The following is a 55,914-nucleotide window of genomic DNA, read 5'->3' on the forward strand; positions in this document are numbered from 1 at the left end:
GTGCGCGACGCCGTTGCGCCCTATATTCGTGACGTGCTGCCCGACGGCTGGCTGACCGACAATACGGTCTGGCACGTGAACCCGACCGGGAAATTCGTGATTGGCGGCCCGGATGGCGACGCTGGTTTGACCGGGCGCAAGATCATCGTGGATACCTATGGCGGTGCGGCACCCCATGGCGGTGGCGCTTTCTCGGGCAAAGATCCGACAAAAGTGGACCGCTCGGCGGCATATGCGTCGCGTTACCTGGCCAAGAACATCGTGGCAGCAGGGCTGGCAAAACGCTGCACCCTGCAACTTTCCTACGCCATTGGCGTGGCGCGCCCGCTGTCGATCCTGGTCGACACCCATCGCACGGGTGAGGTGGACGAAAGCGCCATCGAAAAGGCCGTGATGGAGGCCATGGATCTGACCCCACGCGGCATTCGTGAACATCTGGGGCTGAACAAACCGATCTACCAGCGCACCGCTGCCTATGGGCATTTTGGCCGTGCACCCTCTGATGACGGTGGCTTTAGCTGGGAACGAACGGACCTGGTGGATACGCTGAAAAACGCGCTCTGAGCGCGGCAGATGACGTATTTGAAAGCCCGCCTTTCCCGGCGGGCTTTTCTTATGCGGCCTTGACGCAGGCAGGACTTCATGCGACAGGCGCGGCCATGACGGAAAAGACACATCACCAATCGGGCGCCCCGTGGCGCAACTTCTATGGGCGCCTGAAGGGCAAGCACCTTCGGGATAGCCAGCAAGGCTATCTGGATGAGGATCTGGCCGCCCTCAGCCCCGGTGCCGTGGACTGGGATGTGAACCCCGATCGCGCGCCCATCGACCTGAAATCCCTGTTTGGGGACAGGCCTGTCTGGCTTGAAACCGGATTTGGCGGTGGCGAACATATGGTGCATCAGGCAGCGAACAACCCTGATGTCGGCATCATCGGCTGCGAACCCTATATCAATGGCGTGGCCATGCTGCTGGGCAAGATACGTGACGCGAAATGCGACAATGTTGCGGTGCATCCCGGCGATGTGCGCGACCTGTTTGATGTGTTGCCAGAGCAGTCGATCAGCAAAGCCTTCCTGCTCTACCCGGATCCCTGGCCGAAAAAAAGGCACCATCGCCGCCGCTTCGTGACGCCGGAATATCTGGAACCCTTCCATAAAGTGCTCAAACCCGGTGCTGAGTTCCGGGTGGCCACCGACATTCCCGATTACGTGCGCCAGACGCTGGAAGAGGTGCCGAAAGCGGGGTTCGAGTGGCTCGGCGAAGGCCCGTCGGATTGGCGCAATCCGTGGAGCGACTGGATCTCAACCCGTTATGAACAAAAGGCCCTTCGTGAAGGCCGCACGCCGCATTACCTGACCTTCCGCCGGATCTGAGGTCGTCTCCGACCAGACGCGCTCTTTTTCTTGCCGAAAATACCTCGGGGTGAGCCTCGAAGAGGCGAGGGGCAGCGCCCCTGATGGGGCTTTGTGCTTACGGACCAGCGCCCTCGGCCTGTGCCTCGGGCCGCGCAGCGGCGGTGGCTCATCTGCGATGAGCCTGTCAGGAGCTTTGCTCCTCTTGCCCCCTTCGTGGGCAATTCACCTCAGGATATTTCCGACCAGAAAATTGTGAACCCTATCTGAGGGAACTCCCTGCTGGAAACTCCTGAATGGGTGCGCTATCAGATCTTGAACACGACGCGTTTCCGAGAACCTGAAGAAGGTTGGTGTGGGGCGCTGCAACGCTGTGGGTGTTTTCGGCAATCCCTGTGATGGGTTTCGAAACGCTTCAGGAGGAGAATACATATGTCCGGCCATGGCCCTGCTATTCCCATGACGTCACGAAAATGTGGCCCGCTGACAGGCGAAGCCCATGTTCCGGGTGACAAATCCATCAGCCACCGTTCCCTGATTTTGGGGGCGATGGCCGTGGGGGAGACCCACATCACCGGTCTTCTGGAGGGGGAGGACGTGCTGGGGACGGCCAGCGCGATGAAAGCCTTTGGAGCGGATGTAGAGCGGCTTGGTGAAGGGGAGTGGCGCGTCAACGGTGTTGGCGTTGGCGGGTTTGCCGAACCTGAGGACGTGATTGATTGCGGTAATGCGGGCACAGGCGTGCGGCTGATCATGGGGGCGATGGCTTCAACCGGTGTCACCGCAACCTTTACCGGGGACGCATCACTGCGTTCGCGTCCGATGGGGCGGGTGACGGACCCGATTGCGCTGTTTGGGGCGCAATCCTATGGCCGGGAGGGGGGGCGTCTGCCGATGACTGTGATCGGAGCGACCGATCCGGTGCCGGTGCGCTATACAACGCCAATGGCATCCGCGCAGGTGAAATCGGCCGTCTTGCTGGCGGGTCTGAATGCGCCAGGTGAAACCGTGGTGATCGAGAAGGAAGCCACCCGTGATCATACGGAACGGATGCTGGCCGGGTTCGGGGCCGAGATTACTGTGGAAGACACCGAAGAGGGGCATGTGATCACCCTCAAGGGGCAGCCCGAGCTGAAGCCGCAGACCATTGTGGTGCCACGCGACCCGTCTTCGGCGGCATTTCCGGTCTGTGCGGCGCTGATCGTGCCGGGGTCGGATGTGCTTGTGCCAAATATCGGCCTTAACCCGACACGGGCGGGCCTGTTCTATACGTTGCAGGATATGGGCGCGGATCTGGTGTTTGAGAACCCACGTGAAGAGGGCGGAGAACCGGTTGCGGATCTGCGCGCGAAGTTTTCGCCCAACATGAAGGGGATCGTTGTGCCGCCGGAACGTGCGGCCAGCATGATCGACGAATACCCGATCCTGTCTGTCGTTGCGTCTTTCGCGACCGGCAAGACCGAAATGCCGGGCGTGCATGAACTGCGCGTCAAGGAAAGTGACCGGATTGATGCGATGGCCAAAGGGTTGCGCGCCAATGGCGTCACGGTTGAGGAAGGTGAGGACTGGTGGTCGGTCGACGGGCTTGGCCCGGCTGAAAACGGAGGCGGGGTTCCCGGTGGGGCAACGGTTGCAACCGTGCTTGACCACCGGATCGCGATGAGTTTTGCCTGCCTTGGGATGGCGACCCAGAAGCCAGTGCATCTGGATGATGGCGGCCCGATCGCAACCAGCTTCCCGGTATTTGAAGGCCTGATGGCCAAACTGGGGGCACAGCTGACGCGGGACAATAAATGACCCGGACGGCCAAAGGCGGTTGTCTGTGCGAGGCTGTGCAATATGTGGTGAACGGCCCCTTGCGTTCGGTTATCGCCTGCCATTGCCACCAGTGTCGAAAGACCTCGGGCCATCACGTCGCGGCCACAGCCGCTCGGCGCGAAGATCTGGCTGTTGGCGGGACAGTTAAGTGGTTTGCTTCTTCGGAAACGGCGTCGCGCGGGTTTTGCCCCACCTGCGGGTCGAACCTGTTTTGGGATGGCGGTGGGGAGCGGATCTCGATCTTTGCGGGAACGCTGGACGGTGCGCCTGACCTCAGGATGGCGGCGCATATCTATTGCGCCGACAAGGGGGATTACTATGAGATCAGCGACGACCTTCCGAAATCGGACAAGTGGGATCCGGCGCTGACAGAGGTCTGACGGGGTCAGATCACCTCCGCCCCGGCGTTTTTCAAGGTCTCGAACGCTTTTTCGGTTGCTTTCGGCAGCGCGCCGAGAGTTCCGTCTTGCAGCAAGGTGACCTTATAGCCGCGGGCAAGGGCGGCCTGTGCGGTCTTGTTGACGCAAAAAGCTGCATCCAGCCCAGCAATCTGAACATGGCCGATGTCCAGCTGATCAAGCAGCGTGTCCAGAGCGCCGGTTTCAAACCCGTCCTGAACGCGCTTGATCACCTCGTATTCCCCCATACCGACAAAGGGGTTGGCCAGTTCGGCACCGGGTTGTCCGGCAAGCCCCTGACCTTTCATGAAGATACGCGCAAAGGCGCGGGTTGAGGGGGTGCTCCATTCCTGGCGAAGGGTGATCACGGGATGATCTTCAGAATTTGCGCGGGTGACGGCGGCACGAATGGCCTGCGTGGCCTGGGTTTTGTCTGCCTCATCATATTGCCCGCTGTTCCAGAAATCCTCTTGCAGATCCACCAGAAGCAGGGCCGTTCCTGACCGTTCGGGGATCTTGTCGCCCTGGCTGACATGGCTGATGTGACGATAGACCAATGCGGCCCAGATCACACTGGCAGCAAGAAGGGCAAGGCTGGTCCACAAGGCAATCATATCTGTTTCTCCAGTTTTGCATGGCAGTGGCGCAGCACCCTGAGCGCGATGGCCACCTCATCAGGTGACAGCCCGTCAGAGACCAGATCGAGGATCCTTGCCTCCCGCTCCAAAATCATGCGGATGCAGTCCTTTCCCTTCGGGGTCAGTCTGATAAGGGGCGAGCGGGCATGGCGGGGATTGGGGGATTTCTCGGTCAGGCCGGCCTTTATGGTGTCATTGACCATCACCTGCACATATTGGCGCTGGATTTCCAACAGACGCGCGAGGTCGGGCACGGGCAGGGGGCCATGATGGTGCAGGATCTCAAGCACGGCGCGCATCCGCACGGTCAGGCCGGTTCCAGTCAGGCCATGCTCAACCTGCGCTTCGACCCGTTGCATGATCGGGCGTGTCAGCCAGAGGAGAGATCTGAGGGTATCTATCATGACAATATACATGCCAAATTGACATGTATGTTGTCAATAAGGAGGCTTCCCTTCCCCCCCGCGATTTGCGATGGAAGGGCAGCAGAAAGGTTTCGGTTTGCCCGGCGACCGTAGGTGTCGGAACGCTTTAAAGCGTTTCGAGATGAACGTGAGACACAAGTTGATTTCGAAACGCCCGCAACATCAGTAGGTTTCGAGCGTTTCGCCTCATTATTGTGTCTCAATAGTAAGGCGAAACGCTTTAGGAAGGAGATGCCATGTCATTCACAGTTGCCATCGATGGCCCCGCTGCCGCAGGTAAAGGCACGATCTCCAAGGCGGTTGCCACGCATTTCGGTTTTGCCCATCTCGACACCGGGCTGCTTTATCGCGCGGTTGGGGCCAAGGTGCTGGCCGGGGGGGATCCCGTGGTTGCTGCCAAGCAACTGACACCGGCGGATATGATGGGGGATCTGCGCACCCCAGAGGTGGCGCAGGCGGCCAGCCGGGTTGCGGTGCTGGCGGATGTGCGGGCGGCGCTGGTTGCGTTTCAACGCGACTTTGCCCTGCAAGACGGCGGCGCGGTTCTGGATGGGCGCGATATTGGCACGGTGATTTGCCCGGAGGCAGATGTGAAGCTTTTTGTCACCGCAAGCGCCGAGGTGCGGGCCGAGCGGCGGTTTTTGGAATTGAACGCAAAAGGCCTGCCAGATACGCGCGAACAGGTTCTTGCCGATGTGATCGTGCGCGATAAACGCGACAGCGAGCGGGCAGAGGCCCCGTTGAAACCCGCAAAGGACGCGGTGCTGATCGACACGTCCGATCTGTCGATCGACGACGCGGTGGCCCGGGCGGTTGCGCTGATTGAAGCCTGCCGTTAGGTCAGCCCGGCCTCCCCCTTGATCCTCAAAGTCAAATGCCTAGCTGTCCGGTCTTCACCCGTTGATGACAGGACAATCCCCATGCTCGAAAAACTGAACTGGCGCTACGCGACCAAAAAAATGGACCCGACCCGGTCGGTGCCCGAAGAGAAGGTCAATAAGATCCTTGAGGCCATCCGCCTTGCCCCTACCTCCTCCGGCACCCAGCCGTTTGAGGTTTTCGTCATCACCAACCCAGAGATCCGTGCGCAGATCCAGCCTCATGCATGGAATCAGGCACAAATCACCGAAGGGTCACATCTTCTTGTTTTTGCCGCCTGGGATAATTACTCGGCGGATCGCATTGATGCGGTGGTGTCGCAGATGGAAGAAGAGCGCGGAGGCGGCAACCCGTTGCTGACCCAGTATTACGACAATCTGAAGGGGGCTTATCTGCCGCGTGAGGCGGGGGTGAACCACGATCACGCCGCGCGTCAGGCCTATATTGCGTTGGGGTTTGCCCTTGCCGCTGCGGCGGAGCTTGAGGTGGATTGCACGCCGATGGAAGGGTTTACGCCTGAGGAAGTGGATGACATCCTAGGCTTGAAAGAGCGCGGTTTGCGTTCGGTTCTGTTGCTGCCTCTGGGCTACCGGCACGCGGAACAGGACTGGCTTGCGCCACTGAAAAAGGTGCGTAAGCCCCAGGCGCAACTGTTCACCCGGATCGACTGAGGCCGGGATTGAGAGGTGGGGCGTGGCGAAACCGGCTGCGCCCTGCATGCCCGGTGTCGGCTGTCATCTGGCGACGTGTCGATGCGGTTGCGGATCAAGGGTGGGCGGTGAATAGAAGGCTCTTGCCCCTTGCTTTATTGACAGAATCCGCCTAAAGACGCCCTGTCGACAAGGTGAAAACACCGCGATACAGGGAAAGACGAGCAGGGTCGGATGTGCCGGCCCTCTTTGTTTTGCGGCTAACCTGTTGACCAAATTGGAAAATCCAAGACCTGCGGAGCCAACCGCACGGCCCGAAAAGCGACTTGTAAAGGAATAAAACGCATATGTGCGCTAAAACCACGATGGAGGAATTCGAAGCCCTCCTGAACGAAAGCTTCGAAATGGACACCCCCGAAGAGGGTTCGGTTGTCAAAGGCAAGGTCATCGCCATCGAGAACGGCCAGGCCATCATCGACGTAGGCTACAAAATGGAAGGCCGCGTCGACATCAAAGAATTCGCAAATCCTGGTGAAGCCCCGGAAATCGCCGAAGGCGACGAAGTGGAAGTCTACCTGCGCGCGGCTGAAAACGCCCGCGGCGAAGCCGTCATCTCGCGCGAGATGGCCCGCCGTGAAGAAGCCTGGGATCGCCTGGAAAAAGCCTATGCCGACGATGCACGTGTTGAAGGTGCAATCTTCGGTCGCGTCAAAGGTGGCTTCACCGTTGATCTCGGCGGCGCCGTGGCCTTCCTGCCCGGTTCGCAAGTTGACGTGCGCCCCGTGCGTGACGCAGGCCCGCTGATGGGTCTGAAACAGCCGTTCCAGATCCTGAAAATGGACCGTCGCCGTGGCAACATCGTTGTGTCGCGCCGCGCCATCCTGGAAGAAAGCCGTGCCGAACAGCGCGCAGAAGTCATCGGCAACCTGTCCGAAGGTCAGGCCGTGGAAGGTGTTGTCAAGAACATCACCGAATACGGTGCGTTCGTTGACCTGGGCGGCGTTGACGGCCTGCTGCACGTCACCGACATGGCATGGCGCCGTGTGAACCACCCGTCCGAGATCCTGACGATCGGCGAAACCATCAAGGTTCAGGTCATCAAGATCAACAAAGAGACCCACCGCATCTCGCTGGGCATGAAGCAACTGCAGGACGATCCGTGGGATCTGGTGGCTGCCAAATACCCGCTCGAGTCGGTTCACACCGGTCGCGTGACCAACATCACCGATTACGGTGCATTTGTTGAGCTGGAAGCTGGCGTTGAAGGTCTGGTCCACGTGTCGGAAATGTCCTGGACCAAGAAAAACGTCCACCCGGGCAAAATCGTGTCCACCTCGCAAGAGGTTGAAGTCATGGTTCTGGAAATTGACTCAGCTAAACGCCGCGTGTCGCTGGGTCTCAAGCAGACCATGCGCAACCCGTGGGAAGTGTTTGCCGAAACCCATCCGGCCGGCACCGAAGTGGAAGGCGAAGTCAAGAACATCACCGAATTCGGTCTGTTCATCGGCCTCGACGGCGAAATCGACGGCATGGTTCACCTGTCGGACATCTCGTGGGACGAGCGTGGCGAAGACGCGATCCAGAACTTCAAGAAGGGCGACATCGTCAAGGCTGTTGTTTCGGAAGTTGACACCGACAAAGAGCGTATCTCGCTGTCGATCAAAGCCCTGGAAGGTGACCCCTTCGCCGAAGCCATTGGTGGCGTGAAGCGCGGTTCGATCATCACCGTCGAAGTGACCGCCATCGAAGATGGTGGCATCGAAGTGGAATACGAAGGCATGAAATCCTTCATCCGCCGCTCCGACCTGTCGCGTGACCGTGCCGAACAGCGCCCCGAGCGTTTCAATGTCGGCGACAAGATGGACGTTCGCGTGACCAACGTGGACAGCAAATCGCGCCGCCTGGGCCTGTCGATCAAAGCCCGCGAAATCGCAGAAGAGAAAGAGGCCGTGGAACAGTATGGTTCGTCCGACTCCGGCGCTTCGCTCGGCGACATTCTGGGCGCAGCCCTGAAGAAAGACTAATCCTTAGTCTCTCGAAAGATCTTGAAACGGCCTCGCTCATGCGGGGCCGTTTTCTTTTGCACCTATCGTGGTCACCGGGGGGAACTTCTGGTTCCGAATCATGTATTTGACCGGAAAGCCGCTGCAAACCCACCCCGTCAGACAGATGCAAATCCCGTTCATTTCCGCGTTTGAGGTGGGCAAACCGCCCCATGGACCGGTTTTTTGCCGGAAAATTGCCGACGGACCCTCTAAGGGCTTGTTTATCAACAATCCCTTTGCTCCTATAGTTGGAACAACAAAGCGGCGCGAAGCCCAGCCTCGCGCCAAAAGCACTTTTTGGGGGGATATTCATGATCCGGTCGGAACTGATCCAGAAAATCGCGGATGAAAATCCGCATCTTTATCAGCGGGATGTCGAACGCATCGTCAATACGATTTTTGACGAAATCGTCGAGGCTATGGCACGTGGGGACCGGGTTGAACTGCGCGGCTTTGGCGCATTCTCCGTCAAGAAAAGAGATGCTCGTATCGGACGGAATCCACGCACCGGAGAATCTGTTCAGGTTGAAGAGAAACATGTCCCCTTCTTCAAGACAGGCAAGCTCCTGCGTGACCGTCTGAACGGCAAATAAGAGGTCAATATGCGGTATATCCGTTACCTGTTTCTGGCGGCCCTCGCGGTTTGCCTGGTAACAATCGCCATGGCAAACCGTGGCATGGTCACCCTTCACCTGCTGCCAGCCGAGCTGTCCGGCTTCCTCGGGTTCAGCTGGTCGATCACCCTGCCACTGTTTATCGTGATCTTCCTGGGCATTATCGCCGGGGTCATGATTGGGTTTGTCTGGGAATATCTGCGCGAACATAAGTTTCGTGCCGCTGGCAAACGGACCCGTAAGGAACGCGATGCCCTGATCCGTGAAGTGAAAAAGCTCAAGGATCCCAAGGCAAAACCCGGTGACGATATTATCGCGCTTCTGGAAGAGGCCAAGTGAGCAGATTTGTCCTTCCGGGCGGAAAACCTGACGCCGCCGTGAAAATTTGCGGACTGAAAACGCCCGAAACCGTGCAGGCCGCCTGCGCGGCCGGTGCCCGTTATATTGGCTTTAATTTCTTCCGAAAAAGCCCGCGTTCCGTCAGCATCGACCAGGCTGCATCCCTCATGCTCGATATGCCCATCGGCGTGGCCAAGGTGGCGCTTGTGGTGAACATGACCGATGATGACATCGCGCAAATTGTCGATGGCACCACCACCGAGATCCTACAGCTGCATGGGTCTGAGACACCCGAGCGGGTGGCCGAGGTCAAGGCACGGTTCGGGCTGCCGGTGATGAAAGCAATCGGAATTGCCGGACCGGAAGACGTGGGTGAGATCGACCGCTATGCCCCCGTCGCCGACCAGTTGCTGATCGATGCCAAGGCTCCAAAAGGGGCGGACCTGCCGGGTGGGAACGGGATCAGCTTCGACTGGCGCCTGGTGCAACGGAAATACTGGCCCTGCCCATGGATGCTCGCCGGTGGCCTCAACCCTGACAATGTCGCTGAGGCCATGCGCCTGACCGGCGCCAAACAGGTGGATGTGGCCTCGGGGGTGGAAAGCGCGCCTGGTGTGAAGGACCCTGATCTGATGCGCGCCTTTGTCCGAAACGCGACAGGCTCCTTCGCCTGACCCTTTCTTCTTGGCCAAAAACTCCGGGGTGAGGAACCGCTCGAAGAGTGGGGCCGAGGGGCAGAGCCCCTTTTTGGCCTTGCCCGCCATCAAAAACCACTGGAACTGACTCGCCGTGACGCCTATCAAAGTCCGGCAACGTAAACAGGGGGACCTCATGTCCAACGATCTTTTCAACAGCTTCATGAATGGCCCGGATGAGCGCGGCCGTTTTGGTGATTTCGGTGGCCGCTTCGTGTCGGAAACGCTGATGCCGCTGATCCTCGATCTCGAGGCCGAATATGAGAAGGCCAAGACGGAAGCCAGTTTCTGGGCCGAGATGGACCACCTGTGGAAGCATTATGTGGGCCGCCCCTCGCCGCTGTATTTTGCCGAGGGTCTGACCCGCCATCTTGGTGGCGCAAAGGTTTATATGAAGCGCGACGAGCTGAACCACACCGGCGCGCATAAGATCAACAACGTGCTGGGTCAGATTTTGCTTGCGCGACGTATGGGGAAAACCCGGATCATCGCCGAAACGGGGGCTGGTCAGCACGGGGTCGCCACCGCCACGGTTTGCGCCAAGTTCGGTCTGAAATGTGTGGTCTATATGGGCGCGCATGATGTGCGGCGTCAGGCCCCGAACGTGTTCCGGATGCGCCTGCTTGGTGCGGAAGTGATCGCGGTGGAAAGCGGCCGCGGCACGCTCAAGGACGCCATGAATGACGCGCTGCGTGACTGGGTGACCAATGTGCATGACACGTTCTATTGCATCGGCACGGCCGCAGGGCCGCACCCGTATCCGGCCATGGTGCGGGACTTCCAGTCGATCATCGGCAAAGAGGCCAAAGCCCAGATGCAGGAAGCCGAAGGTCGGCTGCCCGACACGGTGATTGCCGCTATTGGGGGTGGGTCCAACGCGATTGGCCTTTTCTATCCGTTCCTTGACGATGAATCCGTGCAGATCATTGGCGTTGAAGCCGGTGGTAAAGGTGTGGATGAAAAGATGGAGCATTGCGCCTCGCTGACCGGTGGACGCCCCGGCGTGTTGCATGGCAACCGGACCTACCTGCTGCAGGACGATGACGGTCAAATTCTGGATGGCTATTCGATCTCGGCGGGTCTGGATTATCCGGGGATTGGTCCTGAACACAGTTGGCTGCATGAAATAGGTCGCGCAGAATATGTCTCGATCACCGACAAAGAGGCGCTTGAGGCGTTTCAGCTCAGCTGTTCGACCGAAGGGATCATTCCGGCGCTGGAACCCTGCCATGCTCTGGCCCATGTGATGAAAATTGCGCCCAAACTGCCCGAGGATCACATCATTTGCATGAATATGTGTGGCCGCGGCGACAAGGACATTTTCACAGTGGCGAAATACCTTGGGTTCGATATGTCTGACACAGAAGGGCGCGAGGTGGACTGATCCACGCGTTCAATGGTCAAAAAGAAAGCCGCGCAAATCCAGCGCGGCTTTTTTGTCATATCCGACAGATTAAAGTCGCGGATCTGGGGGGAACGTGGTTGCCCCTCAGATCTCGGGCCGCAAAACTAGAAAACTAGAAAACTAGAAAACTAGAAAACTAGAAAACTAGAAAACTAGTATTCTGGTTTTACCTGCTTTGGGGCACCCCGCTGTTGCCAGCTTAAAGGCAGGTTATGTTCCTGCTGCGGCAGCGATTTTGCGCATCATGTCGATATTCGCTTCATGCGCGCCCTGTTCCCGAAAACCACGGTCTGCTGCGTTCACCGCGACAACCACATCTCGGTTCGTGTCGATGAAGATGTATTGGCCATAAATACCACGGGCAAAATACTCCCCCTCGGGAGCATCCGGCGCAATCCACCATTGATAGCCATATTGCTGTTCGCCCGGCTCTGTGGGGGCCGAGGGTATGGTGGAGGCTGCAATCCACTGCGCTGGCACCACCTGCTGCCCCTGCCATTCACCCTTTTGCAAAAACATCTGTCCAAACCGGGCATAGTCCCGGGTGCGCAGGTTCAGCCCGCCCAGCACAAAGGCCACGCCCTCCCCATCGCTCAGATAATAGGGGGCCATTTCGAAGCCCATCGGGCCGGTGATATAGGCGTTCATCAGATCCGGGATTGTGCGTCCGGTGGCCCCGCGGATGACCATGCCGATCACATGGGTGTCGATCGAGACATATTGCCAGGTCTCTCCTGGTTGGGCGAAACGTTCGGTCAGCTCTGCGGTGAAATCATCCATGGATTTTCCAAGCGCAAGCACCCGTCCCATCTTGTTGATGTCCGAACCGCTGTCCAGATAATCTTCGTTGAAGGTGACGCCCGAGGCCATGTTCAGCACATTGCGGATTGTTGCCCCATCATATGCGCCCCCAATCAGGCTGGGTGCATATTTGGTCACCGGGTCGTCCAGAGAGGCGACAGAGCCCTGCTCTACCAGCACCCCCATCAGGGCGGACAGAAAGCTTTTGGCCACCGACCAGCTGATGCGCAGGTCATCGGCTTGGGTGTCAAGGTGATAGCTCTCATGGCGCAGCTCCCCGCCTTGTAGCACGACAAGCGCGGTGACAGAGCGATCCGTGATCCACGCCTGGGCCCCGTCGGGCAGTTCCAGATTGTCGCCCTTGGGCAGCGGGCTGACCGGGCCGTCGCCACGCGACAATGGCACCGTCAGAAAAGCGTCCTTCATATGCGAGAAGTTGTGCACGATCTTTTCTTCGGAAAACAGCGTGTTAACCGCCAGCAGTCGCTTCAGTTCCTCGGCTTTCCACAGCCCCAGAAAGGCCACCAGGACAAAAGCCGCCAACAGCAGCTTGATGATGCGCTTAAACAGGTTTTCCATGAGGTCTCCGGGTTTGCATGAAGGGGGCGAACGCTGCGCTAAGGTGCCGTCCAATCGATCCAGCGTCCATGAAAATCCACACGACCTAACGTCAGGCGTTGCCCGTCAGGCCATAAGGTCAGCGTGATGGCGGCGCCGTTGCCAATATGCTCATCGGCCTCCATCGACAGATGGGCAACAGGCCCCCGCCTGCCTGCGGCCTTGATCGCGGACAGGCAGCGCGTTTGTGTTTCGGTTGGGAAATACTGCCACGCAATGGTGTGGTAGATCAGCGTCAGGTGGTCCGGTGCCGTGCGCGTCAACTGGTCCACAAGCCAATCCGCCGCGTCGCCCTGATCGACCTTGGCATCAAACAATCCGATTGCCGCGCGGGTCCGGTCCAGACGTTCCGGCTGATCTGCCCAAAGATAGGATTGCAGGCGCAGCGCATCATCGGCGTTGCGCACATTTGGCGGAGAGATATCCACCCCCCGGCGATCCAGAATAACGGGGGCATGTGCCGCCTGTGTCGGAAGGTCCCCACGCCATTCAGGCCTGAGCACCACTTGTGCGTCTGCCGGTCCCATTTGCCCGTCTGGAAGCATAAGCGCGAACCGGTCCCACATCAGGTTCAACCCGCCAGAGGCGCCAAGCTCCAGCATTCGAAAGGGGAGATCAAAGCGGGAGGCCAGAAAATGCCCCGCCGCGATCATCACCACTGCGCGGCGCACCTCATTGGTTTGTGGGGGATTGTCGAGCCAGTGGTGCAGCAGCTTGCTGTGATCGCGCAGGGCACTCTCAAGGGCTGCCCAAATCCGGTCATCCTCCTCCGGGGCAGGATGGGGTGGGTACACCGCCACAAGCTCCGGGCAGGCTCCGGTCAGAACCAGCGCATGAAACCCTGCCAAAAGGCGCAAGGGGACGGACTGCCCAATGGGCCCCAGTTCGCCGGGCCAATGAAACAGCCTGTCGGTCAACTCGGTGCCGGGGCTCAGCCGCTGTGCTAGAAGCTGTAAAATACGTGCGGTAAAAGGCGATCCCAGACTGGTATTGCTGCGCGCCTGTTGCTCCAGGGCGGCGCGCAGGGTCAAGAGAACTTGTCCATCAGTTTTTGCAATGGCGACCGCGTGTCCTCAGCGGGCGTCGCTTTCTCGGGCTTTTTCTCCGGGGGCGTCTTTGACCCGTTTGACGAGCGGGGCGGGTTCACGCGCAGGCCGATGGCGTTCATGAACTTCCCGCTATCCCCACGCGCAAGGTCAGGCGCGCCATCTGCGCAGCCCCGTAACACATCGTCCAGCCAGCCCTGATCCGCCTTGGCAAAGTCATTCAGCACATAGCGCGAAACCGCATCCTTGTGACCGGGATGGCCAATCCCCATCCGCACCCGGTCATATTCGGCACCGATATGCTGATGGATGGAGCGCAACCCATTATGCCCGGCATGCCCGCCCCCGGTCTTGACCCGGCACTTGCCCGGCGCCAGATCCAGCTCATCATGAAACACAACCACATCCGCGGGGGACAGTTTGTAAAACCGCATCGCCTCTCCGACCGATTGCCCCGAAAGGTTCATGAAGGTTTCGGGTTTGAGCAAGATCACCTTCTCGGAACCCAGCTTGCCCTCGCAGAGCTGCCCCTGAAATTTCGCCCGCCACGGAGAAAACCCATGGTCAGAGGCAATCTGATCCAGGGCCATAAAGCCAATATTATGCCGGTTGCCCGCATATTTCGGTCCAGGGTTCCCAAGGCCAACAAAAAGTCGCATGGCATTCTCCACATGAGCAGAAATTTATCCGCCTGATGTAGCGCAACTGTCACGATGGCTCAACTCATGCGGCATCTGATGTGTCACCATATGCTTGCAAAAGGGTCCCATCGGGCTTTTTCTTGCCGCAAATACCTCGGGGTGAGGACGAAGTCCGAGGGGCAGCGCCCCTGTTTGGGGAGGCTGCCCTGATCTGGCCTCAGGGGGTCAGGCTGCTGGGTAACGGGCGAACAGTTCGGTCGAGCCATCTTTGCGCATCAAGAGCACATCATAGGCGTCCCGCTCGCTTTCCGGCCCCATGCCGGGGGCACCATAGGGCATGCCGGGAACCGTCAGGCCGATGGCCTCCGGACGCTCCGCCAGCAGGCGGTTCAGATCTGGTGCTGGCACATGACCCTCGATCAGATAGCCTTCGACCTCGGCAGTATGGCAGGACATCAGATCATCCTGAATGCCACCGGCACGCTTGAATTCATAAAGCGTATCATAATCCATGTTGTTGATCTCGGCCGTGAACCCGCTACTTTGCATCACCTTGACCCAGGCCCCGCAGCAGCCGCAGCTTGGATCCTTGTGAACAATCAGGTGCGGGGTGGTCGCAAAGGCGGGCAGGGCGGAAAGCGCCGGGGTTGCCAGAAGGCCCGCCAGGACGTGGCGGCGCGTGATAAGGCTCTGTGTCATGGAGTATCCTGTCGTCTGGATAAGTCTGTCCATTGCTACCCTTGCCAGAACTGCGGATGTGTTGACCTGAGTCAATTTCACGAAAATGTGTGAACAGCACCGGTGCTGCGCAGTCGGTTGGGCAAAAGAAAACGGGGCCCGATTGGGCCCCGCTTCCGCCTCGGCTTTCGCCCAGGGCTTATTCTTCGGCTGCAGCCTCTTCGCCTTCGCCTTCACCCTCGTCTTCGTTATCCGACGAACGCAGCGAGCTCGGTGCAGTGATGTTGGCGATCACGAAGTCGCGGTCGATGGTCGGCTTGGCGCCCGACGGCAGGGTCACGTCCGAAATGTGGATCACGTCACCCACGTCACGGCCGGCCAGGTCGACAACGATCTGCTCGGGGATGTCACCGGCAACAACGTTCAGTTCGACTTCCGGACGCACAACGGTCAGAACGCCGCCTTTTTTCAGACCCGGCGCATCATCGTGGTTTTCAAATTCCACGTGGATGAACAGGCTGATCCGCGAGGTGCGGCGCAGGCGCATCAGGTCGATATGGGTCGGCAGGTCTTTCACAACGTCACGCTGAACGCCGCGGCAGATCACGCGCACATCTTCCTCACCTTCAACCTTCAGGTTCCAAAGGGTCGACAGGAAGCGGCCGGCTTTCAGTTTCTTCAGCAGGTCGTTGAACGGAATGTTGATCGACAGGGGATCGGCGTCGCCACCATAAACCACACCCGGAACCAGCCCGTCACGACGTGCCTGGCGAGCGGCGCCCTTGCCCGTCCCCGCGCGTTTCTGAGCAACAAGATCAGGGATCTCTTTTGCCATTTGAATTCTCCAATATAGATAGGGCGGGGCTCCTCCAAGGCTGTAGCCCCGCGATGAAGCCCTGCCCATACAGGGGAATCATTCAAAAGGGAAGGCATTTCTGCGCTTATTCAAAGATGCCGAGAATGTTTTCAACCGGGATCATGCCGGGTCCGGTGGCGGCTTGAGGGACGCGACTGTCTGCGGCGTTATCGCGATGGTCCCCCAGGACAAAAACATGCTCCGCTGGAACAATGAATTCGGGGGTGGTGTCAAACCTGAACGTCCCGATATTCCAGATCTCGTAGCTCTTGCCTGATGGCAGGGTTTCGCGCAGCCGAAAGCGGGTGCAGCTTTTCCCCGGAATGGCAGGGCGCTCAGCGCATCGCGGGAAGGGGGGTGTTGTCGGAACCGTGGATATGTCCTCACTCAGCACCTCCTGTGGCAACGGATGTCCGTTCAGCACGACACCCCCATCCTTGAGCTGGATTCGGTCCCCGGCAATCGCCATCACCCTGAAAACAAACGTGGCGGGCTGCATCGGATGCGTAAAGCCGATGATGTCGCCGCGCTGAACTTGATCTGTTTGCGGGTCAATATGGCGCATGGTGGCGCAGTCCCCGGTCATCATCGTGGGCGCCATCGCCGCGGAGGATGCCCGGAAATTTTCCAGTTTTGGGTTAAAAGCGCAGGAAAAACAGATGCAGGATCCGGCAGCGGCACCGTGGGGTGTCAAGGTGATGGCAAACAAGAGGATGGTTGCGGCATATGAAGATAGGGTGCGGCGCATGGGTGGATACTTGGGTTCATACTCGGCAAGATAAAGGTCCCTTTTAACCTACCGATCAGATTGCCCTGTTCCAACCGGTTTTGCGCGCAGCCGGGCGGGCGAAAAGGCAGCCCCTTTGCAGGAGCTGCCTTCGGTTGTTATTTTTTGGTTCGGCGCGGCAGAGCATTGGCTCCGCGCGGCTGGTTCTTGCGGGCCTTTGGCGGTTTAGAGGGCGATTTGGCCGCCTTCCCGGCAGGTTTGCCGAACTTGCCATCAGACTTACCCGATTTGCCTGCTTTTCCCGCCTTGCCGGGTTTGTCTTTTTTCCAGCGCTGCTTCTTCCCCTCCGCATCGCGTTTCTTGCTGGGGGCTGTGCTCGCCGTGGTGGCTTTTTTCTCGTCACGCGATTTGGGCGGCTGATACTCGCTGCGCGTTTCGGGGTTCACTTCCGGGGCCAGTGCGGGAGCCCATTGCTCCGGCGTGTTGGCCGAGGGGGCCGCGGCGCGATCATCGCGCTGGTTTTGCGGACGCAGCGATTTCTTGGGTTTTGCAGGCCGTTCGGAGCTATCGCCCTTGCGGTGTGGTTGTGGCGCGCGATCTTCCCGGTCTGACCTGTCCTTGCCCTTGTAACCGGGGCCCGTGTAACCAGGCTTGTCGCCATATTTCCCACCCGGTTTTCCACCGGCCTTGCGCGGGGCAGGGGTCAGGTCCGGCTTGCCGTCCAGTTGTGTGGCGCGGATGCCATCTTCGAGCTCACCCCCTTGGGCTGCGGCCAGGAATTTCTCGACCGCGTCATTGGTCAGTTCGACAAAGGTCTCACGCGATTGGACCCGAATGGCGCCAATGTCGTTTTTGTCGAGATTGCCAGACCGGCAGAGCATCGGCAGGAGCCAACGCGGCTCGGCATTCTGCTTGCGCCCGACCGATAGGGAGAACCAGGTCGAGGGGCCAAAGTCCCGCTCCTCCCGGCGTGCCGGTTTGGCGGCGATTTCAGCAAGTTCTTCAGGGGCCGAGAACTGTTCGCGGTGCAGGCGGATACAGGCGGTGGCAATCTGTTCCGGGGTGAAGCGGGCGATCAGGTCACCTGCCAGCTGCCCTTCATCACCGGATTGGCCTTCCTGCCACATCGGGTGGTCCATGAGGCGTTCCACATCGCGCGCCCGGATGTCATCCGCAGAGGGGGGCAAATCCCACTTCGCGGTGATCTTGGCCCAACGCAGCAGGCGTTCGGCGCGTTTGACCATGCGGGGGGGCACGATCAGTGCAGACACGCCTTTGCGCCCGGCGCGTCCGGTGCGGCCCGAGCGGTGCAGCAGACCTTCGGTGTTTGTGGGAAGCTCTGCATGGATCACAAGATCCAGCATCGGCAGGTCAATACCGCGCGCGGCCACGTCGGTGGCCACACAGACCCGGGCCCGCCCGTCGCGCATGGACTGGAGCGCGTTGGAACGTTCGGACTGGGTCAGTTCACCGGAGAGGCACACCACCGACAGGCCTCGGTTCGAAAGACGTGAGGTCAGGCGGTTTACCGTGGCGCGGGTATTGGCAAATACGATCGCATTCTGCGCATCGTGATAGCGCAGAAGGTTGATGATCGCGTGTTCTTCATCCTTATCCGCCACGCGCAACGCCTGATAATCGATGTCCGCGTGTTGTTTTTCCTTCGACACGGTTGAGACCCGCACCGCGTCGCGCTGGTATTGCTTGGCGAGTTTCGAGATCAGCGGTGACACCGTGGCAGAGAAGAGCAGCGAGCGGCGCTCTTCGGGGGCGGCGTCCAGCATGAATTCGAGATCTTCCTTGAACCCCATATCCAGCATCTCATCCGCCTCATCCAGCACCACGGCCTTGAGCGCGTCCAGCACCAGGGCACCCCGGGTGATGTGGTCGCGCAGGCGGCCCGGTGTGCCGACAACGATATGGGCGCCGCGCTCAAGGGCGCGTCGTTCGGTGCGCTGATCCATCCCCCCCACACAGGATGCAATCCGCGCGCCCGCATGGGCGTAGAGCCAGCTCAGCTCAAACTTCACCTGCATGGCCAGTTCGCGGGTCGGGGCAATCACCAGCGCCAGCGGCGTGGCGGCGGGGCCGAAGCGCTCACCCTCCAGAATGGTCGGGGCAATTGCCAGGCCAAACCCAACGGTTTTGCCCGAACCGGTCTGGGCCGAAACCAGCAGATCCTGATCGGCCAGCTCCGGGTTGGTCACCGCCTCCTGCACATCCGTCAGGGTCTCATACCCTTTGTCCGCAAGGGCCTGGGCAAGAGTGGGAACAAGGTTGGGGGCGGGGGTCGGGGTCGTCATGGCGGCGTCTTTCATCGGGGCGCCGGGCAGGGTGCAGGCGCGAAAGACCTGCGCATACAGGGTTTCGAGGCAAAAGGATAGAGGCAGATTGATGTGAGCCTTTCAGAAAAGGCTGCACGTTTGAGTTGAAAGCTTGATTGCTTGGCATAGATAAACTGTGGTGTCTCCGACGCCAGAAGTTCGGGTTTATCTACAACAGGACTACCAATATATGTTTAAGATTGAAGGATTGGACGACGTCCAAAAGCAATTCGCCGAAATCGAGCAAGCGGTTTCTGAGTTGAGCGGTAGCTTAGGGTCCATCGAATTTGAGCCGACGAGCAGAGAAGGTGTTGAAAGAGCCATTCTCGCAGTGGAAAGCATGATTGATGATCGGCTGAGAAAGTTCTCTGGTAATGCAGCGATCTCAGAGATTGCAGAAGGGCTCAAACGAGAGGTCAAGGCTGCTATTATGAAAGATACCAAGCTATAATATGTCGTCGTGAAACCCCCGCCTGATTGCGCAGGCGGGGCCGTGAGGGGAAATCCGTGAGGGGTGGCTACTCCCAGTCGCCCGAAAACCCTTTTGGGATATAAAGGATATCCCGTGTCACGGTATTGATGTCCGTATGACCGCAAAATGCCATCGACACTTCCAGCTCTTTCTTTGTCATTTCAAGGACTTTAGTGACGCCAGCCTCGCCCTGTGCGCCGAGGCCATAGACAAAGGCGCGGCCGATATAGGCACCTTTGGCCCCCATGGCGACGGCCTTGAGCACGTCCTGACCCGAGCGGATACCGCTGTCGATATGCACTTCGATCTTGTCGCCCACCGCGTCCAGAATGGCAGGCAATGCACGGATTGATGACAGTACCCCATCCAACTGCCGCCCACCGTGGTTCGAGACAATAATGGCATCGGCCCCGACATTGCATGCTTCCAGCGCGTCCACCGGCTCCATGATCCCTTTGATGATCAGCTTGCCGTCCCACATTTTGCGGAACTGGCGGATGCGGTCCCAATCCAGGGACGGGTCAAACGCCTCGGCGGTCCAGGTGGCGAGCGATGAGGGATCTTCGACCCCTTTGGCATGCCCCACGATATTGCCGAAAAACCGCCGCTTGGTGCCAAGCATGCCAAGGCCCCATTGCACTTTGGTCATCATGTTGGCCACGGATTTCACCGTCAGCTTGGGGGGGGCCGACAGACCGTTCTTCAGATCTTTGTGGCGCTGGCCCAGCATTTGCAGATCCACCGTAATCACCACCGTGTCACATCCCGCTGCCTTGGCGCGATCAAACAGGCGTTGCATGAAGTCATCATCTTTCAGCGTGTAGACCTGAAACCAGAAGGGCGTGTTGGTGTGTTCCGCCACATCTTCGATTGAGCAGATCGACATGGTGGAGAGGGTGAAGGGCACACCGAATTTCTCCGCAGCGCGCGCCGCTTTGATTTCGCCATCGGCGCATTGCATGCCAGTCAGCCCCACCGGCGCAAGTGCCACAGGCATTTCCACATCCCGCCCGATCATCTGCGTCTTCGTCGACCGCCCATCCATATCCACCGCGACCCGTTGTTTGAAGTAGATCCGGTTGAAGTCGGATGTGTTCTCGCGGAAGGTCTGTTCCGTCCAGGACCCGCTTTCAGCGTAATCATAGAACATCTTCGGGACACGGCGTTTGTAGATCCGTTTCAGGTCTTCGACCTCGGTGATGACTGGGTTGAGAAGGGGCATGATCGGCTCATTTCTTGAATTGGTAAAAATTATTTACCACTTGAGATGTGATTATGCAATCCTCTTCTGTCCTGCTGTTTCCCTTCGGGGTCGCGTGCGGAAATGGGCTCAGGGGGTTCGCGCGCAAAGCCGTGTTACACGACTTGGGCCAGCCACAGCTTGTGTGTCGCCCGGATCGGGGCGGCACAGGGGACTGCGGTCAAAGGAGGTCATCTTTGAAGGGGGGAGAAGGTGGGGGCGAGGGATTGCCCGGTCCATCTGAAAAAACTGCCCCCGCCAGAAGCGCCGGGGGCAGCATGTTTATCTGTTGCCGGGTCAGGCGCGATGGGCGCCGTCGGCCAGGGATTTGACAAACTCCAGCACCTCACCCACCGGTTTCCCGGCGGCGATCTGGCTGACGATGGCGCTCCCGACCACGGTGCCATCGGCGGCCCCTGCAATGGCTTCGGCCTTCTCGGGCGTGTTCACGCCGAAGCCGACAATCACGGGAAGATCGGTTTTGGCCTTGATCCGGGCCACTTCCGGGGCAACGTCGACAGCTTGCGCTTCGGCCGACCCGGTGACGCCGGTGACCGAGACGTAATAGACAAAGCCCGAGGTATTTTGCAGCACGGTGGGCAGGCGCTTGTCATCGGTGGTGGGGGTGGCGAGGCGGATGAAGTTCAGACCCGCAGCCTGCGCCGGGATGCACAGCTCATCATCTTCTTCGGGTGGCAGGTCCACCACGATCAGCCCGTCGATGCCTGCGGCTTTGGCGTCTTTCAGAAACGTGTCGACCCCGCGGTTGTAGATCGGATTGTAGTAACCCATCAGCACAATGGGGGTGGTGTCGTCGCTCTTGCGAAACTCCGCCGCCATATCGAGCGTCTTTTGCAGGGTCATGCCCCCGTCCAGCGCACGCCCCCCCGCCAGCTGGATGGTCGGGCCATCTGCCATCGGGTCTGTGAAGGGCAGGCCCAGCTCGATCACGTCCACGCCAGCGCCCGGCAAGCCTTTCATGACCTCAAGTGACGTGGCCACGTCCGGGTCCCCGGCCATGATATAGGAAACGAATGCCTTTTTGCCCTGAGCTTTCAGCTCGGCGAATTTGGCGTCAATACGGGTTGCTGGGCGTGTCATCGGTGGTTCCCTGTTCTTGTCTCTTCACCGATGTGCCGGAAGCGGGCGGGGAAATCAATCCCGGCTGTCTTTTGTCTTCTTATCAAGGGGCGCCTGTCCATGCAGGGGCAGGCTCGTCCCGGGCCGCACCTCAGCGCCGGGCATCTCATCGTAAAGCTGGAAAAACAACACCTCTCCCCCAAAAATGCGGGTGTAGGTTTCAAAGGCATCGCGGCATGTGCCGCTGAAGGTCACATAGGGGGGCATTTTCATGGAACGTCGCCTTTCCTGTGGGTCCAGCCCACTTGCGCCCTGACGGTCAAAGCCCTAGAACGCGTCCAGCCGAATTATGGCGACAGATACGTATTATACTATGAACGGAGGCCGTGATGGGTTTCAAAATGGGCATCGTGGGCCTGCCGAATGTGGGCAAGTCGACGCTTTTCAATGCGCTGACCAAAACGGCTGCGGCACAGGCGGCCAATTTTCCGTTCTGCACCATCGAACCCAATGTGGGGGAAGTGGCGGTCCCGGACAGCCGTCTGGACAAGCTGGCGGCGATTGCCGGGTCCAAGGAAATCATTCCCACCCGGATGACCTTTGTCGATATTGCGGGGCTCGTGAAAGGGGCCTCAAAGGGCGAAGGTCTTGGCAACCAGTTTCTGGCCAATATCCGCGAAGTGGATGCCATTGCCCATGTGCTGCGCTGTTTTGATGATGGTGATGTGACCCATGTCGAAGGCCGCGTGAACCCGGTCGAAGACGCGGAAGTGATTGAAACCGAGCTGATGCTGGCGGATATGGAATCGATCGAAAAGCGCCTTCAGAACATCGTGCGCAAGGTGCGCGGGGGCGACAAGGAAGCGGTGCAGCAGGAACGGCTGATGAAGGCGGCCATGGCGGCCCTGGAAAACGGTCAGCCCGCCCGCACGGTTGAGGTGGACGACGAGGACCGCAAGGCATGGAACATGCTGCAGCTTCTGACCACCAAGAAGATCCTTTATGTCTGCAATGTGGATGAAGGCGACGCGGCGACCGGCAACAAATACTCGGATGCCGTTGCGAAAATGGCCGAAGAACAAGGTGCCGCCTCTGTGGTGATTTCTGCCAAGATCGAAGAGGAAATCAGCCAGCTCGACGCGGATGACATGGAGATGTTCCTTGAGGAGCTTGGGCTGGAAGAGGCGGGGCTCGACCGGCTGATCCGCGCCGGTTACGAACTTCTCCACCTGGAAACCTATTTCACGGTTGGCCCGAAAGAGGCGCGGGCCTGGACCATTCGCGAAGGCACTTTGGCGCCGCAGGCAGCTGGTGTGATCCATGGGGATTTTGAGCGCGGTTTCATCCGTGCCGAGACCATTGCCTATGATGATTACGTGGCTTTGGGGGGCGAAGGTCCGGCCAAGGAGGCGGGCAAGATGCGCGCTGAGGGCAAGAGTTATATGGTCAAGGACGGCGACGTGCTGCACTTCCTGTTCAACGCCTGATCGGGCCTGATCGGGTGCAAGACCAATGAAAACGGCCGGGGCATTGCTCCGGCCATTTTTGTTTCAGGGTCAGTCAAACCGTCCGAAGCTCATACGTTTCAGCACGTCATCCTTGTGGTAAAGATGGTGATAGAGCGCTGCCCCGATATGGCCAATCAAAACGGCCACCAGCGCCCATGCCGCATAGAAATGCACCGTGGCGAACAGTTCAGACAGCGCCTTGTCACCCGGCACAAACGGGTCATACATCTCAAACAGGTCAAACACTTTGTTCTTGATGCCAAACGTATCCTGCAAGGGAGAGGCCGACGCCATGAGCCAGCCGGAAAGCGGCATGATCAGCATCAGGGCGTAAAGCGCAAGATGACCCAGATGGGCGGCCAGACGTTCATGGGCCGGCATATGGTCGGGCATATCGGGCGCGCGGTTCATCAGCCGCCAGACAATGCGCAATCCCGCCAGAACAAAGGCCACAAACCCCCAGCTTTTATGCGTCTGGATCAGTGGAAACTGGGCCAGCGCATCGGTGACCCATTGTGTCATGTAAATCCCCAGCCCGAGGCAAAACAGGATCACCCCGGCCGTGGCCCAATGCAGGAGGCGCGCAGGCGCCCCCCAACTGGTCTGCGTGTTGCGGATCATTACTCCGGCCATCCGCCTTTGCGCAGTTCAGCCGAAATGCCCAGGCGCACCTCATCCGAGGTCAGCGGTGCAAACATGCCCACCCCGTAATCCGAGCGCAGCATCTCGCCCGTGCCCTGCACGCCGATCCAGTCGCCTTGATAGAATTCGACGAATTCCCCCAGCGGGTGGGCACCATTATGGTTGAGGGTGAAGGCCATCGTGATCGGCTTGGTGTTGTCCTTGATGGTCAGGTCGCCGGTCAGGTTGATGGTGTTGTCACCGGTCTGTTCTACCCCGGTCGAGGTGAAGGTGATTGTGGGATAGGTTTCCACATCAAAGAAATCGGCGCTTTTCAGATGCTCGTCCAGCGCGGTCACGCCGGTGTCGATCGAGGCCGGATCAATGGTGACGGTGACTTTGGTGGCTTCGACATTGGCCGGGTCGAAATCCACCTCTCCGTCGATCACTTTCCACTGGCCGTGCTGATCGGAAAGGCCAGCGTGGTTGTAGTAGAAATGGATTTCGGTATGGCCCGGATCGAATTTGTAGATCTCCGCGCTGGCGGCGGTTGTGAAGGTCAGGGAGGCAAGGGCGGTGCCAAGCAGGATCTGTTTCATGGAATCACTCCAAAGTGTGTTGCACTATTTAGATGCATGTGCATGTATCTAAATGACCACGCCCTTGCAAGCGAAACGAGGGTGACATAACAGGAATGTGAGATGGACACACCAAACCCAAATGACAGTACAACCGCAATCTGGGTGCTGCTGAACCTAGCGCACCGGCAGGTAACCGGCAGGTTCGAGGTTGCGCTCAAGCGCGCAGGCCTGCCCAATGCGCGCTGGTATGATGTCCTGTGGGCGCTTGAAAAAAATGGCGGCGACAAGGGGCTGCGCCAGTTTGAGCTGGAAAGCTTCAGCCTGTTTGATCAGCCCAACCTGTCGCGCACGCTCAAACGAATGGTGGAGTCAGGGCTGGTCACCCAATGTGCCGCGGAAAATGATGGACGGGGCCGGGTGCTGCGCATCACAGAGGCGGGACGTGATCTGCGGGCCAGGATGTGGCAGATCTATGGCTGGTTGATGATCTCTGAAATCGAAGAAAAACTGCCAGCAGATCTGGCCCATGCTTTGGGGCAGGGGCTGCAATACCTCCTTACCGATGAAATAGCAGAGAAGTTTGCGCATAAGTTCCCGCCCCGCGATCCGTCCAGGCCTGACGCCTGACCCGCAAATTCGGGGATTGCGCAAGCTTCATGGTTTTCTCACTTTTCCCTCTTGCCCCCCCCGTCGCATCCCATTAAACGGGTCGACGGAGACGTGGCCGAGTGGTCGAAGGCGCTCCCCTGCTAAGGGAGTAGGCGGGAAACCGTCTCGAGGGTTCGAATCCCTTCGTCTCCGCCACCACTTGACGGCATCCTATTGATTTTAATCATATATACTCCTTGAGCCGTGGGCGCATCCCCCAAGCTATCCCCCAAAAAGGTGCGGACTGACCCGGAACGAGTTGGAAGACATGAGGCGATTTACAGGCTACCATTCGGGCATGTTCAGTTAATTCGCGGCGGCCATGACAAAGGGGAATGCAGCAGACACTTACGAGGGATGGGTTTCAGTCGGGCTCCTTCTCCTGCCTGGAATTCCGCTTTGGTTCTACTGGGATGAGATTTTGAGGTGGTCTGGCGGTTACGGCGAAACTGTCGCAGGTGTCGTAATTTCCCTCCAAGCTGCCTCACTGTTGCTCCTCAGACCGCCGCTGATGCGCCGCATTCAAGACCTGTCGCGTTGGCTGGACGCTCGCCGGAGGAAACGGCGCTCCGATAATCTAGGCGACTCGAACCCGGCCTTCACAGGCCTTCAAGAAACTCTGCGCTCTATGCCAGAAACGCGCGTTCGTGAATTGGCGGCTATGGGCGCTGGTCTCGCGCGACAGGATCGAGAACAGAATGTGCGGGTAGCTTTGACCCAAATGATGGACAAACAATCCGAAGCGAATCAGTCGAAGGTGCGGTTCTTCCTAGTGGACGGCTCCATTCCCGCTTTAGAGTCCGAACCCGGTGTAATGCTCCTTATGCGCACTGACGGCACTTGGGCCTCCATCGTGCCCCGCGAGGTTCTCGGCGATGAAGGCTCGCCGGAGGTGTCGAAAGAAGCGTTCATCACCGCAGTGCTCCGGCTGGGCGGCTCCATACCCCGCGCGTCCTGATCGAACAGCCTGCGCCGTCCTGATGGACTGGCTTAATTCCCATGAAGCTTTTCAGCCCGCCATTTCGCCCAGCGCTGCCGTTGAGCCTCGGCTATTCGTTCGCGACCCTCTGGCGTCTTTGGTCCCGTTGACGCTCCGCCGTGGAACCTGCATCGGGCTTTGCCTGGTAGCGCATTTGCTTTGCAAGGTGCTCCCTTTCGCGTGCTTGCACCACAAAGGTTCTGCGGCGATTTCTGGGATAACCGCCCAAAGCCTCCTAAGACCCCACCTCGCGCGCGCGCGAAGTCGGGTGAAAAAGTCGTCTTCATAGAAGCCTTACAGCTCTGCATTCTGCCTCGGTGACACGGCCTTCTGAGACCAGCTTGCGCGCCTTGTGTGCAGTCACTCCTCGGAGCAAGTAGTCCTTACCGGCCTTGATCGCTTCAATTTCCATTTCCGTTTTGTTCGCGGCTTTCTTTGGCAGGGTTTTTTTAGGGTTCTTATTGGGTTCGGGCGCATCCTGTGCGGGGTTGGCCGTCGTCACCTGCGGGGGCTGGGTATCTGCTGTGCTGGGGCGCACCACATGCGGGGGTGCATCTGCTGCCGGGGGTAGCGTCAGGCGATACAAGTTGCATCCCCTCGGCCCAGCATTTCTCTCGACGCTGATTAAGCCACGCTCTTCGAGCTTCTTTAGCACGCCCTGCACCTTTCTGACTGAACAGCACACGTCGTCGGCAATCTTCTGGACGCTGGGCCAGCAAACGCCCGTCCGGTCGTTGACGCGATCCGCAAGCCGCGCGAGGACATGGCGCTCATAGGTGCATGCAAGGTCCAGCGCATATACGGCGTTCAATAGGTTGTTGGACATGGCGAGAGCTTTGTGAACGCGTCATGCGTTGCGCTGCTGGCGGCTTTCGAGCCAGTCGCCAATGTCGCTTTCTCGCCAGGCAACGAGGCGCGTTCCCAGCTTCACCGGCTGGGGGAATTCACCGCGCTTCATCCAATCGTAGAGAGTGCTCCGAGATAGCCCCGTCCGGGCTTCGACCTCGGGGCGGCGCAGCAAAACTGTGGATGCTTCGGGACTGCGGGGCAGAGTATCAGACATTATCGGTTCCTTCTGAGGCGTTTTGGATTCGCCAGAAGGTTGCCAAATGCCTGCACTACCGTCTGGTGCGCTTTGTTTGATCTTTGCGCACCAAGACCGCGCCGCCCATCAGTCCGATGCGCAAACAAAGCCACCAGGCGTTTGACGACACTCCGTCACGGTCTGACCCGTTTGCCTTGCGCGTTGCTCAAAGCAAGCGCGATTCACCGCATCATTGTACGCCTGATCCCGAACCGTGAGGCCGAGCCTCAGCTCCGTACCGCACTCGTTGCGAAGGGGTTCAGCAGGGCCACCACAGCCCGCAGCGCTCAACAGAGCTGCCAAAACGGCCCATCTCATCGTTTTTCTCCATTTGTGTTCTTCGTCAGAAGTTCAGGTCCTATCGGAAAACCTAGTTTTTCAAGAACGTCGTGAAACTCCGACCTGCCGCGCTGAAAGTCGCTTCTGATCGTCTCGAACCCGCTGTACTGGGCAAGAGAGCCATCATCTGCGAGGCAATGGTTCAGTGCTTGACTTTGCGTCATCTTTCTTTCGTTCTCCAAGTCCCAGACCCGATGCACGAGCCTGATCCTTCGAAGCATGTTTTCTTCGGTTAGTTTGTTTCCAGGTCTTCTTTTCTTCCCTCGGAGGCGGGCGGCGACGAAGGTCCTCGCATCAGGTGTCCGCAGCTCGCCTGTAATCTCGATCAGTTTAGCGAGGGGCTCAAAGTCTGCGTGCTCTTCTGCGATCCTCAGTGCTTCAAGTTCATCGTGGTTCTCATCGGCCAAAAGGAACACCTCAAGCATGCGCCTTGTGGTAGGGGTCAGGGCCGGATGGTGGGCCTCGCCGGTCAGATACTTCTTGAGAGCATCGCGGGTGGCTTCGGGCAGCTTCATCCGGCCGCCCCGAAATTCACGACATTTCCGATCTGCACAGCCTCGCCACGCAGGAACCCGGACCAATCGGCCATCATGGCGCGCCGCCGGTCGAGCATGTCGGATCGCTGATAGGCCCGCTCCACGTCCGAGCCAATGAAATGGGCCAGAGCGATTTCGGCCATGTCACGGGGATAGCCCCGCTCCGCTGCCCATTGCCGGAAGGTCGAACGCAGCCCGTGCGGCACGGCTGGACGTTTGCTGGCAGGGTCTAGGTAGCCTTGGTCGCCCCCCTTCTCCTGCCCCGCCTGCATGCGCCGCATGACGGCCGAAATGGACATGTCCGACAGCATCCCGCCGCGAGGCGCGAAGAACACGAAAGGAGAGCCATCAAGGCGCGGTAGGCTTTCAAGCAAAGCCGCTGCTTCGGGCGAGAGCGGAACGCGGTGCGGCCTGCCGTTTTTCATGCGCGAAGCCGGGATCGTCCAGACGGCCCGTGTCGCGGATGCCGCAAGCGTCGAAGCGTTTCCAAGGTCGACTTCGTCCCACATCATGCCCCGCACCTCACCGGAGCGGGCCGCGGTCAGGGTCAGAAACCGCAGCGCGTGCGCGGCCATCCCCTCGCGTTGAGCGAGGTCGTCCCACCAGCGCGAAGCATCCGCAAGAGCAAGTGCCGGTTGATTGCCCGACTTCGCCACCTTCGCGGGCTTGGGCAGCATTTCGGACAGGTTGCCCCGCCACCGTGCCGGGTTGTCCCCCGCGCGGTGCCCGGCCACAGTCGCCCAGGACAGCACGTTCTCGATCCGGCCCCGCAGACGGGAGGCGGTTTCGGTCTTGGTTTGCCAGATCGGTTCGAGCACGCGGAGCACGTCCTGCACAGTGATGTCCGAAACAAGCTTTGGTCCCAGTATCGGGGCGACGTAGGTGTCTAGCGTCGAACGCCACTGTTTGCGATGCTTCTCATTCCGAAACTCTGACAGCTTGGCCGTCAGGTAGGTGTCCACTGCATCGGCGAAACGCATGCCCTCGCGCGCTTTGCGCTTCTCGGCCAGTGGATCGCCGCCCAGCATCGCCTTGCCTCGGTTTTCGAGCGCCAGTCTGCGCGCCATCGCCAGCGGCACGGCAGGCGGACTGCCAAGACCCAGCTCACAGCGCTTGCCGCGAATGACGATGCGCTGGACCCACTGCCGCGCGCCGTTCTTGGTGACCTTCAGGAAAAGGCCTTGTCCGTCGAAGTATTTACCCGGCTCTGCCACCGTCTCCACGAAACGTGCCGAGAGCGCCTTTTCCGGTGTTCGGATATTCTCACGTGGCATAGCGTCCCCCATTCCATCCCCCACGACTTCGTGGATCGACTAGGATTATGCCGGAACATGACGCACAAAGGAAGGTGTTAAACAACTATTAAAACAAGACATTTAGGGAAGTTCACGGAAGACGTGGGAAACTAGCATGGCGGCCTTCGTCTCCGCCATTTCACAGCTAACCTGCTGATATAAAACGATACTGGTTTTTGGAAAGGCCGAAATCCGCGCCCTGGTACAGTCAAGTGGTACAGTGAGGGCAAGGATGGCCACGATACCAAGGCTGGTTACGCGCGGGCGAACCTTCTATTTTCGCGCCTCGGTTCCGCAGGATTTGTGGGATGTGGCGGGCCGAAAAGAGGTTAAGATTTCGTTAAGGACTGCTGAGCGATCATTGGCTCTCATGCGATGCCGCGCGATCAGCAATCATGTTGATCTCGTGGTGACGGAGGCGCGGAGGATGGCTCAAGGTCAGGACACAGCGATAGATCAGGCGATCCGCGACTATTTCCGCGAGGCGCTCGACTGGGGGCAGGAGTTTGCCGACATTTTCGCGCCCGAGGCTGAGGTGGATGTCGAGGATTGCATCGCGACCCTTGAGACGCGGCTCGCCCTCCTTCGTCGGCGTCTTGCGGTCAGGGACTTCCCCAGCGACGTGCAGAGCGACGCAACCACTCTTGTGGGGGCAATCCCCCCGGATACCCTAACAAGCCGCTTTCAGGCGCTCCAGCGCGCCCAGACGGGCCTGCTCAGGGCCAAGATCGAGGCGGACCGCCTGCTGTTGGCGAAGCTACACGGTGATTACGCTCAGACGCAGATTGCTGATCCGTTGTTTGAAGGTGTTGAGCCATCGCCAGATGGCACAGTCCCGGCGGCGGTGCATGTTATTCCGACAGTCCAAGCCACTTCAATTCCGGTCGCCCAGCCCTTGCGCGAGCTGGCCAAGAAATACGAAGAGGTGCTTGCCACGCAAAACATCAAGGAAAAGACGCTGGGCGATCTGCGCCTGTCCTTCGATCTGGCCCGTGCTGTGATCGACTTCGACAAGCCCGCGTCCCTGCTCGACACGAACGACATGAAGTCTTTGCGCGATCTGATCGGCCAGATACCTGCCCACTATCAGAAGAAGCCCGAAACCCGCGATCTGGACCCGGTTGCGGCGGTGGAAGCAGGCAAGCTGCTGCCCAAGATGGGTTATGAGACCCAGAAGAAGCGGTTCGATTTTTTCAAGCGGTTTGTCGCATGGATGGTGGCCGAAGAATATCTGCCGAAGGTACCGGGCGCTGACATCAAGCTGCTGGTCAAGAAGCCGCCCAAGGGCAAGCCCAAGCGGCTTCCCTACAGCGCCGAGCAGCTGCATCAGATATTCCAGACGCCGATCTACACCGGGCGGAGCAGTATTGCCCGATCTGGCGTAAAGGGTGATCTGCTGATGAAAGACGGTCGGTATTGGGTGCCTGTGATCGCGCTTTTTGCGGGGATGCGGTCGGGGGAGATTATCCAGCTGCTGAAAGCCGACATCAGATCAGAGGAGGGGATCGCCTATTTCGATATTTCGAAATGGGAAGACGAGCCAGAGGAGGAGATCAAGAACCTCAAGACGGGTTCCAGCTATCGCCGCGTGCCGGTCCACTCGGCCATCTTAAACCTTGGGTTCCTCGATTATGTAGCAGATCGACCCGGCGGTCGCCTGTTCCCAGATTTGAAGCTCGGTAGCGATGGGACATACAGCCAGCCGTGGTCCAAGTTCTGGAGCAACTACGGCAAGACATGGAAATTCCGAACCCCGCTGCATGTTTTTCACAGCTTCCGGCACAATTTTGTGGATGCGCTGCATGATGCCAACGTAACCGACGCCATCGCTATGCAGCTCTGTGGTCATTCTGATGATGCCGCGCACTGGGGTTATGGCAAGGGTGCGTCCATAGCGCGGTTGAAAGAAGAGATCGAAAAGGTGCGCTACACCGGACTGGACCTGAGCCATGCGACCGGCTTCGGGTGGAAGTGAGGTGATGCGGGTATGAACGACTTTCCGCCGAAAACCGGCTGGCTGCATAAGGTCACCGCCGCAGCGAAGCAGCAATTCAAAAAGGAGATGTTTGACGGCGAGCCAGCTAAGCCGTTCGTGCCGCCGCCGGTGGACAGTGGCAAGTTCACGACCTACGGCTTTGAAGAGTATCAGAAGCTTAGAAAGGCCCCACAGCCTAGCCCGGAGGACCTAAAGGGTGCGGCCAAAGAGGTATTTGCGCAGATCAAGTATTGGACGGAGCTTTCACCAATCCACGCCGAAGAGCGAGATTGGGCTGGGATCAAGCTGGACGACCTGGCGCAGGCCGTTGGGGTCAGCACCAAACAGGTGCAACGGATCGTCAAGAAACCTCCGTTTCACACTGCCACCAAGCTCATCGACAAGCGGACACGAAAGCTGATCAGGATCGGCTTGCCGTCAGACATGACCCACGAGGACTTTGCTCGCATAATGGTGAGCGACTGGCGCAAAGCGCCGGGGCGCAAAGAAAACAAAGAGGATTTCGGCCTGCTGGTCGGGATGGTCAAAGACGCGCCGAAAGGCCTCGCGCCGGACATCTTGCGCACAGTTGTAGCGAACTGGTCAGGCTTCATGGCTGGCGTCCATCTAGCAGTAGAGGTTGCGAAAGTCGAAGGTGATGCTTTCGATGGCAATCCCGAGAATTTCAAGAAGATGTTTTTTCACTACCCAGCGATTTCAGTGATACGTCGTTTCTGGCCAGTGGGTATCGAGTTTTATCACATGTTTATCCAAGAGAATTTGACGGGGGGTCCAATCCTTTATTACCAAATAAATAAATTACTTAATAAACATGAGATACAGTCACCATTCTGACCAGTGGTCATAAAGAAAAGGACATGGTGACAGTTGCTCCACTCGCTACGCTCGTGGCGCGCCTTTTCTTCGGAGAGACATGAACATGCGAAAACAGTTGGATTAAATCAGGAGTTTGTATGGCCAGCTGTAAGAACCAGAAAGCAGGTGTGGTTGCGTTGAGTGTAACGCTGAGCAGGACCGCCACACCAGTCAGCAGCCGGGCTTCCTTTCTTAACGCTCTGGTCCAGCTACTACGTTGCTGGTGTCTATTCCGTCGAGCGCAGGTGGTCGCTCAGGGATCGCATGGCAGCAACGAAACCGGCCGATCCTTGAACCAACTCCGCCACCTTTGGGCGTTTGCCTTGTGAGGTGAGCTTTTCATTGCCGGGGATGCCCTCCCGCGCCCAGCCATATTGGGCTGCCAGCTCCGCAAAAAAGCGGTCTATCGCGTCGTGGCTAGGAAGCTTTGTTTCTGGCTCACTGAACCAGACCGTGCCGCTCCTTTCGATGAAGCCGAGATGGGCGACATCTCCATTTGGCAGCGCCATCCTGATGAGCAGGGATTTCGAGAACTCGGGATATACGCCGTAGGTCTCGACCTTGCTCAGCATTTCGTTGATCTGCCGTGGCAGGTCCGCATCAATGCCGCGCATAGCGTCATAGAAGATGTCGGATGAGATGGTTTTTGCTTCGGGCGATACCGAGCGCGTGGACGATGACGCGCGGGGCGCTGGAGCCGGTTCGAACGAGGCAGACACGCCGTCCCCCTCCAGCCTGATCACGCCGCGCTCTATCCGATAGGTCTTGGCCAGTGTGCGGGGCACGACAAGCCAGCGGTCATCGTCGGCGTGGAACAGGGCCAGCTCGACCAGCGCGAAGGTAAATCGGAAGCCCGCATGGGTCTGCAACTGCTCGACCAACTTCTCCAGTTCGCCACGAATGCCATCTCCAGCCACGATGACCACGATCCGGCCAGTTTTCAAACGGTTGATCAGCGCGTCGATGAAGTCAGGTTCCTCCAACGTCTCCGGGCCATCGGCGATCTCGAACATCGTGCGGCCATTCGCGCCATCGGCCTTCCTGACCGCAGCATCCAGTTCCTCATAACTCATGGAGAACAGGGCTGACGCATAGTCCAATGCCTGGGCCAGAACCGCCCGCCGCATTTCCGGGTTCCGCCAGAGCTTGACCTCAACGATGACGATATCGCCATCAGGCGTCAGGAATAGGTTGTCGAGATACCCGCAGCGAAGCGGTAGCTCCATGCAGACAGGGATCAACTCGCCCAACCCCGGCTCGATCTGATCCATGGGCAGCAGCGAAGGGTTCTTGAAAATCAGTTCTTGCAGCCAGCGCTCATCATAGTGCTCGTTCTGGGTCAGCGATATCTGCTCAAGGTGGCTTGCGCCGTCCGCGCTCACTATGACGGGTGTTCCAATGGCTTTCATCCCAACTCCGGGCAACGGCTGCGGTACGTCCCCGCAGGGTTGCTGACACTCTGAAATTCCCTGATCCGGGAGTTAGAACAACCGAAGCAAGCCCGGTCCCCATGGCCTTTAGGCGGGAGCCTTGGACATACGCCACAGGCTCCCGGACCTAAGAAGTCAGGGTCGTCGGCGCAGTTCAGGTCTGCACCAACCTCTTGCTTCGGGGTGTTCTACGCCCCAAGCGGCACGTACCGCTCATCTGAGCTTTTAGCGGATGGCTGGTGTTCGGTCGAGTTGAAAGGATGGCGCGTCGTGTTCGCCGGTCAGAAAAATGTCCCCGCGACAGTTTTGGCGACATTTCGATATTCCGGGTTCAGCCAATGCCAGTTGGCCGGATGCGGGGTAGCAAAAGTGGAAATTCAGCGCGGTTTTCCGGGGGGACAAAACCGGCCAATCCGCAAATCCAGATATTGTGCCAATGTGGATACTTAGCGAAATTGCAATTAACTGCACGCAAAATGGGGTGCTGTTTATTGGGGGGAACCCGACCTGTCACCCCGATTTCCCTTCCCCTGTAGGTGTCACAGGATACGCTTAATGTGGGTGAGACGATCTCGCCCCCCTCCGAAAATGCCAAGGAGGGCAATCCGTGATAAACACGTCCAAACTCACCAGATTTCGAACCACCGCCGCGCAAGAGATTGCCGCGCTTGATCCAGTGCCAAGGATCGCCCCGTTCACCAGCACCCACTGGGTCGCCAGCTCGTTGTTGCAGAAGGCCATCCGCCGGGGCGACCTGTATGCGGCGCGACAAGCCGGACGGTTTTTGCTGGAGGCCAAAAGGGAACACCTGCTGCGCCGTCTCAATGTCATCGCCGCCGAAGACATCGGCATGGCGGATATCGAAACCGTGGGGATTACAGCCGCCTGTCTGGCCAGCGCCAAGATACGGCGTGATCTGGGCGGGGATGTCTTGGTCACGGATTACCTGATCCGGCGCATGGTGGACGCCCGCAAATCCCGTGCTGCCGATGACCTGCTTATGAGCCTCGAACGACTGCCTGATTTGGGCGAGGATCGTACCCGCTTCACTGCGATGTCAGATGATCGCCTGCGCCAGATTGTTCTGGGGTGCCCGTCACTCGACCGTAAGGCCCTCGCGCTTTGGTATCTGGTCGGCACGGCCCGTTGCCAGAGCGATCACCTGCCGACCCGTAAAGGCAATCCGAACTTGGCCTTCGATACCCTGGCTGAATTGGGCGTCGCGCCCACGATGGTGCAGATCGCGCGGGCCAACTTCACCAAGACCTCGGCCATGCTGCCGCCGTTTGTCGCTCTGCTGTCCCTCGAAAACGGGGTGGTCGCAACCGGGGTTCAAGATGATCCAACCCCGGTTGAAACGCGGATCAATGGGGTGCCGTCCTATGCTTTCGACATGTACACGCGCCCCGGTCGGGCGGCCCTTGGTCGGCTGCTGTTGCGAAATGCAGGCATGGCGTCGTGGGCCGGGGCGTTCCTGCCGCGAACAAACCGGGTGCAGGTTGCTGGGGAGCTGCTGTTTCGGGTCGAAGGCCAGTGCCTGCGCCGCCACGCGGTCGGATCGCTGAGCGCCAGTCTGCGGGACAGGTGGCATTGGGACTGCTCAGGCTTACCGCGTGACGCTCTCGAATTCGGGCTGGCCGCCCTCAAGGATGCGATGCCCGAGCTGAACGCGATCCGGGCCGAGGTTGTGCGGGAGGGCGTGGCATGAGCGATCTCGTTCTAAACCGGCATAATCCTTTCTTATCCCGGCCCACAAAGGGCGAGGAAAGCACCGATTTGACCGCCGACGAAGCCGTCGAGCATTTCATCCGCGAAAGCCTGTCCGAAAACACGCGCAAAGCCTATCGCTCCGATCTGGCGCATTTCTCCGGCTGGGGCGGGGAACTGCCAGCGACGGCTGATTTGGTCGCCCGCTATCTGGCAGATCACGCCGATATGCTCGCCTCGTCCAGCCTCGCGCGGCGGATTGCGACCCTGAGCAAGGTCCACGAGGCAAATGGCTGGCCGAACCCGTGCCGCAGCGAGGTCGTGCGGGCCACCATGCGGGGGATCAAGCGGGTGAAAGGCACAGCTCAGGATCAGGCCCGCCCCTTGCTGCGTGAAGACCTGTTCATCCTGCTGGATGCGCTTGGCGATGATGTCCGTGGAAAACGTGACCGGGCGTTGTTGCTGATCGGATGGGCGGGCGGTTTCCGGTCCTCAGAACTGGTGGGGCTTGATCTGGCCGACATCGAAGAGGTGCGCGAGGGGCTGGTGCTGCACCTGCGCCGCTCCAAAACCGACCAGACCGGTACAGGTCGCAAGATCGGCATCCCTCTCGGTCGGACCCGTCATTGCCCTGTCGCCGCGTTGTCGGCGTGGCTCGATGCTCTGCGAGTTAATGACGGTCCAATCTTCCGCCCCGTTGACCGCCACGACAATGTGCAGCCCGACCGCCTACGCTCCGATGCCGTGTCCACCATCCTGCGCGAGCGCCTCGCCAGAGCCGGGATCAACTCAGAAGGCTACAGCGGCCACAGCCTCCGCGCTGGCCTCGCCACCAGCGCCATCAAGGCCGGAGTGCCGACCTACAAGGTGCGGGCACAAACCGGCCACGCCTCAGACTTGATGCTGTCGCGCTATGTGAGGGACGCAGGGCTGTTCGACGGGAACGCAGCGGGGGCGTTGTTGTGATCGAGGCCGCTATAAGTCCTTGAGAAATGCCCCTTCCAACCGCTAGAAGAGAGGCAACGGTTTCCGTTCAGAGCAAGGAGGCTCTGCGAAGCCAATAAAATAGCGGGAAATACGAATGAATGTAGTCGCCTCTGAATTCAATGAATATGTGCTTTTTTCCGAGGCTGAGAATAATGCTCTGGACGAGCGTAGTTTTCAAAAAGAATTGCGTGGAAGGCAAGTTACCTATGTGACCTGCCTCGTTCGCGGAAAAGACGTTCAATTGAAGCCGGAGGAAAGAAACCGTCAGCTTTGGCTGTCTCGTCTAATTGACAAGCTGGGCTACAGTCCTTCACGAATTGCCGTCGAATACCCGATCACTTTCGGGCGCGATACGTCAAAGCGGGCCGATATTGTTGTATTCGATGAACACCGGCCAACCGTCCCTTACATCATCATCGAGGTGAAGCAGAAGAAGTACAAGGACGGGAAAGAACAGCTGCGGTCCTATGCCCATGCGACAGGTGCACCCCTAGCGGTGTGGAGCGACGGCATTCTGGCCGAAGTCTGGCACCGTAAGAACCCCAACTATTTCATGCCGATCCACGAGCTGCCTCGGGCCGATCAGACCATTGAGCAGGTGGTGGATCAGCCGTGGACGATCCAGACCCTGATCGACCTCGAAGACGAGCGCGTGAAGGAAGGCAAGTTCGCCCGGTCCCTGCGCGATCTGATCGAGGATATGGAAGACGAAGTGCTGGCCAATGCCGGGGTCGATGTCTTCGAAGAAGTCTTCAAGCTGATCTTCACCAAGCTCTATGACGAGATGACCTCGCACCGCCGGGGCAGCGCGCTGCGCTTCCGCAACCAGAACACCGCCGCTCAGCTCAAAGAGGCGATCCAGAACCTGTTCGACGAGGCGAAAAAGAAGTGGGAAGGCGTGTTCCTCGAAGATGAACGCATCCGCCTGTCGCCTGACCACCTGCAAGTCTGCGTCGGGTCGCTGGAAGAATGGAAGCTGTTCAACTCCAACCTCGACGTGATCGACGACGCCTTTGAATATCTGGTCTCGAAATCGTCCAAGGGTGAGAAGGGCCAGTATTTCACCCCGCGCTGGGTGATCGACATGTGCGTTAGGATGATGAACCCGCAAGAAGGCGAGACGGTGATCGACACCGCCTGCGGCTCGGCAGGGTTCACGGTGCACAGCATGTTCCACGTCTGGCGGCAGATCATCAAGGACATGGGCAAAGAGGAAAGCCACCTCTTCACCATGGACGAAAAGCCCGCCCGCTGTGTCGATTACGTCCGCGACAACGTCTTTGCCATCGACTTCGACGAGAAAAGCGTTCGTGTCTCACGCTGCCTGAACCTGATCGCAGGGGACGGCGAAACCAACGTGCTGCACCTGAACACGCTCGATTTCACCAAGTGGGATGAGACGGTGAAGCAGGACGATTGGCAGGACACCTACGGCGATGGCTGGCGGCGGTTGCGCAAGCTGCGTGAGAGCACCCGGCAGAAGGACTATCGCAACTTCGCCTTCGACGTGCTGATGGCCAACCCGCCCTTCGCGGGCGACATCAAGCAGTCGGACATGCTGTCGCCGTATGACCTGGCCCACAACGCCAAGTCGAACAAGCTGGAACGGGCCGTGGCGCGTGACCTGCTGTTCATCGAGCGGAACCTCGATTTCCTCAAGCCAGGTGGGCGTATGGCGGTGGTGCTGCCGCAGGGGCGGTTCAACAATTCGTCCGACCAGCGGTTGCGCGAATACATCATGGAGAAGTGCCGCATCCTTGCCGTGGTGGGTCTGCACCCGAACACGTTCAAGCCGCATACCGGGACCAAGACCAGCGTCTTGTTCGTCCAGAAATGGAACGACGATGCCAAGGCGGGGCCGCTCTGCCCGAAGGTCGAGGACTACGACATCTTCTTCGCCACGCAGCAGGTCGAGAGCGTCGATAACTCGGGCCGCAAGGTGTACCGCAAGAACCCGGATGGAACCTTCCTGCGCGACACGCATGGGCATTTCGTCGTCGCCCACGACCTGTTCAACCACGATGCGCTGACCGAGGACGGAGTGGCCGAAGCGTTCGAGGAATTTGCCCGCAAGGAGGGCCTCAGTTTTTTTCGGGCCGCCCCTTCGACCAAGGCCGCCTAAGCGGTCTGTTGGAGGGGCTTGAAGCCACGGTTGCAAGCTCAGCGGATTTGGAACGAACCGCCCGGATCGACGCGGAATACTTCCAGAAGCGCTTTTTGCGGTCTGCCGAGTTGATTGAGAAATGGGAACGGGATGATGTTGCGACACTAACCCGCGTTTCGGATGGCAATCACTTCTCGATCAGCCAAGACTTTGTTGATGAGGGCGTGCCGTACTATCGCGGACAAGATGTAACGGGGCGGTTTTTCGTCGAAACTGCTGCGCCTATTCACATCACCCGCAAGGCTTTCGATCAAAAGCACATGGTGCGCTCGCACCTCAAGAAGGGTGATGTCCTTCTGTCGATCATCGGAACCATCGGGGAATTGAGCCTCGTCGCGTCCGAAGAGCCTGCGACATGTTCTTGCAAATTGGCCATTCTGCGCCCGCGAAAAGTTTCGCCAGAATATCTGGCGGTATTCCTACGCTCCGAACATGGTCAAAACCAAATTGAGCGCATGACGCGAGGTGCGGTCCAAAAAGGCCTGATCTTGGAAGACATGGATCAGCTTTGGGTGCCGAAGGTATCAGACGAGTTCGAAAACAGAATTGTTTCGATGGTTCGCACGTCGCGGACCACCCGTGATTTGAACACGAGAAAGCAAATCCAAGCAGAAGATACCCTAGGGTCAGGATGCATTGATTTTTGTCGCACGGCGTGATTCACAGTTCGGAAAACGGAGCGGTGACATGAGCGATCTTTACTGGTTGAACGAAGCGCAGATGGCCAAGCTGGCGCCTTTCTTCCCGAAGTCGCACGGCAAGCCACGTGTGGATGACAGGCGGGTGCTGTCTGGGATTATCTTCATAAACCGCAATGGGTTAAGGTGGCGGGATGCGCCAGAAGCCTATGGCCCTCACAAGACGCTCTACAGCCGCTGGAAGCGATGGAGCGAGAAAGGCATCTTCGCCCGGATGCTTTTGGAGCTGGCCGATCAGGGTGGCGAAACTGACACGCTGATGATTGACGCGACCCATCTCAAGACACACCGCACCGCCTCCAGCCTGGGCCTGAAAAAGGGGGGGCCAATCACAACCCCTGCCGCCTGATTGGTCGTACGAAGGGCGGAATGAACTCCAAGCTGCACGCCGTCACCGACGCGATGGGGCGGCCCTTGCGTCTGTTCCTGACGGCAGGCCAGCGCAGCGACTACATCGGCGCACGGGCTTTGCTGGATGCCCTGCCGCCCGCCAAACACCTGTTGGCGGATCGGGGCTACGATGCCGATTGGTATCGCCAAGCCCTTGAAAACAGGGGGATCAAGCCTTGTATACCATGTCGGAAGAACCGCAAGGTCCCGATCCCGCACGACGAGCTGCGCTATCGTAAACGCCACAAAATCGAGAACAGCTTCGCCCGCCTCAAGGATTGGCGACGCGTCGCGACGCGCTATGACAGGTGTCCGAAGGTCTTCCTGTCAGCATGCGCCCTCGCTGCTGTAGTCATCTTCTGGTTATGAATCCTGACCCTAACCAAGTCGCTCGGCCTCGCTGATTGGACGCCGCCCGAGCCGCTTACCTATGTCGCCTGTGTTGCAGATGTTTTCTCGTCGGGGCGCATAGATGCTCAGTACTTCATGCCTGCGAAGGAGCAGGTGAAGAAATCTCTTGCAGCGCTGCCGGGTCAACCTCTCTCAGAGCGCGTGAGAAGCGTGCGCGACCAGTGGGTTCCAAGCCGTGTGGACCCGACAATTCGGGTCCGAAACTATGACCTGACCGACGCGCTTGTGCCATTACTGGATGCCGAGAAGGAACCCAGCGTTGCCGCCGATATTGGCAGCATGAAGAAGGTGTTCAAGGATGGCGACGTCGCTATTTCTCGCCTTCGTGCCTACCTGAAAGAGGTCGCCGTGGTTCGAACCGGGGATGACATCCCGTCAGTCGGGTCGTCGGAGTTCTTCGTCCTGCGTCCCAATGGCACAGCGATTTCGCCTGAGACGTTGATGGTGTTCCTTCGCTCTGCCCCGGTGCAGACCATCTTGAAATGGTGTCAGGACGGTTCACAGCACCCACGTTTCAGCGAGCGCGATTTGCTCTCGATCCCGGTTCCAGACGCCGTTGCCGATGTCTCCTCCGAAATCACCAAGATCGTGCAAGATGGCTTCGCCGCCCGTCATCGCGCCCGCAAGTTGCTCGACGCTGCAAAACGCGCCGTCGAGATCGCCATTGAAGACGGCGAACCCGCCGCGATGGCCTTCCTCGATCAAGCAGAGGAGGCGATCTGATGGCCCGTCTGCCCAACAATGCACGGCTATGGAAGGAACGGGCGGAAATCGACTACATCGGGCCGTTCGTGAAAGCTTGGGCGGCGTTCAACGCTTGGTTCCGAGAAGAAGCCGGAAGCCGTCGAGATCGGAATGGGATCGAATACGTGAAGACCCATGCCAACCCGGTTCGATCCGAGATATTGCCGCTTCTGCGCCCGCGTGAAAACGGACCAGACGGACGGCCCCGGCGGGATACGGAGGATGCGCAAGAGCTGAAACTGCTCATTGCCGATTTGCACCGTTTCCTTGAAAACTATCAGATCGAGGTCGCCCGAGAAGATGATGTGCTGGAACGCATCACCTTTACATCGGTCGCCATCCGCCAGCGCATCCAGCTCCCGCAGTCCACCGTCAGCCGAGCGATCACGTTCACTGTGAACAAGCAGAATGGGCAATGGATTTCGACCGTCACGAACCGGGGCGGGCAGGTGACGGCAACGATCACTCAGGCGGATTATGATGAAGCAGACTTGATCGTGCATCCCCAGTATGTCGGCCTTTCCCAGACGATGCAGGGGCACCTGCGCGGCCTCTATCAAGTCTGCTGCCCGCGCCCGATGAGTAATCTCTTGGTCGGCACGGAACGCCCAATCGTCGCTGGGGATTTTGAGTTCCGCTGCACCAGTGAGGAATTGTTTTTCGGTTTGGTTGAAGTGATCTACGCCCTCCGCAACTCGCTCCTGCACGGCGAGCTACAACCGGATGAAAGAGCGTTCCGGGCCTATGAACCCGCCTACCGGATCGTAATGCGGTTCCTGAGCTGTGTACGGTGATCGGGATGAGCTGGGTGGGTGAGAAGATATGACCAAGGTCTTCTTCACCTATGTCTGGGGACCGCCCGGCAACCCGGCATGGCCGATGACGTTTGCCTCGAAAGCCGCGCGGTCACATGCTCGTAAGGTTCTGACGGAGGGCGACCTTGTCTTCACAGTTGGCACCAAGGGCGAACCGACAGCCCCGCAGGATCAGGGCCGGGTGCTGGGCGTGTTTCGCGTGTCCGACCTTGAGGTGAACACGCAGGACTATGGTCTGCCACGCCGCCACGAGAACCCCGAGTTCGACAGCGTGATCCGGTTCCCTTTCGCACTGCATCCCATTGCGGTCTGGGAGATCACTTCGCCGGACAACATGTTTGCCCAGCTGGTCGGGCCGCTGACCCCGAACCACCATCTGCAAGCGCAGTCGAAGGTGGTCGAGCTGGACGAGATCACCGCCGAGCCTTTGCTGGCGCTGGACCGGCAGGATGTGCCGCCTGCTTTACCCAAAACCGATTTCGGCAAGGGGCTGGTGGCGCAGAAGAACAGCAAGTTGGCCCCGAAGCATCAGGGCAGCTACACTGGCACGTTTGGGGATCACGACATCTGGTATGTCTACACGCTGGTGCTGCGTGACGCGAAGAAGAAGGCACTGGCGGTCAAGGTTGGGTATTCCAATGCACCAGAAGCAAGGGAAGCGGCACATAACGGCCCGTTGGCAGAAGAAGTGACAGGGCTACGCTGGCGTGTAGACGCGAAGCAACCGACCGCGAGTGAGGACACCGCCCGAGAGATCGAACAGGCCGTTCTGGCGAAGTATGAGAAACACAAGCTGGCCAGCAACGGCGAGATTATCTCCGGTGTCGATCCCCTGATGGTCGCCGCCGAGATCGGGACGCTGATGCGCTCACGCTCGACGGAGTAGCACGGTTATGAATTCTGGGGCCGGTTGGGGAAAGCGAAAGTAACGGAACCGCTACCCGCACGAAATTTGGTGGGTTTTCTGGCGACATCCCCTTCCCATGGTCCAGTCATCTGGTACAGTCCATGCAAGTACTTCGGGCGTGGTCCAAGCTAACCCACTGGTATCGTTACATCGGCAGATTGAAGTAGGATATCCCTTCGTCTCCGCCATTTCACATCATTGAGAGAGTAGATCGAGTGCTTGGGGTGAGCAGCCCTCAGGGCTGTTTCCGTTTTTCCTTGCCTAACAGACTTCGCTTCAAGCGCCCCTTGCGCCTTCATGATGCCTTCAACCAGCGGGAAATTTGCTCTCGGGTGTCGAAAGCGGTTGCATATTGATGCATCTCAAAGTTTTACTGACAGCTCAAACTATCCTTCAGGTTGCGTGAGCGCAGTTAGGGCCATTTTGACATGAAGCAACTGTATATTGCAGATGACAATTCCGATTTTGCCCTGTTCCTCAAAACGGTGGCTGAGCGCGATGGCTGGTCTGTTGTGGTCTGTGCAAATGGGCGGGAGCTTCTGGATCAGGTGCAGTTGGCAGGGGGGGCAGCCCTTTTGCTGGTGGACATCAACATGCCTGAACTGGACGGGATCCAGGCGGTTGAGGGGTTGGCCGGGGTGGATCGCCCGTTGCGGATACGCTTCATGACCGGGGGGGCGGATACGTCGATCATGGCGGCCAAGATGATTGCGCGTGCAAGGAGCCTGTCCGTGGGGCGCAATATTTTCAAACCGGTCACCCAGGATCGGTTGTTGTCAATCCTGGCGGATGAGGCGACTTTGCTTGCGGATGGATGAGGTCGTGGGGATGAGTGGCGCATATCACGGCCATGGGGGGTATCTTTGACAGTTCCCTTTTCCTCCGAAGCACCGCTTCAATCAGCCTCCGGTCAGGCCTTCTTCGATCAGTTTGTGCAATTTGCAGGCCTGCAGCTACAGGCGGAAATGGTCACAATCGGTGCGTTTCGGATGTTTGAACACGAGCGGGTGCAAGTCTGTGCCAGCTCGTTCCGGGACAATGATCGTGCGTTGTTTGAGTATGAAACCCTGGGGGCGCCCTGTCATGAGGTGGTGGTGTCGGGGCGGGCTCTGGTTGTGTTGGGCAATGTGCAAAACCTCTATCCGCGGGACAGTTTTTTCCGGCGCTACGGGTTTCACTCCTATGTGGGGATGCCGCTTCGCAATTCGGTTGGGGAAATCATTGGCCTGGTGCAGGCCAGTTGGAAGCGCAAGGTCGGCGAGGATGACAGCCGGTCCGCGCTTGAGTTGCTTGAACGATTTTCGGCCCGTTTGGGGTATGAGCTGGAAATGCGCGGAAAGATCGCGACGCTCAGTGCGCTTTTGCAGGATGCAGAGGCGGATGATGGCACCGCGCGGTTTCCGCGATTGGCTGCCAGCTTGCAGGCGGCGCTGGCGCTGAAAACAGTGTTTATCGCCGAATGTGTCGACAGTGATCCCGACCATTTCCGCATTCTCGGATATTGCCTGGCCGGGGTGGATGTGCCTGCGCTTCAGGGGGTGCTGGTCCCTTATGAAGGGTCCCCTTGCGACGGGCTTCGGAAGAGAAGCAAACTCCTGATCGAAGAGGGGTTGCAACAGATGTTTCCCAATCAGCCCGCCTTTGCCGAACAGGGGGTGCAGGCTTATCTGGGAATTGCTTTGCGTGATGCAGAGGGGCGGGTCATTGGTCACATCGCTTTGCTAAACGACCGGCACATGTCGGAACGGTTGGGGGAGAGCGATTTGTTGCGACTGCTTGTGCATCGGGTTGAGACCGAGCTGCGTCGTCACCAGTCGGATCAGCTGCGCCGCGCGGCGGAGGCTGCGTTTCTGATCAAACAGAAGACCGAAAGCCTGGGATTGATGGCAAGCAGCCTGTCGCATGATTTCAACAATTTGCTGGCCAGTATGGTTGGGCATTCGGAGCTTGCTTTGGACGTGCTGGAACCGGACCATCCGGCGCGCAACAGCCTTGATGTGATCAGCTCGTGCCTGGAGGCGTCCACCAGCCTTGTGGGGCGCCTTCTGGATTATGCCAAAGGGGCGGGTGCCGGTCAGATGCAGCCGGTGCAATTCGGAGAGACCATCCGTGAGGCGCTGCGATTGTTGCCCTTTTCAGCGACGCAATTTGACCTGCAGTTGGAGCTGCCCGAACAGCCACTCTGGGTGCAGGCGGACAAGACGCAGATTGCCCAGTTGCTGATGAACCTCGTGCTGAACGCGATGGAGGCCATGACGGAAGGCGAGGGTTGCATCACAATCCGGCTGCAGCGCCGCCCCCTGACATTGGAGGAGCGCGGGCGCATGGTGTTTGAATCTGCTCGCACCAAAGGGGAGTGTGTGCTTCTGGAGCTGTCTGACACAGGTCCGGGCATGTCGGCCGAGGTCGCGGCAAAAGTGTTTGATCCCTATTTTACCACCAAGGAGAACGGCAAGGGGCTGGGGATGGCGGCGGTGCTGGGGATTGCCCGTGCCCATGGGGCGGCGATCATGCTGGACACAGGGGAAGGGCAGGGGACCACGTTCTGCTTCGCCTTTCCCCCGGTGGCAGCGCCGTCTGCCGGGGCAGAGAACGCGACATGTGCGGATGGCGCGGCGCAGGGGGGCGCGGCGCGTGCGCAGAAGGTTTTGGTGGTGGATGACGAAGAGGTCTTGGGGGCGATGCTCAGAACCTCTCTGACCAAGGCAGGATATGCCCCGTTTGTTGCACAGGGGTGCGATGGCGCGCTGGCTTTGATGCGCGGCAAAGGGCCGTTTGATTGTGCCTTGATCGACATCACCATGCCGGGTCGCAATGGTTGGGAAACCTATCGCGCGCTGGCGGATATCCAGCCGGGCCTCAAGGCAATCATGATGAGCGGCTTTTCCATCTCACCTGCGGATGCGGGGTTTCCGGAGCTGGCGGATTTCCCGTTTGTGACAAAGCCTTTCCGACCGTCGCACCTCCTCCCGGTTCTGGCAGAGGTGCTGAAACAGCCAGACACCTGACCCGTGGTGGCGGGTTGGGATTTCACGGATTTGTCATCGTATTTCCCGGCGGGATTATGGTCTGCCCATTGCCTTTGGGCCGGGGCGTTCCATATCTTCCGTGTAAAGCAGCCGCCAGCCCAGGTGCTGGTCACAGACGTGGTAAGGAGAACCAATGGCACCTAAAGACATATATGAACCGCCGAAGGTCTGGACCTGGGATGAGGAAAACGGGGGCGAATGGGCCAAGATCAACCGCCCCGTTGCCGGGGCCACACATGACAGGGAATTGCCGGTTGGTGACCACCCGCTCCAGCTCTACTCTCTGGGCACGCCGAATGGTCAGAAGGTCACCATCTTGCTGGAAGAGCTGCTGGCGCTGGGCGTTGCGGGGGCGGAGTATGATGCCCACCTGATCCGCATCGGTGAGGGCGACCAGTTTTCCTCCGGTTTTGTGGCGGTGAACCCAAACTCGAAAATTCCCGCATTGTTCGACCGCGACACCGGGATCCGCGTGTTTGAAAGCGGCCACATTCTGCTCTACCTCGCCCAGAAATTCGGCCACTTCCTGCCAGAAGATCTGTCCCATCGGACCGAGGTCATGAACTGGCTGTTCTGGTTGCAGGGATCGGCCCCCTATCTGGGCGGCGGTTTCGGGCATTTCTACGCCTATGCGCCGGAAAAATACGAATACCCCATCAACCGCTTTACGATGGAGGTCAAGCGGCAGATGGATCTGCTGGACCGCGAGCTGGCGGAGCATCGCTTCCTTGGTGGCGACAGCTATACAATTGCCGATATCGCAACCTGGCCCTGGTATGGCAACCTTGTGCTGGGGCAGGCCTATGGCGCGGGGGAGTTCCTGCAGGTCGAAAGCTACAGGCATCTGCGGCGCTGGGCGGAAGACATTCTGGAGCGTCCCGCCGTTCAGCGCGGTCGTATTGTGAACCGCACCTGGGGCCCGGAAGAGGAACAGCTGCACGAACGCCATGACGCGTCGGATTTCGAGCGGCTCAGCCAGGGCGACGTGACCTGAAACACAGCAAGAGGGATCACTGATCCGGGTGTTTCGAGGCAGATATGTGTCTCAGGATGGACCCGAAACGCCTGAGGTCCCCCAATCGCACCCTGAGCCTGACGGTTCAGGGTGTTTCTGTTTGCGATAACGAAATTTGCCAAGGGGGCGTCAATCAGGATTCGAATCGTGACCCGGGGTAACTTATGCGACAATTTTGGGCGCATTCGGCGTGGGGAATCGCAAAAAGGCAGTTTGCAATAATTCGTTAGAATTCAGGGTAAATCTCTGAAAATAAAAAATATTACAAAAACACCCCTGTCGTTTTTGATCAAAAGTGCGCATGAAATTGCGCAAAAACGCCGCGTAAATTGCTTAAAATATTGCGCGGCATTGGCGGGATGCTGTAGGAGCCGGAGGCATACCGGCCTGCTGCTCTGCGTGACCGGACGGTATCCCTGAAGACTGTGAGGCCTTGCCTCGGGAGGAGACAAAATGACTTTCACAACCTTTACGCGCCGCGCGGCCCTTGGTGCCCTGGCCGGTGCTGCCGCCCTGGCCACCGTTGCAACCACCGCGTCGGCTGACACCGTGCGCCTGCGGTTCCACACCTTCTATGGCACCGAGATCGACCCGATCGCCAAGAAGTTCCGTGATGCGGTCAAGGATGCCTCGAACGGCACGCTGCGGATCCAGTATTTCCGCGGTGGCGAGCTGGTGGCTTCGGACCAGTTTGCAGATGCTGTTGCCAAGGGCACCGTCGACATCGTGCACGGCACGGGTGGCTACTGGTCGGGTCAGATTGACGTGGGCAATATCGAAGCTGGTCTGCCGGGCGCATGGGCAACCGTGGACGAAGCCAAGGGCCTGTTCGAAAGCGCCGAAGTGAATGCGCTGCTGACTGAAGCCTATGCCGAAGCGGGCACCGTTTATCTGGGCAAAGGTTATGGCCACAACTACGACCTGCTGACCAAAGAGCCGGTGACCTCGCTGGAAGACCTGAAAACCCGCAAGATCCGCGCCACCTCGAACGTGGCCAAGGTTCTGTCGGCCTTTGACATCCCGACCGTTTACCTGCCCGCGCAGGAACTGTATATCGGCATGTCGACCGGCGTGATCGACGGTGCGATCTATGGTGGTCCGGTGGAATACGAGCAGCTGAAACTGCACGAAACCGCTCAGAACTACACCTTCATGAACATGCTGATGCCGGGTTGGACCGAAACTTTCCTTGCCAACCCCGACAGCTGGAACAAGCTTTCGGATGAGCATAAGGACATCCTGAAAACCGCGATCCAGCAGTTTGCCGACGACATCCACCAGTGGCTGGCTGACGGCAACGAAGGCGTGGCTGAAGGCACGTTCCAATACGCCACCCTGCCGGATGCGGACAGCAAAGCGCTGACCCAGGCCGCGCAAGGCGTGTGGCAGGAAGAAGCCGCCCGCAGCCCGCGCAACCAGAAGTTCATTGACGCTCTGGTTGCCAATGCGAAGGCCCAAGGGCGCCTGTAATGGGTTGGGTGACAAGATATCTTGTCATTCAAGATGGCCTGTCCGAGTTCGTCGGACGGGCCATTTCTTGGTTGACGCTTGCGATGATTGCCGTGCTGATGCTGGAAATTGTCGCACGCTATTTCCTTAATTCGCCCACGATCTGGGCGCATGAAATGTCGACGATGCTCTATGGCGGTTTCTGCATACTTGCAGGTGCCTTCACGCTGCGCCACGGCGGACATGTGCGCTCTGAGGTGATCTGGGGCATGTTGGGCGAGCGCGCCCGCGCCACCTGTGACGTGATCATTTTTGCCATCGGCCTGCTGGTCATGGGGATCTTTTTTGTCATGGCGGTGGAGTTTGCCGCCGAAAGCTGGGCCGTGCGCGAATATTCGAACAAGTCGATCTGGCAGCCGGCGCTTTATCCGATCAAGACGGTGATCCCGGTGGCTGTCGGGCTGGTCTGGCTGCAGAACCTGGCCGAGTTCCTGCGCGCCTTCCTGACCATGGTGGGGATTGAGTTCGAAGATCCGCGCGATGGCGAGGACAGTTCGCAGACCGACCCGGAATATGTACCCGAGGCGCAAGACTAATACGAAAAAGGGGCGGAACGGGCCCCGGTTGGGAGTGTAAAATGGCGGATCTGGATCCCCTTACGATCACTGCGATCATGTTTTTGTCGATGCTGGGGCTGATGGCGCTGGGCGCGCCGCTGGCCTGGGCCTTGACCATTTGCGGCGTGGGCAGTGCCTGGATGATTTACGGGGATGGCGGGCTGGACCTGCTGATTTCCTCAACCTTCTCGGCGATGGACAATTTCCTTCTTGTGGCCCTGCCAATGTTCATCTTCATGGGGTTGGTGCTGCAGCGGTCGGGCATTACCGACGACCTGTTTGAAATGATTCACAAGCTGATGGGCCGTTTGCCCGGCGGATTGGGCATTGGCACAGTGATCATCTGTGCGCTGATTGCGGCCATGGCCGGCGTGTCCGGGGCGGCAACTGTGTCGCTGGGGATCATTGCGCTGCCGGCGATGCTGAAGCGCGGATATGACAGCAAGCTTGTGACCGGGACAATCATGGCCGGGGGCGCGTTGGGCTTTCTCATCCCCCCTTCGGTTCTGATGATCATCTATGCCTTCCTGTCGCGTGACAGCGTGGGCAAGCTTTTTGCCGCTGGCCTTGTGCCGGGCCTGATGCTGGCCGGTATATATATTGCCTATATCCTCGTGCGTTGCCGTATCAACCCGCTGATGGGCCCCCCGGCAGAAGAGCAGTTCTCGGCCAAAGAGAAATTCCTGTCGCTGCGTTTCCTGATTGCGCCGGGTATCCTGATTGTCACCGTTCTGGGCTGTATCATCGGCGGTGTCACCTCACCCTCCGAAGCCTCTGCGATTGGGGCGTTCGGTGCGCTGGTCATTGCCGGGATCCAGCGCCGTCTCAGCTGGGACATGCTGCGCTATGTCATGCTGACCACCACCAAGCTGATGGGGATGCTGATGTGGATCACCATCGCGGCCGTGTTCTTTTCGAAGATCTATGTGGGGCTGGGGGCCGGGCAGATTGTCGGTGAGTTGATCGAAGATTTTGACCTGTCGCCAATGTGGGTGATCATTGCCATGCTGGCCACCTATTTTGTGCTCGGCATGTTTCTGGATGACTTTGCGATCGTGTTCATCACGGTGCCGCTTTTTGTGCCAATTGTCCGTGACCTTGGCTTTGACACCACCTGGTTTGCGGTGCTGTTCATCCTGTCGATGCAGTCGGCCTATCTGACGCCCCCGTTCGGATACAACCTTTTCTACATGCGCTCTGTGGCGCCGCCCGAGATCACCATCGTGGATATCTACAAAGCGGCATTGCCCTTTGTGGTGCTGCAGATCATCGGGTTGGCGCTGGTTGTGGCCTTCCCGGAAATCGCCCTCTGGCTGCCGAACCTGTTGTTCTAAGCCAAACCAGATCCGGCGCTGCACCCCGTGGCGCCGGCCCGTGTCTGTTCAGACACTCCCATAACTGGCCGCCCGGTCCTGTTTTCAGGCGGGCGGCCTTTTTTGTTGTGGTTTTGGGAGGGGAGGTGGATTTCGAAGAAAACTAGAAAACTAGAAAACTAGAAAACTAGAAAACTAGAAAACTAGTTTTCTGGCTCTGTGCTCATTTCCGCAGGACCAAAAAAAGGCCGGGCGGAATGGCCCGGCCTGATGCTCGTTTTGGGGGCAGGATCAGGGTTTCGGCAAGACGGGTGCCGATTTGTCCAGGGCCAGGCTCGCATCCGAAAAGACCCAGGGGCCACGCACCCCGCGCACCCCTTCCGGTGCAATTTCCATGCCCCGGTGTTTGATCTGAGCGTCGTCAAATGCTTCACCGATCGAGTTGATCGGGCCAGCGGGCACCGTGGCGGCCTCCAGCGCGTCCAGAAGATCGGCCTTTTGCCATTTCTGCGTTTCCTGCTCGATTTCGATCGTCAGAACCTCCCGGTTCTCAACGCGCAGCTGATTGGTGGCAAAATCGGGATTTTCCCGAAGGTCTTCGCGGTCGATCACCTCGCAGAACCGTTGGAACTGCCCATCATTGCCAACGGCCAGAATGAAATGCCCGTCCGCGGTCGGCAGAACCTGATAGGGCGCGATATTTGGATGCGCGTTCCCGCGCCGCTCGGGGCTTTCGCCTGTGGCCAGATAATTCATCGCCTGATTGGCCAGCATCGCCGTGGCGCAATCCAGAAGGGACATGTCGATATGCTGGCCCTTGCCGGTGCGGTGGCGTTGCTCAACTGCGGCCAGCACGCCAATGGTACCATAAAGCCCGGTCACGATATCAGTGACCGCGACCCCCACTTTCTGGGGCTGACGATCCGGCTCGCCAGTGATCGACATCAGCCCTGACATGCCCTGCAGCAGGAAATCATACCCCGCCCGCTTGGCATAGGGGCCATCCTGCCCAAACCCGGTGATCGAGCAGTAGATCAGGCGCGGGTTCAGATCTTTCACGCTGTCATAATCCAGCCCGTATTTGGCAAGCCCGCCGACCTTGAAATTCTCGATCAGAATATCCGCGTCCCGGATCAGCTCACGCACCTGCGCCTGCCCTTCGGGGGTGCGGAAATCGCAGGTCACGCAGTCCTTGCCCCGGTTGGCGGCATAGTAATAGGCAGCACTTTTGTCGCCGTCGCGTTCAATGAACGGAGGCCCCCATTTGCGGGTGTCATCGCCCGCCGGGCTCTCCACCTTGATGACATCTGCGCCCAGGTCGGCAAGCGACTGGCCAATCCAGGGGCCTGCGAGAATTCGGGCAAGTTCGACAACTTTTAGTCCGGCAAGTGGGGTCATGTGAGGTCCTTTATAGGTATGGAGGGGTGCAAGCAGATATGACTTTGCATACTCTGTCTGAGTTATTTTTGAATCTGTGTGGTTCTTTTGAGTTGAAGAGGTATGCGTCGCCGGCTTTGAGGGTTCTGGTTTCTGGTCCGACGGTGATTTCGAGTTCGCCTTCGATGACGATACCGCCTTCATTTGCGTCATGTTCGATCATGGTTTCGCCTGTATCGGCGCCGGGTTCGTATCTTTCGTGCAGGATCTGGAGGCCGTGGAGTTTTGCGTCTCCGACCTGTTTGAGGGTTATTTTTTTCTGTGCGGCTTCGTTTCCCTGGTAGAGGAGGGATGTGAGGTCTCTGAGTTCTGCGGGTGTGAAGAAGTTTTGTGAGGTTGTTGTTGCGTCGGGTTCAAAAAACTCTGACATGGAAATTCCGAAACCGCCCAGAATTTTGCGCAAACTTGCGACGGATGGGCTGGATCTGTTGGTTTCGATCATCGAGATCTGCCCGTGTGGCACGCCTGCGGATTCGGCGAGCTGCCTTTGAGACATGTTGAATTGCTGTCTTAGCTGCTTCAAACGGGTGCCAACGTCAAATTCGTCCACCATGGATTGGGTCCTTTCATCGCTTTTTGCCAGATTGGGCGATTCAGCGAGTTTTGTCCAAACTCACCTCTAGCAATGCTCAATAAATTGAGCAATACAGGATGCGAGAATCAATGAATATGTGAATCGATCCCGGATTTTTTGGGGGAGACACATTCCGTCACCTGTGGAGGAGCCTCACGTGAGCAAGACTGAAACCCTCAAATCCCGCCGCGCCGAGGCTGTTGCCAATGGTGTGGCCACCCGTGGCATTTATGCGGTGCGCGCAGAGAATGCCGAGCTGTGGGATGCCGATGGCAAGCGTTATATCGACTTTGCGGCGGGCATTGCCGTGAACAATACCGGCCATCGTCACCCGAAGCTGATGGCGGCGGTGGCGGCGCAGTCCGAGGCGTTCACCCATACCTGTTTCCACGTGGCGCCTTATGAAAGCTATATCGCGCTGGCGGAGCGTCTGAACGCGTCGACGCCGGGGGACTTCAAGAAGAAGACCATGATGGTCACGACCGGTGCGGAAGCGGTGGAAAACGCGGTCAAGATGGCGCGCGCTTATACCGGCCGCTCGGGTGTGATTGCCTTTTCCGGCGCCTTCCATGGGCGCACTTTGATGGGCATGGCGCTTTGTGGCAAGGTGACCCCTTACAAGAAAGCGTTTGGGGCGATGCCGCCGGAAGTGCTGCATGCGCCGTTCCCGAATGAATTCCACGGGGTCACGGTCGAACAGTCGCTGGCGATCCTGGACAATATGTTCAAAAGCTCGATCGACCCGGAACGCGTGGCGGCGATGATCATTGAACCGGTGCAGGGCGAAGGGGGCTTCAACATCGCCCAGCCAGAGTTCCTGCGCGCCCTGCGCAAGATCTGTGACGACTATGGCATCATCCTGATTGCGGATGAGGTGCAGGCCGGGATTGCGCGGACGGGTAAACTTTTTGCGTTTGAGCATGCGGGCGTGGCCGCCGATCTGGTGACCATGGCCAAGGGCCTGGCGGGCGGCTTCCCGCTCTCAGCCGTGACTGGCCGGGCCGAGGTTGTCGATGCTGCCCCGGTGGGCGGCATCGGCGGCACCTATGCGGGCAACCCGCTGGCGGTGGCGGCGGCCAATGCTGTCTTTGACGTGATCGAGGAAGAGAAGCTTTGCGACCGCGCCACGGAGATCGGTGAGAAGGTCAAATCCCGTCTGAACGCGCTGGCGGCGCGCCAGGGGATGGAAGCGATTGGCGACGTGCGTGGCCTGGGCGCGATGATTGCCTTTGAACTGGTCACCGACCGTGACACCAACGCCCCGGATCCCGCGCTGACCCAGGCCATTGTGGCTGAGGCCGAGGCGCGTGGTCTGATCATTCTGCCCTGCGGCACCCGCGCCAATGCTGTGCGCCTTCTGCCGCCACTGACCATTCCGATGGAACAGCTCGACGAGGCGATGGACATTCTTGAGGCTTCGATTGAAGCTGCCATCAGCAAAACCGCCGCGTAAGCCGCGAACAGGAGACAAAGATATGGCGAAAGATCTTTCCCCCCAATCCCAGCCGGCGCTGGCGTCCTTCAACTGGGACGATGCCTTCCTGCTGGAAGACCAGCTGACCGAAGATGAGCGTATGGTCCGCGATGCGGCCCGCGCCTATAGCGAAGACAAGCTGATGCCGCGTGTGACCGAGGCGTTTGCGCGCGAGGAGACCGACCCGGAGATCTTCCGTGAGATGGGTGAAATGGGCCTGCTGGGCACCACCATCCCGGAGAAATTCGGCGGCATTGGCGCAGGTTACGTGACCTATGGTCTGGTGGCGCGCGAGGTGGAGCGCATCGACAGTGGTTACCGTTCGATGATGTCGGTGCAAAGCTCGCTGGTGATGTATCCGATCTATGCCTATGGCACCGAAGAGCAGCGCGCGAAATACCTGCCGAAACTGGCGTCGGGCGAGTGGATCGGCTGCTTTGGCCTGACTGAACCGGATGCAGGGTCCGATCCCGGTTCGATGAAAACCACTGCCAAAAAGGTTGACGGCGGCTATGTTCTGAACGGGTCGAAAATGTGGATCTCGAACGCGCCGATCGCGGATGTGTTTGTGGTCTGGGCCAAATCGGACGCCCATGATGGCAAGATCAAGGGCTTTGTGCTGGACAAAGGCACCAAGGGGCTGTCTGCTCCGAAGATCGAAGGCAAGCAATCTTTGCGCGCGTCGATCACCGGCGAGATCGTGATGGACAATGTCGAAGTGGGCGAAGACGCCCTGCTGCCGGATGTCTCGGGTCTGAAAGGTCCGTTTGGCTGTCTGAACCGCGCGCGTTACGGCATTGCCTGGGGCGCGATGGGGGCGGCTGAGGCCTGCTGGCACGGTGCCCGTCAATATGGGTTGGACCGCAAACAGTTCGGCAAGCCGCTGGCGCAGATGCAGCTGTTCCAATTGAAACTGGCCAATATGCAGACCGAGATCACCCTGGGCCTGCAGGCCGCGCTGCGCGTCGGCCGCCTGATGGATGAGGCGAAAGCCGCGCCGGAGATGGTGTCGCTGATCAAGCGCAACAATTGTGGCAAGGCGCTGGATATTGCGCGTCTGGCCCGTGACATGCATGGCGGCAACGGCATCAGCCAGGACTTCCACGTGATCCGTCACATGGTGAACCTTGAGACGGTGAACACCTATGAAGGCACCCATGACGTGCATGCGCTGATCCTGGGCCGTGCCCAGACCGGGTTGCAGGCCTTCGCCTGATCCCGTCGAACAGATCCGGCCACTTGTTCCTCTTGGTGGCCGGATCCCTGAGGAAAGCCGTACATATCTCCCCAGATTTGACATCTGCGGCTTTCCTCGTCTTTCCCTGACCTTCAAACATGACGAGAGAGCCGATGAAGCGAAACCTGATTGCCGGTGAATGGCTGGATGGCGTGGATGCCGTTCCAAACCTCAACCCCGCAGACCTGTCGGATGTGATTGGCACCTATGCCCATGCCTCTGTTGAACAGGTCAATGACGCGGTGGCGGCGGCCAATGCGGCGCTTCCGGCCTGGGCGAATGCCTCGCCGCAACTGCGCTCGGACCTGCTTGAGGCGGTGGCGGGGGCGCTGTTTGCCCGCAAGGATGAGATCGGCACGATCCTGGCCCGCGAAGAGGGCAAGACGCTGGCGGAAGCCATCGGGGAAACCGTCCGCGCGGCGCAGATCTTTCGCTTTTTTGCCGGAGAGGCGATCCGTGTGACCGGGGATGCGGTGGCCTCGGTGCGCCCGGATGTGGATGTGGAAGTGTCGCGCGAGCCGGTGGGGGTTGTGGGCCTGATCACGCCCTGGAACTTCCCGATTGCGATCCCGGCGTGGAAAATCGCCCCGGCGCTGGCCTATGGCAATGCGGTGGTGTTCAAACCCGCGGACCTGACACCGGGATCGGCGCATCTTCTGGCTGAGATCCTGCATGAGGCCGGCGTGCCCGCGGGCATCTTCAACCTGGTGATGGGGCGCGGCTCCGTTGTCGGGCAGGCCATCGTGGATCATCCCGGCGTCACCGCAATCAGCTTTACCGGGTCGGTGCCGGTGGGGCGCAACATGGCTGTGGACGCCGCGCGCGGTATGAAAAAGCTGCAGATGGAAATGGGGGGCAAGAACCCGATGGTGATCCTGGACGATGCCGAGATGGACATTGCCGTCTCGACCGTCCTCAATGGCGCCTTCTTCTCAACCGGCCAGCGCTGCACCGCGTCCTCGCGCATCATCGTGCAGGCGGGCATCCATGACGCGTTTGTGGAGCGGCTTGCTGCGGAAATGCAGGCGCTTACCGTGGGCAACCCGCTGGATGTGGCCACGCAGATCGGCCCGGTTGTGTCCGAAAACCAGCTGAACGGCAATCTGGGCTATGTGGATCTGGCCCGCTCCGAAGGGGCCGAGGTGATCGGCGGGGAACGCCTCAATCGTGACACCGAAGGCTTTTTCCAGGCACCGGCCATGTTCGTCGGGGCCACCAACCAGATGCGCAGCTCACGCGAAGAAATCTTCGGACCCTGCGCCTCGATCATCAAGGTCGCCGATTTCGACGAGGCGCTGGCCACCGCCAATGACACCGAATTTGGCCTCTC

Annotated in this window: 56 protein-coding genes and 1 tRNA gene (2 of these 57 running past the window's edge); 35 read left to right on the forward strand and 22 right to left on the reverse strand. The window is 59.0% G+C overall.

Annotated elements, in window-relative coordinates:
- From metK to XMD517_RS13545, 4 genes are all read left to right on the forward strand, one after another.
- Positions 1-564, forward strand: the 3' end of a protein-coding gene (gene metK, locus XMD517_RS13530) for a methionine adenosyltransferase (RefSeq protein ID WP_173484986.1). Its footprint begins 603 nt before the window's first position; 564 of the gene's 1,167 nt are visible here — the last part of the coding sequence; its start codon lies beyond the left edge, outside the window; the stop codon is at positions 562-564.
- Between the two features lie 95 nt (positions 565-659).
- Positions 660-1,376: a tRNA (guanosine(46)-N7)-methyltransferase TrmB gene (gene trmB, locus XMD517_RS13535; protein ID WP_173484987.1), complete on the forward strand. Its 717-nt coding sequence runs from the start codon at positions 660-662 to the stop codon at positions 1,374-1,376.
- Between the two features lie 411 nt (positions 1,377-1,787).
- On the forward strand, positions 1,788-3,152 hold the full coding sequence (gene aroA, locus XMD517_RS13540) for a 3-phosphoshikimate 1-carboxyvinyltransferase (RefSeq protein ID WP_173484988.1): 1,365 nt from the start codon (positions 1,788-1,790) through the stop codon (positions 3,150-3,152).
- On the forward strand, positions 3,149-3,553 hold the full coding sequence (locus XMD517_RS13545) for a GFA family protein (RefSeq protein ID WP_173484989.1): 405 nt from the start codon (positions 3,149-3,151) through the stop codon (positions 3,551-3,553). The genes aroA and XMD517_RS13545 overlap by 4 nt, the downstream gene beginning before the upstream one ends.
- Positions 3,554-3,558: 5 nt before the next feature.
- On the opposite strand, the gene XMD517_RS13550 is transcribed toward XMD517_RS13545, so the two are convergent.
- Both XMD517_RS13550 and XMD517_RS13555 read right to left on the reverse strand, forming a co-directional pair.
- Complete coding sequence (locus tag XMD517_RS13550) at positions 3,559-4,185, reverse strand: cysteine hydrolase family protein (RefSeq protein ID WP_173484990.1); 627 nt, start codon at positions 4,183-4,185, stop codon at positions 3,559-3,561.
- Positions 4,182-4,613 carry a MarR family winged helix-turn-helix transcriptional regulator gene (locus XMD517_RS13555; RefSeq protein ID WP_173484991.1) on the reverse strand — a complete coding sequence of 144 codons (432 nt, stop codon included), beginning with the start codon at positions 4,611-4,613 and terminating at the stop codon, positions 4,182-4,184. The genes XMD517_RS13550 and XMD517_RS13555 overlap by 4 nt, the downstream gene beginning before the upstream one ends.
- A 257-nt stretch (positions 4,614-4,870) precedes the next feature.
- On the opposite strand from XMD517_RS13555, the gene XMD517_RS13560 reads away from it, so the two are divergent.
- From XMD517_RS13560 to trpB, 7 genes are all read left to right on the forward strand, one after another.
- A complete protein-coding gene (locus tag XMD517_RS13560; RefSeq protein ID WP_173484992.1) occupies positions 4,871-5,473 on the forward strand; it encodes a d(CMP) kinase in 603 nt (200 codons plus the stop codon).
- Positions 5,474-5,554: 81 nt separating this feature from the next.
- Positions 5,555-6,184, forward strand: coding sequence for an NAD(P)H-dependent oxidoreductase (locus XMD517_RS13565; RefSeq protein WP_173484993.1), 630 nt, complete (start codon positions 5,555-5,557; stop codon positions 6,182-6,184).
- Between the two features lie 326 nt (positions 6,185-6,510).
- Positions 6,511-8,187: a 30S ribosomal protein S1 gene (gene rpsA / locus XMD517_RS13570; RefSeq protein WP_074963728.1), complete on the forward strand. Its 1,677-nt coding sequence runs from the start codon at positions 6,511-6,513 to the stop codon at positions 8,185-8,187.
- Positions 8,188-8,519: 332 nt separating this feature from the next.
- Positions 8,520-8,801 carry an integration host factor subunit beta gene (gene ihfB, locus XMD517_RS13575; protein ID WP_055190201.1) on the forward strand — a complete coding sequence of 94 codons (282 nt, stop codon included), beginning with the start codon at positions 8,520-8,522 and terminating at the stop codon, positions 8,799-8,801.
- 9 nt (positions 8,802-8,810) lie between these two features.
- Positions 8,811-9,161, forward strand: coding sequence for a LapA family protein (locus XMD517_RS13580; RefSeq protein WP_173484994.1), 351 nt, complete (start codon positions 8,811-8,813; stop codon positions 9,159-9,161).
- Complete coding sequence (locus XMD517_RS13585; RefSeq protein WP_368493345.1) at positions 9,158-9,835, forward strand: phosphoribosylanthranilate isomerase; 678 nt, start codon at positions 9,158-9,160, stop codon at positions 9,833-9,835. Before XMD517_RS13580 ends, XMD517_RS13585 begins: the two co-directional genes overlap by 4 nt.
- A 157-nt stretch (positions 9,836-9,992) precedes the next feature.
- On the forward strand, positions 9,993-11,240 hold the full coding sequence (gene trpB / locus XMD517_RS13590) for a tryptophan synthase subunit beta (protein WP_173484995.1): 1,248 nt from the start codon (positions 9,993-9,995) through the stop codon (positions 11,238-11,240).
- A 231-nt stretch (positions 11,241-11,471) separates the two neighbouring features.
- On the opposite strand, the gene XMD517_RS13595 is transcribed toward trpB, so the two are convergent.
- The 7 genes from XMD517_RS13595 to XMD517_RS13625 form a co-directional block, all read right to left on the reverse strand.
- The gene (locus XMD517_RS13595) at positions 11,472-12,641 is read right to left on the reverse strand and encodes a serine hydrolase (protein ID WP_173484996.1); all 1,170 of its coding nucleotides are present in this window, start codon (positions 12,639-12,641) and stop codon (positions 11,472-11,474) included.
- Positions 12,642-12,679: 38 nt separating this feature from the next.
- On the reverse strand, positions 12,680-13,711 hold the full coding sequence (locus tag XMD517_RS13600; RefSeq protein ID WP_173484997.1) for a DUF2332 domain-containing protein: 1,032 nt from the start codon (positions 13,709-13,711) through the stop codon (positions 12,680-12,682).
- Entirely contained in the window at positions 13,708-14,385 is a 678-nt protein-coding gene (pth, locus tag XMD517_RS13605; protein ID WP_055190191.1) for an aminoacyl-tRNA hydrolase, read from the reverse strand. Before pth ends, XMD517_RS13600 begins: the two co-directional genes overlap by 4 nt.
- Before the next feature lie 207 nt (positions 14,386-14,592).
- A complete protein-coding gene (locus XMD517_RS13610; protein WP_173484998.1) occupies positions 14,593-15,066 on the reverse strand; it encodes a DUF411 domain-containing protein in 474 nt (157 codons plus the stop codon).
- 178 nt (positions 15,067-15,244) lie between these two features.
- The gene (locus tag XMD517_RS13615; RefSeq protein WP_173484999.1) at positions 15,245-15,880 is read right to left on the reverse strand and encodes a 50S ribosomal protein L25/general stress protein Ctc; all 636 of its coding nucleotides are present in this window, start codon (positions 15,878-15,880) and stop codon (positions 15,245-15,247) included.
- Between the two features lie 106 nt (positions 15,881-15,986).
- Complete coding sequence (gene lepB, locus XMD517_RS13620) at positions 15,987-16,649, reverse strand: signal peptidase I (protein ID WP_256415709.1); 663 nt, start codon at positions 16,647-16,649, stop codon at positions 15,987-15,989.
- 137 nt (positions 16,650-16,786) lie between these two features.
- Positions 16,787-18,931 carry a DEAD/DEAH box helicase gene (locus XMD517_RS13625; protein WP_173485001.1) on the reverse strand — a complete coding sequence of 715 codons (2,145 nt, stop codon included), beginning with the start codon at positions 18,929-18,931 and terminating at the stop codon, positions 16,787-16,789.
- A 211-nt stretch (positions 18,932-19,142) separates the two neighbouring features.
- Between XMD517_RS13625 and XMD517_RS13630 the strand changes: the two genes are divergently transcribed.
- A complete protein-coding gene (locus tag XMD517_RS13630) occupies positions 19,143-19,403 on the forward strand; it encodes a hypothetical protein (RefSeq protein WP_173485002.1) in 261 nt (86 codons plus the stop codon).
- Positions 19,404-19,470: 67 nt separating this feature from the next.
- Here the strand turns inward: XMD517_RS13630 and XMD517_RS13635 are convergent, their stop codons facing one another.
- From XMD517_RS13635 to XMD517_RS13645, 3 genes are all read right to left on the reverse strand, one after another.
- The gene (locus XMD517_RS13635) at positions 19,471-20,646 is read right to left on the reverse strand and encodes an alpha-hydroxy acid oxidase (protein WP_173485003.1); all 1,176 of its coding nucleotides are present in this window, start codon (positions 20,644-20,646) and stop codon (positions 19,471-19,473) included.
- A 315-nt stretch (positions 20,647-20,961) separates the two neighbouring features.
- The gene (gene trpA, locus XMD517_RS13640; protein ID WP_173485004.1) at positions 20,962-21,765 is read right to left on the reverse strand and encodes a tryptophan synthase subunit alpha; all 804 of its coding nucleotides are present in this window, start codon (positions 21,763-21,765) and stop codon (positions 20,962-20,964) included.
- A 54-nt stretch (positions 21,766-21,819) separates the two neighbouring features.
- Positions 21,820-22,017 carry a hypothetical protein gene (locus tag XMD517_RS13645; RefSeq protein WP_173485005.1) on the reverse strand — a complete coding sequence of 66 codons (198 nt, stop codon included), beginning with the start codon at positions 22,015-22,017 and terminating at the stop codon, positions 21,820-21,822.
- A 116-nt stretch (positions 22,018-22,133) separates the two neighbouring features.
- On the opposite strand from XMD517_RS13645, the gene ychF reads away from it, so the two are divergent.
- Complete coding sequence (gene ychF, locus XMD517_RS13650) at positions 22,134-23,231, forward strand: redox-regulated ATPase YchF (protein ID WP_055190177.1); 1,098 nt, start codon at positions 22,134-22,136, stop codon at positions 23,229-23,231.
- 69 nt (positions 23,232-23,300) lie between these two features.
- On the opposite strand, the gene XMD517_RS13655 is transcribed toward ychF, so the two are convergent.
- Positions 23,301-23,873, reverse strand: a complete 573-nt coding sequence (locus XMD517_RS13655) for a cytochrome b (RefSeq protein ID WP_173485006.1) — start codon at positions 23,871-23,873, stop codon at positions 23,301-23,303.
- Positions 23,873-24,472 carry a YceI family protein gene (locus tag XMD517_RS13660; protein ID WP_173485007.1) on the reverse strand — a complete coding sequence of 200 codons (600 nt, stop codon included), beginning with the start codon at positions 24,470-24,472 and terminating at the stop codon, positions 23,873-23,875. The genes XMD517_RS13655 and XMD517_RS13660 overlap by 1 nt, the downstream gene beginning before the upstream one ends.
- A gap of 102 nt (positions 24,473-24,574) precedes the next feature.
- Between XMD517_RS13660 and XMD517_RS13665 the strand changes: the two genes are divergently transcribed.
- From XMD517_RS13665 to XMD517_RS13675, 3 genes are all read left to right on the forward strand, one after another.
- Positions 24,575-25,081, forward strand: a complete 507-nt coding sequence (locus XMD517_RS13665; RefSeq protein WP_173485008.1) for a MarR family winged helix-turn-helix transcriptional regulator — start codon at positions 24,575-24,577, stop codon at positions 25,079-25,081.
- A gap of 87 nt (positions 25,082-25,168) precedes the next feature.
- A tRNA-Ser gene (locus XMD517_RS13670) sits at positions 25,169-25,258 on the forward strand.
- A 166-nt stretch (positions 25,259-25,424) separates the two neighbouring features.
- A complete protein-coding gene (locus XMD517_RS13675; protein WP_173488054.1) occupies positions 25,425-26,060 on the forward strand; it encodes a hypothetical protein in 636 nt (211 codons plus the stop codon).
- A 32-nt stretch (positions 26,061-26,092) separates the two neighbouring features.
- Here the strand turns inward: XMD517_RS13675 and XMD517_RS15820 are convergent, their stop codons facing one another.
- The 5 genes from XMD517_RS15820 to XMD517_RS13695 form a co-directional block, all read right to left on the reverse strand.
- Complete coding sequence (locus XMD517_RS15820) at positions 26,093-26,389, reverse strand: HGGxSTG domain-containing protein (RefSeq protein WP_371734354.1); 297 nt, start codon at positions 26,387-26,389, stop codon at positions 26,093-26,095.
- Positions 26,365-26,907: a helix-turn-helix domain-containing protein gene (locus XMD517_RS13680; RefSeq protein WP_173488055.1), complete on the reverse strand. Its 543-nt coding sequence runs from the start codon at positions 26,905-26,907 to the stop codon at positions 26,365-26,367. Before XMD517_RS13680 ends, XMD517_RS15820 begins: the two co-directional genes overlap by 25 nt.
- Before the next feature lie 21 nt (positions 26,908-26,928).
- The gene (locus XMD517_RS13685; protein ID WP_173488056.1) at positions 26,929-27,144 is read right to left on the reverse strand and encodes an AlpA family transcriptional regulator; all 216 of its coding nucleotides are present in this window, start codon (positions 27,142-27,144) and stop codon (positions 26,929-26,931) included.
- Positions 27,145-27,479: 335 nt separating this feature from the next.
- Complete coding sequence (locus XMD517_RS13690) at positions 27,480-28,019, reverse strand: hypothetical protein (protein ID WP_173488057.1); 540 nt, start codon at positions 28,017-28,019, stop codon at positions 27,480-27,482.
- Complete coding sequence (locus tag XMD517_RS13695; protein ID WP_254450035.1) at positions 28,016-29,314, reverse strand: site-specific integrase; 1,299 nt, start codon at positions 29,312-29,314, stop codon at positions 28,016-28,018. The genes XMD517_RS13690 and XMD517_RS13695 overlap by 4 nt, the downstream gene beginning before the upstream one ends.
- 253 nt (positions 29,315-29,567) lie before the next feature.
- Here XMD517_RS13695 and XMD517_RS13700 point away from each other — a divergent pair, with 253 nt between their 5' ends.
- Both XMD517_RS13700 and XMD517_RS13705 read left to right on the forward strand, forming a co-directional pair.
- Positions 29,568-31,310, forward strand: coding sequence for a site-specific integrase (locus XMD517_RS13700; RefSeq protein WP_173485041.1), 1,743 nt, complete (start codon positions 29,568-29,570; stop codon positions 31,308-31,310).
- A gap of 12 nt (positions 31,311-31,322) precedes the next feature.
- Positions 31,323-32,165 carry a hypothetical protein gene (locus XMD517_RS13705; protein WP_173485042.1) on the forward strand — a complete coding sequence of 281 codons (843 nt, stop codon included), beginning with the start codon at positions 31,323-31,325 and terminating at the stop codon, positions 32,163-32,165.
- Between the two features lie 248 nt (positions 32,166-32,413).
- Here the strand turns inward: XMD517_RS13705 and XMD517_RS13710 are convergent, their stop codons facing one another.
- Entirely contained in the window at positions 32,414-33,595 is a 1,182-nt protein-coding gene (locus XMD517_RS13710) for a hypothetical protein (protein WP_173485043.1), read from the reverse strand.
- Positions 33,596-34,223: 628 nt separating this feature from the next.
- Between XMD517_RS13710 and XMD517_RS13715 the strand changes: the two genes are divergently transcribed.
- The 14 genes from XMD517_RS13715 to XMD517_RS13780 all read left to right on the forward strand — a co-directional run bounded on the left by XMD517_RS13715 (position 34,224) and on the right by XMD517_RS13780 (position 49,883).
- Complete coding sequence (locus XMD517_RS13715; protein ID WP_371732364.1) at positions 34,224-35,324, forward strand: hypothetical protein; 1,101 nt, start codon at positions 34,224-34,226, stop codon at positions 35,322-35,324.
- Complete coding sequence (locus tag XMD517_RS13720) at positions 35,321-36,289, forward strand: site-specific integrase (protein WP_173485044.1); 969 nt, start codon at positions 35,321-35,323, stop codon at positions 36,287-36,289. Before XMD517_RS13715 ends, XMD517_RS13720 begins: the two co-directional genes overlap by 4 nt.
- Before the next feature lie 115 nt (positions 36,290-36,404).
- Positions 36,405-38,432 carry an N-6 DNA methylase gene (locus XMD517_RS13725; protein WP_173485045.1) on the forward strand — a complete coding sequence of 676 codons (2,028 nt, stop codon included), beginning with the start codon at positions 36,405-36,407 and terminating at the stop codon, positions 38,430-38,432.
- Positions 38,433-38,440: 8 nt separating this feature from the next.
- Complete coding sequence (locus XMD517_RS13730; RefSeq protein ID WP_173488059.1) at positions 38,441-39,133, forward strand: restriction endonuclease subunit S; 693 nt, start codon at positions 38,441-38,443, stop codon at positions 39,131-39,133.
- Positions 39,134-39,161: 28 nt separating this feature from the next.
- Positions 39,162-39,931 (forward strand): IS5 family transposase gene (locus XMD517_RS13735; RefSeq protein ID WP_254449811.1). Its coding sequence is split into 2 segments (ribosomal slippage): positions 39,162-39,498 and positions 39,498-39,931, totalling 771 coding nucleotides; the frame shifts between segments, so codons are not numbered across the junction.
- Positions 39,932-40,066: 135 nt separating this feature from the next.
- Positions 40,067-40,696, forward strand: coding sequence for a hypothetical protein (locus XMD517_RS13740; protein WP_173488323.1), 630 nt, complete (start codon positions 40,067-40,069; stop codon positions 40,694-40,696).
- A complete protein-coding gene (locus XMD517_RS13745) occupies positions 40,696-41,511 on the forward strand; it encodes a hypothetical protein (RefSeq protein ID WP_173485047.1) in 816 nt (271 codons plus the stop codon). Before XMD517_RS13740 ends, XMD517_RS13745 begins: the two co-directional genes overlap by 1 nt.
- Before the next feature lie 28 nt (positions 41,512-41,539).
- Positions 41,540-42,418, forward strand: coding sequence for a hypothetical protein (locus XMD517_RS13750; RefSeq protein ID WP_173485048.1), 879 nt, complete (start codon positions 41,540-41,542; stop codon positions 42,416-42,418).
- 449 nt (positions 42,419-42,867) lie between these two features.
- Positions 42,868-43,257: a response regulator gene (locus XMD517_RS13755; RefSeq protein WP_173485049.1), complete on the forward strand. Its 390-nt coding sequence runs from the start codon at positions 42,868-42,870 to the stop codon at positions 43,255-43,257.
- A 45-nt stretch (positions 43,258-43,302) separates the two neighbouring features.
- Positions 43,303-45,447, forward strand: coding sequence for an ATP-binding protein (locus XMD517_RS13760; RefSeq protein WP_173485050.1), 2,145 nt, complete (start codon positions 43,303-43,305; stop codon positions 45,445-45,447).
- 154 nt (positions 45,448-45,601) lie between these two features.
- A complete protein-coding gene (gene yghU / locus XMD517_RS13765) occupies positions 45,602-46,462 on the forward strand; it encodes a glutathione-dependent disulfide-bond oxidoreductase (RefSeq protein WP_173485051.1) in 861 nt (286 codons plus the stop codon).
- Between the two features lie 474 nt (positions 46,463-46,936).
- Entirely contained in the window at positions 46,937-47,953 is a 1,017-nt protein-coding gene (dctP, locus tag XMD517_RS13770; RefSeq protein ID WP_173485052.1) for a TRAP transporter substrate-binding protein DctP, read from the forward strand.
- The gene (locus XMD517_RS13775) at positions 47,953-48,528 is read left to right on the forward strand and encodes a TRAP transporter small permease subunit (RefSeq protein ID WP_173485053.1); all 576 of its coding nucleotides are present in this window, start codon (positions 47,953-47,955) and stop codon (positions 48,526-48,528) included. The genes dctP and XMD517_RS13775 overlap by 1 nt, the downstream gene beginning before the upstream one ends.
- Positions 48,529-48,569: 41 nt before the next feature.
- Positions 48,570-49,883: a TRAP transporter large permease subunit gene (locus tag XMD517_RS13780; protein ID WP_055190120.1), complete on the forward strand. Its 1,314-nt coding sequence runs from the start codon at positions 48,570-48,572 to the stop codon at positions 49,881-49,883.
- Between the two features lie 270 nt (positions 49,884-50,153).
- Here XMD517_RS13780 and XMD517_RS13785 read toward each other — a convergent pair whose 3' ends face one another.
- Both XMD517_RS13785 and XMD517_RS13790 read right to left on the reverse strand, forming a co-directional pair.
- Positions 50,154-51,260, reverse strand: a complete 1,107-nt coding sequence (locus XMD517_RS13785; protein WP_055190118.1) for a CaiB/BaiF CoA-transferase family protein — start codon at positions 51,258-51,260, stop codon at positions 50,154-50,156.
- A gap of 10 nt (positions 51,261-51,270) precedes the next feature.
- Positions 51,271-51,852, reverse strand: a complete 582-nt coding sequence (locus tag XMD517_RS13790) for a cupin domain-containing protein (protein ID WP_173485054.1) — start codon at positions 51,850-51,852, stop codon at positions 51,271-51,273.
- A gap of 178 nt (positions 51,853-52,030) precedes the next feature.
- Here XMD517_RS13790 and gabT point away from each other — a divergent pair, with 178 nt between their 5' ends.
- The 3 genes from gabT to XMD517_RS13805 form a co-directional block, all read left to right on the forward strand.
- Complete coding sequence (gene gabT, locus XMD517_RS13795) at positions 52,031-53,326, forward strand: 4-aminobutyrate--2-oxoglutarate transaminase (protein WP_173485055.1); 1,296 nt, start codon at positions 52,031-52,033, stop codon at positions 53,324-53,326.
- A 22-nt stretch (positions 53,327-53,348) separates the two neighbouring features.
- The gene (locus XMD517_RS13800) at positions 53,349-54,563 is read left to right on the forward strand and encodes an acyl-CoA dehydrogenase (RefSeq protein WP_173485056.1); all 1,215 of its coding nucleotides are present in this window, start codon (positions 53,349-53,351) and stop codon (positions 54,561-54,563) included.
- A 134-nt stretch (positions 54,564-54,697) separates the two neighbouring features.
- A protein-coding gene (locus tag XMD517_RS13805; protein ID WP_217360562.1) for an aldehyde dehydrogenase family protein crosses the window boundary here: on the forward strand, positions 54,698-55,914 show its 5' portion. 214 nt of this gene lie beyond the right edge of the window; 1,217 of the gene's 1,431 nt are visible here — the first part of the coding sequence; it begins with the start codon at positions 54,698-54,700; its stop codon lies beyond the right edge, outside the window.

This window comes from Aliiroseovarius sp. xm-d-517 (assembly GCF_013283135.1).
GTDB lineage: Bacteria > Pseudomonadota > Alphaproteobacteria > Rhodobacterales > Rhodobacteraceae > Aliiroseovarius > Aliiroseovarius crassostreae.

Bases quoted from the DNA above. Each gene is read 5' to 3' on its own strand.
- trmB (WP_173484987.1), top strand. From the start codon at position 660: ATGACGGAAAAGACACATCACCAATCGGGCGCCCCGTGGCGCAACTTC.
- aroA (WP_173484988.1), top strand. From the start codon at position 1,788: ATGTCCGGCCATGGCCCTGCTATTCCCATGACGTCACGAAAATGTGGC.
- XMD517_RS13545 (WP_173484989.1), top strand. From the start codon at position 3,149: ATGACCCGGACGGCCAAAGGCGGTTGTCTGTGCGAGGCTGTGCAATAT.
- XMD517_RS13550 (WP_173484990.1), bottom strand. From the start codon at position 4,185: ATGATTGCCTTGTGGACCAGCCTTGCCCTTCTTGCTGCCAGTGTGATC.
- XMD517_RS13555 (WP_173484991.1), bottom strand. From the start codon at position 4,613: ATGATAGATACCCTCAGATCTCTCCTCTGGCTGACACGCCCGATCATG.
- XMD517_RS13560 (WP_173484992.1), top strand. From the start codon at position 4,871: ATGTCATTCACAGTTGCCATCGATGGCCCCGCTGCCGCAGGTAAAGGC.
- XMD517_RS13565 (WP_173484993.1), top strand. From the start codon at position 5,555: ATGCTCGAAAAACTGAACTGGCGCTACGCGACCAAAAAAATGGACCCG.
- rpsA (WP_074963728.1), top strand. From the start codon at position 6,511: ATGTGCGCTAAAACCACGATGGAGGAATTCGAAGCCCTCCTGAACGAA.
- ihfB (WP_055190201.1), top strand. From the start codon at position 8,520: ATGATCCGGTCGGAACTGATCCAGAAAATCGCGGATGAAAATCCGCAT.
- XMD517_RS13580 (WP_173484994.1), top strand. From the start codon at position 8,811: ATGCGGTATATCCGTTACCTGTTTCTGGCGGCCCTCGCGGTTTGCCTG.
- trpB (WP_173484995.1), top strand. From the start codon at position 9,993: ATGTCCAACGATCTTTTCAACAGCTTCATGAATGGCCCGGATGAGCGC.
- XMD517_RS13595 (WP_173484996.1), bottom strand. From the start codon at position 12,641: ATGGAAAACCTGTTTAAGCGCATCATCAAGCTGCTGTTGGCGGCTTTT.
- pth (WP_055190191.1), bottom strand. From the start codon at position 14,385: ATGCGACTTTTTGTTGGCCTTGGGAACCCTGGACCGAAATATGCGGGC.
- XMD517_RS13610 (WP_173484998.1), bottom strand. From the start codon at position 15,066: ATGACACAGAGCCTTATCACGCGCCGCCACGTCCTGGCGGGCCTTCTG.
- XMD517_RS13615 (WP_173484999.1), bottom strand. From the start codon at position 15,880: ATGGCAAAAGAGATCCCTGATCTTGTTGCTCAGAAACGCGCGGGGACG.
- lepB (WP_256415709.1), bottom strand. From the start codon at position 16,649: ATGCGCCGCACCCTATCTTCATATGCCGCAACCATCCTCTTGTTTGCC.
- XMD517_RS13625 (WP_173485001.1), bottom strand. From the start codon at position 18,931: ATGACGACCCCGACCCCCGCCCCCAACCTTGTTCCCACTCTTGCCCAG.
- XMD517_RS13630 (WP_173485002.1), top strand. From the start codon at position 19,143: ATGTTTAAGATTGAAGGATTGGACGACGTCCAAAAGCAATTCGCCGAA.
- XMD517_RS13635 (WP_173485003.1), bottom strand. From the start codon at position 20,646: ATGCCCCTTCTCAACCCAGTCATCACCGAGGTCGAAGACCTGAAACGG.
- trpA (WP_173485004.1), bottom strand. From the start codon at position 21,765: ATGACACGCCCAGCAACCCGTATTGACGCCAAATTCGCCGAGCTGAAA.
- XMD517_RS13645 (WP_173485005.1), bottom strand. From the start codon at position 22,017: ATGAAAATGCCCCCCTATGTGACCTTCAGCGGCACATGCCGCGATGCC.
- ychF (WP_055190177.1), top strand. From the start codon at position 22,134: ATGGGTTTCAAAATGGGCATCGTGGGCCTGCCGAATGTGGGCAAGTCG.
- XMD517_RS13655 (WP_173485006.1), bottom strand. From the start codon at position 23,873: ATGATCCGCAACACGCAGACCAGTTGGGGGGCGCCTGCGCGCCTCCTG.
- XMD517_RS13660 (WP_173485007.1), bottom strand. From the start codon at position 24,472: ATGAAACAGATCCTGCTTGGCACCGCCCTTGCCTCCCTGACCTTCACA.
- XMD517_RS13665 (WP_173485008.1), top strand. From the start codon at position 24,575: ATGGACACACCAAACCCAAATGACAGTACAACCGCAATCTGGGTGCTG.
- XMD517_RS13675 (WP_173488054.1), top strand. From the start codon at position 25,425: ATGACAAAGGGGAATGCAGCAGACACTTACGAGGGATGGGTTTCAGTC.
- XMD517_RS15820 (WP_371734354.1), bottom strand. From the start codon at position 26,389: ATGCAGAGCTGTAAGGCTTCTATGAAGACGACTTTTTCACCCGACTTC.
- XMD517_RS13680 (WP_173488055.1), bottom strand. From the start codon at position 26,907: ATGTCCAACAACCTATTGAACGCCGTATATGCGCTGGACCTTGCATGC.
- XMD517_RS13685 (WP_173488056.1), bottom strand. From the start codon at position 27,144: ATGTCTGATACTCTGCCCCGCAGTCCCGAAGCATCCACAGTTTTGCTG.
- XMD517_RS13690 (WP_173488057.1), bottom strand. From the start codon at position 28,019: ATGAAGCTGCCCGAAGCCACCCGCGATGCTCTCAAGAAGTATCTGACC.
- XMD517_RS13695 (WP_254450035.1), bottom strand. From the start codon at position 29,314: ATGCCACGTGAGAATATCCGAACACCGGAAAAGGCGCTCTCGGCACGT.
- XMD517_RS13700 (WP_173485041.1), top strand. From the start codon at position 29,568: ATGGCCACGATACCAAGGCTGGTTACGCGCGGGCGAACCTTCTATTTT.
- XMD517_RS13705 (WP_173485042.1), top strand. From the start codon at position 31,323: ATGAACGACTTTCCGCCGAAAACCGGCTGGCTGCATAAGGTCACCGCC.
- XMD517_RS13710 (WP_173485043.1), bottom strand. From the start codon at position 33,595: ATGAAAGCCATTGGAACACCCGTCATAGTGAGCGCGGACGGCGCAAGC.
- XMD517_RS13720 (WP_173485044.1), top strand. From the start codon at position 35,321: ATGAGCGATCTCGTTCTAAACCGGCATAATCCTTTCTTATCCCGGCCC.
- XMD517_RS13725 (WP_173485045.1), top strand. From the start codon at position 36,405: ATGAATGTAGTCGCCTCTGAATTCAATGAATATGTGCTTTTTTCCGAG.
- XMD517_RS13745 (WP_173485047.1), top strand. From the start codon at position 40,696: ATGGCCCGTCTGCCCAACAATGCACGGCTATGGAAGGAACGGGCGGAA.
- XMD517_RS13750 (WP_173485048.1), top strand. From the start codon at position 41,540: ATGACCAAGGTCTTCTTCACCTATGTCTGGGGACCGCCCGGCAACCCG.
- XMD517_RS13755 (WP_173485049.1), top strand. From the start codon at position 42,868: ATGAAGCAACTGTATATTGCAGATGACAATTCCGATTTTGCCCTGTTC.
- yghU (WP_173485051.1), top strand. From the start codon at position 45,602: ATGGCACCTAAAGACATATATGAACCGCCGAAGGTCTGGACCTGGGAT.
- dctP (WP_173485052.1), top strand. From the start codon at position 46,937: ATGACTTTCACAACCTTTACGCGCCGCGCGGCCCTTGGTGCCCTGGCC.
- XMD517_RS13775 (WP_173485053.1), top strand. From the start codon at position 47,953: ATGGGTTGGGTGACAAGATATCTTGTCATTCAAGATGGCCTGTCCGAG.
- XMD517_RS13780 (WP_055190120.1), top strand. From the start codon at position 48,570: ATGGCGGATCTGGATCCCCTTACGATCACTGCGATCATGTTTTTGTCG.
- XMD517_RS13785 (WP_055190118.1), bottom strand. From the start codon at position 51,260: ATGACCCCACTTGCCGGACTAAAAGTTGTCGAACTTGCCCGAATTCTC.
- XMD517_RS13790 (WP_173485054.1), bottom strand. From the start codon at position 51,852: ATGGTGGACGAATTTGACGTTGGCACCCGTTTGAAGCAGCTAAGACAG.
- XMD517_RS13800 (WP_173485056.1), top strand. From the start codon at position 53,349: ATGGCGAAAGATCTTTCCCCCCAATCCCAGCCGGCGCTGGCGTCCTTC.